Annotated in this window: 57 protein-coding genes and 2 tRNA genes (2 of these 59 running past the window's edge); 26 read left to right on the plus strand and 33 right to left on the minus strand. The window is 63.7% G+C overall.

Annotated elements, in window-relative coordinates; all coding sequences use genetic code 11:
* The 5 genes in view from ACRECS_RS03505 to ACRECS_RS03525 are tightly spaced (at most 28 nt apart) and all read right to left on the minus strand, a layout consistent with a single transcriptional unit that may run on beyond the window.
* Window positions 1-527, minus strand: partial view of a DNA polymerase III subunit delta' gene (locus ACRECS_RS03505; protein ID WP_431581565.1) — the 5' portion only. 466 nt of this gene lie to the left of the window's left edge; the window shows 527 of its 993 coding nt (coding positions 1-527); the start codon lies at window positions 525-527; the stop codon falls past the left edge of the window.
* Entirely contained in the window at window positions 524-1,150 is a 627-nt protein-coding gene (tmk, locus tag ACRECS_RS03510; RefSeq protein WP_431581566.1) for a dTMP kinase, read from the minus strand. The genes ACRECS_RS03505 and tmk overlap by 4 nt, the downstream gene beginning before the upstream one ends.
* Window positions 1,147-2,331, minus strand: a complete 1,185-nt coding sequence (locus ACRECS_RS03515; RefSeq protein ID WP_431581567.1) for a D-alanyl-D-alanine carboxypeptidase family protein — start codon at window positions 2,329-2,331, stop codon at window positions 1,147-1,149. The genes tmk and ACRECS_RS03515 overlap by 4 nt, the downstream gene beginning before the upstream one ends.
* A gap of 28 nt (window positions 2,332-2,359) precedes the next feature.
* Window positions 2,360-3,406: a septal ring lytic transglycosylase RlpA family protein gene (locus ACRECS_RS03520; protein ID WP_431581568.1), complete on the minus strand. Its 1,047-nt coding sequence runs from the start codon at window positions 3,404-3,406 to the stop codon at window positions 2,360-2,362.
* Window positions 3,396-4,424, minus strand: coding sequence for a lytic murein transglycosylase (locus tag ACRECS_RS03525; protein WP_431581569.1), 1,029 nt, complete (start codon window positions 4,422-4,424; stop codon window positions 3,396-3,398). The genes ACRECS_RS03520 and ACRECS_RS03525 overlap by 11 nt, the downstream gene beginning before the upstream one ends.
* A gap of 196 nt (window positions 4,425-4,620) precedes the next feature.
* Between ACRECS_RS03525 and ACRECS_RS03530 the strand changes: the two genes are divergently transcribed.
* The 4 genes from ACRECS_RS03530 to ACRECS_RS03545 all read left to right on the plus strand — a co-directional run bounded on the left by ACRECS_RS03530 (window position 4,621) and on the right by ACRECS_RS03545 (window position 6,863).
* Window positions 4,621-4,710: transfer RNA gene (locus ACRECS_RS03530), tRNA-Ser, on the plus strand.
* Window positions 4,683-5,126, plus strand: a complete 444-nt coding sequence (locus ACRECS_RS03535) for a hypothetical protein (protein WP_431581570.1) — start codon at window positions 4,683-4,685, stop codon at window positions 5,124-5,126. Before ACRECS_RS03530 ends, ACRECS_RS03535 begins: the two co-directional genes overlap by 28 nt.
* A gap of 16 nt (window positions 5,127-5,142) precedes the next feature.
* On the plus strand, window positions 5,143-5,901 hold the full coding sequence (locus tag ACRECS_RS03540; RefSeq protein WP_431581571.1) for a hypothetical protein: 759 nt from the start codon (window positions 5,143-5,145) through the stop codon (window positions 5,899-5,901).
* A gap of 326 nt (window positions 5,902-6,227) precedes the next feature.
* The gene (locus tag ACRECS_RS03545; RefSeq protein WP_431581572.1) at window positions 6,228-6,863 is read left to right on the plus strand and encodes a class I SAM-dependent methyltransferase; all 636 of its coding nucleotides are present in this window, start codon (window positions 6,228-6,230) and stop codon (window positions 6,861-6,863) included.
* 39 nt (window positions 6,864-6,902) lie between these two features.
* Here ACRECS_RS03545 and ACRECS_RS03550 read toward each other — a convergent pair whose 3' ends face one another.
* A complete protein-coding gene (locus ACRECS_RS03550; RefSeq protein WP_431581573.1) occupies window positions 6,903-7,448 on the minus strand; it encodes a MarR family winged helix-turn-helix transcriptional regulator in 546 nt (181 codons plus the stop codon).
* Window positions 7,449-7,579: 131 nt separating this feature from the next.
* Here ACRECS_RS03550 and ACRECS_RS03555 point away from each other — a divergent pair, with 131 nt between their 5' ends.
* Window positions 7,580-7,915 carry a cupin domain-containing protein gene (locus tag ACRECS_RS03555; protein ID WP_431581574.1) on the plus strand — a complete coding sequence of 112 codons (336 nt, stop codon included), beginning with the start codon at window positions 7,580-7,582 and terminating at the stop codon, window positions 7,913-7,915.
* An 88-nt stretch (window positions 7,916-8,003) separates the two neighbouring features.
* Here ACRECS_RS03555 and ACRECS_RS03560 read toward each other — a convergent pair whose 3' ends face one another.
* From ACRECS_RS03560 to ACRECS_RS03580, 5 genes are all read right to left on the minus strand, one after another.
* Window positions 8,004-8,789 (minus strand): hypothetical protein, encoded by a 786-nt coding sequence (locus ACRECS_RS03560; protein WP_431581575.1) that lies wholly within the window; start codon window positions 8,787-8,789, stop codon window positions 8,004-8,006.
* A gap of 120 nt (window positions 8,790-8,909) precedes the next feature.
* Window positions 8,910-9,212, minus strand: coding sequence for a hypothetical protein (locus tag ACRECS_RS03565; protein ID WP_431581576.1), 303 nt, complete (start codon window positions 9,210-9,212; stop codon window positions 8,910-8,912).
* Window positions 9,213-9,402: 190 nt separating this feature from the next.
* Window positions 9,403-10,176, minus strand: coding sequence for a class I SAM-dependent methyltransferase (locus ACRECS_RS03570; RefSeq protein WP_431581577.1), 774 nt, complete (start codon window positions 10,174-10,176; stop codon window positions 9,403-9,405).
* On the minus strand, window positions 10,176-10,763 hold the full coding sequence (locus tag ACRECS_RS03575) for a glutathione S-transferase N-terminal domain-containing protein (protein ID WP_431581578.1): 588 nt from the start codon (window positions 10,761-10,763) through the stop codon (window positions 10,176-10,178). Before ACRECS_RS03575 ends, ACRECS_RS03570 begins: the two co-directional genes overlap by 1 nt.
* A gap of 4 nt (window positions 10,764-10,767) precedes the next feature.
* A complete protein-coding gene (locus tag ACRECS_RS03580) occupies window positions 10,768-11,940 on the minus strand; it encodes an MFS transporter (protein WP_431581579.1) in 1,173 nt (390 codons plus the stop codon).
* Window positions 11,941-12,012: 72 nt separating this feature from the next.
* Between ACRECS_RS03580 and ACRECS_RS03585 the strand changes: the two genes are divergently transcribed.
* Entirely contained in the window at window positions 12,013-12,549 is a 537-nt protein-coding gene (locus ACRECS_RS03585; protein ID WP_431581580.1) for an Lrp/AsnC family transcriptional regulator, read from the plus strand.
* 150 nt (window positions 12,550-12,699) lie between these two features.
* Window positions 12,700-13,008, plus strand: a complete 309-nt coding sequence (locus tag ACRECS_RS03590) for a hypothetical protein (RefSeq protein WP_431581581.1) — start codon at window positions 12,700-12,702, stop codon at window positions 13,006-13,008.
* Between the two features lie 83 nt (window positions 13,009-13,091).
* Here the strand turns inward: ACRECS_RS03590 and ACRECS_RS03595 are convergent, their stop codons facing one another.
* The 3 genes from ACRECS_RS03595 to ACRECS_RS03605 form a co-directional block, all read right to left on the minus strand.
* The gene (locus ACRECS_RS03595; RefSeq protein ID WP_431581582.1) at window positions 13,092-13,514 is read right to left on the minus strand and encodes a response regulator; all 423 of its coding nucleotides are present in this window, start codon (window positions 13,512-13,514) and stop codon (window positions 13,092-13,094) included.
* Between the two features lie 50 nt (window positions 13,515-13,564).
* Window positions 13,565-13,837, minus strand: a complete 273-nt coding sequence (locus ACRECS_RS03600; RefSeq protein ID WP_431581583.1) for a hypothetical protein — start codon at window positions 13,835-13,837, stop codon at window positions 13,565-13,567.
* Between the two features lie 123 nt (window positions 13,838-13,960).
* Window positions 13,961-14,392, minus strand: coding sequence for a YybH family protein (locus ACRECS_RS03605; protein ID WP_431581584.1), 432 nt, complete (start codon window positions 14,390-14,392; stop codon window positions 13,961-13,963).
* Window positions 14,393-14,632: 240 nt separating this feature from the next.
* Here ACRECS_RS03605 and ACRECS_RS03610 point away from each other — a divergent pair, with 240 nt between their 5' ends.
* A complete protein-coding gene (locus ACRECS_RS03610) occupies window positions 14,633-15,247 on the plus strand; it encodes a DedA family protein (protein WP_431581585.1) in 615 nt (204 codons plus the stop codon).
* Window positions 15,248-15,313: 66 nt separating this feature from the next.
* Here ACRECS_RS03610 and ACRECS_RS03615 read toward each other — a convergent pair whose 3' ends face one another.
* Entirely contained in the window at window positions 15,314-17,308 is a 1,995-nt protein-coding gene (locus ACRECS_RS03615) for a putative bifunctional diguanylate cyclase/phosphodiesterase (RefSeq protein ID WP_431581586.1), read from the minus strand.
* A 173-nt stretch (window positions 17,309-17,481) separates the two neighbouring features.
* On the opposite strand from ACRECS_RS03615, the gene moaA reads away from it, so the two are divergent.
* The 3 genes from moaA (at window position 17,482) to ACRECS_RS03630 (ending at window position 19,379) form a co-directional block, all read left to right on the plus strand.
* The gene (gene moaA, locus ACRECS_RS03620; protein ID WP_431581587.1) at window positions 17,482-18,477 is read left to right on the plus strand and encodes a GTP 3',8-cyclase MoaA; all 996 of its coding nucleotides are present in this window, start codon (window positions 17,482-17,484) and stop codon (window positions 18,475-18,477) included.
* Window positions 18,474-19,253: an NAD kinase gene (locus ACRECS_RS03625; RefSeq protein ID WP_431581588.1), complete on the plus strand. Its 780-nt coding sequence runs from the start codon at window positions 18,474-18,476 to the stop codon at window positions 19,251-19,253. Before moaA ends, ACRECS_RS03625 begins: the two co-directional genes overlap by 4 nt.
* A gap of 51 nt (window positions 19,254-19,304) precedes the next feature.
* Window positions 19,305-19,379, plus strand: a tRNA-Asn gene (locus ACRECS_RS03630).
* Between the two features lie 67 nt (window positions 19,380-19,446).
* Here ACRECS_RS03630 and ACRECS_RS03635 read toward each other — a convergent pair.
* Window positions 19,447-20,271 carry a LysR substrate-binding domain-containing protein gene (locus tag ACRECS_RS03635; RefSeq protein ID WP_431581589.1) on the minus strand — a complete coding sequence of 275 codons (825 nt, stop codon included), beginning with the start codon at window positions 20,269-20,271 and terminating at the stop codon, window positions 19,447-19,449.
* 139 nt (window positions 20,272-20,410) lie between these two features.
* On the opposite strand from ACRECS_RS03635, the gene ACRECS_RS03640 reads away from it, so the two are divergent.
* The 4 genes from ACRECS_RS03640 to ACRECS_RS03655 all read left to right on the plus strand — a co-directional run bounded on the left by ACRECS_RS03640 (window position 20,411) and on the right by ACRECS_RS03655 (window position 22,924).
* Complete coding sequence (locus ACRECS_RS03640; RefSeq protein ID WP_431581590.1) at window positions 20,411-21,307, plus strand: TolB family protein; 897 nt, start codon at window positions 20,411-20,413, stop codon at window positions 21,305-21,307.
* A gap of 10 nt (window positions 21,308-21,317) precedes the next feature.
* Window positions 21,318-21,755, plus strand: coding sequence for a RidA family protein (locus ACRECS_RS03645; protein WP_431581591.1), 438 nt, complete (start codon window positions 21,318-21,320; stop codon window positions 21,753-21,755).
* Between the two features lie 78 nt (window positions 21,756-21,833).
* Window positions 21,834-22,187 (plus strand): GFA family protein, encoded by a 354-nt coding sequence (locus ACRECS_RS03650; protein ID WP_431581592.1) that lies wholly within the window; start codon window positions 21,834-21,836, stop codon window positions 22,185-22,187.
* A gap of 245 nt (window positions 22,188-22,432) precedes the next feature.
* On the plus strand, window positions 22,433-22,924 hold the full coding sequence (locus tag ACRECS_RS03655; RefSeq protein ID WP_431581593.1) for a methylated-DNA--[protein]-cysteine S-methyltransferase: 492 nt from the start codon (window positions 22,433-22,435) through the stop codon (window positions 22,922-22,924).
* A gap of 156 nt (window positions 22,925-23,080) precedes the next feature.
* Here the strand turns inward: ACRECS_RS03655 and ACRECS_RS03660 are convergent, their stop codons facing one another.
* Window positions 23,081-23,980: an SDR family NAD(P)-dependent oxidoreductase gene (locus tag ACRECS_RS03660; RefSeq protein ID WP_431581594.1), complete on the minus strand. Its 900-nt coding sequence runs from the start codon at window positions 23,978-23,980 to the stop codon at window positions 23,081-23,083.
* A gap of 49 nt (window positions 23,981-24,029) precedes the next feature.
* A complete protein-coding gene (locus ACRECS_RS03665; protein ID WP_431581595.1) occupies window positions 24,030-24,770 on the minus strand; it encodes an SDR family oxidoreductase in 741 nt (246 codons plus the stop codon).
* A 144-nt stretch (window positions 24,771-24,914) separates the two neighbouring features.
* On the opposite strand from ACRECS_RS03665, the gene ACRECS_RS03670 reads away from it, so the two are divergent.
* The 5 genes from ACRECS_RS03670 to ACRECS_RS03690 all read left to right on the plus strand — a co-directional run bounded on the left by ACRECS_RS03670 (window position 24,915) and on the right by ACRECS_RS03690 (window position 30,984).
* On the plus strand, window positions 24,915-25,799 hold the full coding sequence (locus ACRECS_RS03670) for a LysR family transcriptional regulator (RefSeq protein WP_431581596.1): 885 nt from the start codon (window positions 24,915-24,917) through the stop codon (window positions 25,797-25,799).
* 202 nt (window positions 25,800-26,001) lie between these two features.
* Window positions 26,002-27,645, plus strand: a complete 1,644-nt coding sequence (locus ACRECS_RS03675) for an acetolactate synthase large subunit (protein ID WP_431581597.1) — start codon at window positions 26,002-26,004, stop codon at window positions 27,643-27,645.
* 91 nt (window positions 27,646-27,736) lie between these two features.
* The gene (locus ACRECS_RS03680; RefSeq protein WP_431581598.1) at window positions 27,737-27,997 is read left to right on the plus strand and encodes a hypothetical protein; all 261 of its coding nucleotides are present in this window, start codon (window positions 27,737-27,739) and stop codon (window positions 27,995-27,997) included.
* Between the two features lie 141 nt (window positions 27,998-28,138).
* Window positions 28,139-29,950 (plus strand): DUF885 domain-containing protein, encoded by a 1,812-nt coding sequence (locus ACRECS_RS03685; RefSeq protein WP_431581599.1) that lies wholly within the window; start codon window positions 28,139-28,141, stop codon window positions 29,948-29,950.
* A gap of 452 nt (window positions 29,951-30,402) precedes the next feature.
* On the plus strand, window positions 30,403-30,984 hold the full coding sequence (locus ACRECS_RS03690) for a CC0125/CC1285 family lipoprotein (protein ID WP_431581600.1): 582 nt from the start codon (window positions 30,403-30,405) through the stop codon (window positions 30,982-30,984).
* Window positions 30,985-31,234: 250 nt separating this feature from the next.
* On the opposite strand, the gene secA is transcribed toward ACRECS_RS03690, so the two are convergent.
* From secA to ACRECS_RS03710, 4 genes are all read right to left on the minus strand, one after another.
* Window positions 31,235-33,970, minus strand: coding sequence for a preprotein translocase subunit SecA (secA, locus tag ACRECS_RS03695; RefSeq protein ID WP_431581601.1), 2,736 nt, complete (start codon window positions 33,968-33,970; stop codon window positions 31,235-31,237).
* Between the two features lie 98 nt (window positions 33,971-34,068).
* Window positions 34,069-34,347: a hypothetical protein gene (locus ACRECS_RS03700; RefSeq protein ID WP_431581602.1), complete on the minus strand. Its 279-nt coding sequence runs from the start codon at window positions 34,345-34,347 to the stop codon at window positions 34,069-34,071.
* 55 nt (window positions 34,348-34,402) lie between these two features.
* Window positions 34,403-35,275 (minus strand): energy transducer TonB, encoded by an 873-nt coding sequence (locus ACRECS_RS03705; protein WP_431581603.1) that lies wholly within the window; start codon window positions 35,273-35,275, stop codon window positions 34,403-34,405.
* A gap of 76 nt (window positions 35,276-35,351) precedes the next feature.
* Window positions 35,352-35,960, minus strand: a complete 609-nt coding sequence (locus ACRECS_RS03710; protein ID WP_431581604.1) for an energy transducer TonB — start codon at window positions 35,958-35,960, stop codon at window positions 35,352-35,354.
* 188 nt (window positions 35,961-36,148) lie between these two features.
* Between ACRECS_RS03710 and ppk2 the strand changes: the two genes are divergently transcribed.
* Window positions 36,149-37,075 (plus strand): polyphosphate kinase 2, encoded by a 927-nt coding sequence (gene ppk2 / locus ACRECS_RS03715; RefSeq protein ID WP_431581605.1) that lies wholly within the window; start codon window positions 36,149-36,151, stop codon window positions 37,073-37,075.
* Window positions 37,076-37,312: 237 nt separating this feature from the next.
* On the opposite strand, the gene ACRECS_RS03720 is transcribed toward ppk2, so the two are convergent.
* Together ACRECS_RS03720 and ACRECS_RS03725 are read right to left on the minus strand one after the other, a co-directional pair.
* Window positions 37,313-38,254, minus strand: coding sequence for a transporter (locus ACRECS_RS03720; RefSeq protein WP_431581606.1), 942 nt, complete (start codon window positions 38,252-38,254; stop codon window positions 37,313-37,315).
* A gap of 67 nt (window positions 38,255-38,321) precedes the next feature.
* Window positions 38,322-39,923 (minus strand): inorganic phosphate transporter, encoded by a 1,602-nt coding sequence (locus ACRECS_RS03725; RefSeq protein ID WP_431581607.1) that lies wholly within the window; start codon window positions 39,921-39,923, stop codon window positions 38,322-38,324.
* 156 nt (window positions 39,924-40,079) lie between these two features.
* On the opposite strand from ACRECS_RS03725, the gene argJ reads away from it, so the two are divergent.
* From argJ to ACRECS_RS03745, 4 genes are read left to right on the plus strand one after another with little or no spacing between them, the layout of a single operon-like run.
* Entirely contained in the window at window positions 40,080-41,309 is a 1,230-nt protein-coding gene (argJ, locus tag ACRECS_RS03730) for a bifunctional glutamate N-acetyltransferase/amino-acid acetyltransferase ArgJ (RefSeq protein WP_431581608.1), read from the plus strand.
* A gap of 2 nt (window positions 41,310-41,311) precedes the next feature.
* On the plus strand, window positions 41,312-41,755 hold the full coding sequence (locus ACRECS_RS03735; RefSeq protein ID WP_431581609.1) for a GFA family protein: 444 nt from the start codon (window positions 41,312-41,314) through the stop codon (window positions 41,753-41,755).
* Window positions 41,749-42,357, plus strand: coding sequence for a glutathione S-transferase family protein (locus ACRECS_RS03740; RefSeq protein WP_431581610.1), 609 nt, complete (start codon window positions 41,749-41,751; stop codon window positions 42,355-42,357). The genes ACRECS_RS03735 and ACRECS_RS03740 overlap by 7 nt, the downstream gene beginning before the upstream one ends.
* A gap of 35 nt (window positions 42,358-42,392) precedes the next feature.
* Window positions 42,393-43,298 (plus strand): glutathione S-transferase family protein, encoded by a 906-nt coding sequence (locus ACRECS_RS03745; protein WP_431581611.1) that lies wholly within the window; start codon window positions 42,393-42,395, stop codon window positions 43,296-43,298.
* A 96-nt stretch (window positions 43,299-43,394) separates the two neighbouring features.
* On the opposite strand, the gene ACRECS_RS03750 is transcribed toward ACRECS_RS03745, so the two are convergent.
* The gene (locus ACRECS_RS03750) at window positions 43,395-43,838 is read right to left on the minus strand and encodes a hypothetical protein (RefSeq protein WP_431581612.1); all 444 of its coding nucleotides are present in this window, start codon (window positions 43,836-43,838) and stop codon (window positions 43,395-43,397) included.
* Between the two features lie 100 nt (window positions 43,839-43,938).
* On the opposite strand from ACRECS_RS03750, the gene ACRECS_RS03755 reads away from it, so the two are divergent.
* Window positions 43,939-44,427, plus strand: coding sequence for an AAA family ATPase (locus tag ACRECS_RS03755; protein ID WP_431581613.1), 489 nt, complete (start codon window positions 43,939-43,941; stop codon window positions 44,425-44,427).
* 325 nt (window positions 44,428-44,752) lie between these two features.
* On the opposite strand, the gene ACRECS_RS03760 is transcribed toward ACRECS_RS03755, so the two are convergent.
* The 8 genes from ACRECS_RS03760 to ACRECS_RS03795 form a co-directional block, all read right to left on the minus strand.
* Entirely contained in the window at window positions 44,753-45,088 is a 336-nt protein-coding gene (locus ACRECS_RS03760) for a hypothetical protein (protein WP_431581614.1), read from the minus strand.
* Between the two features lie 86 nt (window positions 45,089-45,174).
* Window positions 45,175-45,498 carry a thioredoxin gene (gene trxA, locus ACRECS_RS03765; RefSeq protein ID WP_187763335.1) on the minus strand — a complete coding sequence of 108 codons (324 nt, stop codon included), beginning with the start codon at window positions 45,496-45,498 and terminating at the stop codon, window positions 45,175-45,177.
* A 48-nt stretch (window positions 45,499-45,546) separates the two neighbouring features.
* The gene (gene addA / locus ACRECS_RS03770; RefSeq protein ID WP_431581615.1) at window positions 45,547-48,963 is read right to left on the minus strand and encodes a double-strand break repair helicase AddA; all 3,417 of its coding nucleotides are present in this window, start codon (window positions 48,961-48,963) and stop codon (window positions 45,547-45,549) included.
* Window positions 48,944-51,913: a double-strand break repair protein AddB gene (gene addB, locus ACRECS_RS03775; protein ID WP_431581616.1), complete on the minus strand. Its 2,970-nt coding sequence runs from the start codon at window positions 51,911-51,913 to the stop codon at window positions 48,944-48,946. The genes addA and addB overlap by 20 nt, the downstream gene beginning before the upstream one ends.
* Window positions 51,906-52,670, minus strand: a complete 765-nt coding sequence (locus ACRECS_RS03780; protein ID WP_431581617.1) for a nucleotidyltransferase family protein — start codon at window positions 52,668-52,670, stop codon at window positions 51,906-51,908. Before ACRECS_RS03780 ends, addB begins: the two co-directional genes overlap by 8 nt.
* A complete protein-coding gene (locus ACRECS_RS03785) occupies window positions 52,667-53,665 on the minus strand; it encodes an aminoglycoside phosphotransferase family protein (protein WP_431581645.1) in 999 nt (332 codons plus the stop codon). Before ACRECS_RS03785 ends, ACRECS_RS03780 begins: the two co-directional genes overlap by 4 nt.
* Window positions 53,662-54,105, minus strand: coding sequence for a tRNA (adenosine(37)-N6)-threonylcarbamoyltransferase complex ATPase subunit type 1 TsaE (tsaE, locus tag ACRECS_RS03790; protein ID WP_431581618.1), 444 nt, complete (start codon window positions 54,103-54,105; stop codon window positions 53,662-53,664). Before tsaE ends, ACRECS_RS03785 begins: the two co-directional genes overlap by 4 nt.
* 2 nt (window positions 54,106-54,107) lie before the next feature.
* Window positions 54,108-55,849: the 3' portion of a PAS-domain containing protein gene (locus tag ACRECS_RS03795; RefSeq protein WP_431581619.1), read on the minus strand. The gene runs 595 nt beyond the window's last position; 1,742 of the gene's 2,337 nt are visible here — the last part of the coding sequence; its start codon lies off the right edge, out of view; it ends in the stop codon at window positions 54,108-54,110.

The raw sequence follows: 55,849 nt of genomic DNA on the forward strand, positions 1-55,849 counted from the left end.
CGGCAGCGCGACCGGATCGTCGGCAGCAACCGCCCCGGCGCATGGCTGATCAGCAGGAAGATCGTGCCGGCGGGCGGCTCCTCCAGGCTCTTGAGCAAGGCATTCGAGGCGCCGGGCCGCTCCACCTCGTCGATTGCATCGATCAGGACGATGCGGCGCGAGGACATGGATGGGGTGGTCGCGAACATCGGTCCCAGAGCACGGACCTGCGCGATCGGAATGCTCCGCGCCAGATCCTGCCCCGGCTTGTCGGCATCCTTGGGCTGGCGCGTCAGTTCGCGGTAATCGGGATGCGATCCGGCCGCGATCAGCGAGCGCGTGCGATCGCCGTCGGGTACATCATAGCCGGGCGGCAGCAACCCGGGGTTTGCGCCCTCGGCCAGCAGGCGCAAAGCCGCAATCCGCGCAAAGCTTGCCTTGCCCACGCCCTCGGGCCCGGCGAACAGCCAGGCATGGTGCAGCGTGCCGCCCGCCATCGCCGAGGCGAAGGCGGCGTGCGCATCGTCATTGCCGATCGGCGGGGTCATGGCAGTAAATCGGCCAAGCCGGCGAGCAAGGCATCGGTGACGGCTTCGGGCGTACCCGAGGCATCGATCAGGCGCATCCGGTCGGGCTCATGCTTGGCATAGCCGCGAAACGCCGCCGCGACCTGGGCATGGAAGTCATCACCACGCGCCGCGAAGCGGTCCGCCGCCGCGCCGTCACGGTCATCCGCCCGCGCGCGCCCCTGATCGAGCGGCACTTCAAGAATGAAGGTGCGATCGGGCAGCAGGCCGCGCGACCCGAAACCGTGCAGCGCCAGGACTGCCGCATCGTCGATCCCGCCGGCAACGCCCTGGTAAGCGCGGCTGCTGTCGATAAACCGGTCGCAAATCACCCAGGTCCCGGCGCCGAGCGCGGGCTGGATCTGCTTTTCGACATGGTCCGCACGCGCCGCTGCGAACAGCAAGGCTTCGCTGTGTGGGCTCCAGCGCGCGACCGACCCCTGCATCAGCAGGCCGCGAATCGCCTCGGCGCCCTCGCTGCCTCCTGGTTCGCGTGTGACCAGTGTCTCGATCCCGCGTGCGTCCAGCGCCTCGGCGAGGCGCCGGACCTGAGTCGATTTACCCGCCCCCTCGCCGCCTTCGAGCGAGATGAAGCGTCCCCTCACCCGCCGAACAGGCCCATCAGGCCGGCCCAGGCGCGACCGAAAAAGCCCGCCTCGTCGACATCCTTGTCGGCGACCAAAGGCAGGCTTTGCGCCGGCATGTCGGGTGTCGTCACAATCAGGTCGGCAATATGCTGGCCGGCCTTGATCGGCGCCTTGATCGGCCCGTTATAGACCACGCGCAGCTGGATATCAGGCGCGGCGCCGGCCGGCAGCGTCGCGGTCAGGTCAGTGGGCGCGATCAGGCCGACGCTGTTGACGGTACCGAGCTGGACTTCGGCGGTTTCGACCTTGCGGCCCTTGGCGACGATCGGCTTGGCCTGCCAGGCGCGGAAGCCCCAGTTCATGAACTTGACCGATTCCTCGATCCGCTGGTTCGAGCTGGTCAGCCCGGCCATCACCATGATCAGGCGGCGACCATTCTGCTGCGCGGATCCGGTGAAGCCATAGCCGGCCTCATCGGTATGGCCGGTCTTCAGCCCGTCCGCCCCGGCGACCCGGCCGAGCAACGGATCGCGATTCGCCTGGGTGATGTCGGCGCCGGCGCCCAGCGTCTTGCCCCAGGTGAAATTCGGCAGCGAATAGAACTTCTTGTAAAAATCCGGATGGTCGCGGATCGTCGCCGCCGCCAGCTTGGCCAGGTCGCGTGCGGTGACATAGGTCACGCCATTGTCGGGCCAACCGTTCGACGTGCCGAAATGGCTGTTGGTCAGGCCCAGCCGCTTGGCCGCCTGGTTCATCCGCTCGGTAAAGGCCGCTTCGGTGCCGGAAATGCCCTCGGCCAGCACCACGCAGGCGTCGTTGCCCGACAGCGTCACGATGCCCTTCAGGAGGTTCTCGACGCTGACCTTCTCACCAGTCGACAGGAACATGGTCGATCCCGCGGCCGGGCCATGCCATTGCTTCCACGTCTCGGGCCGCACGTCGAACTGCTGGTCGAGCTTGATCTCGCGCTTCTTCAGCATGTCGAACGCGACATAGACGGTCATCATCTTCGCCATCGACGCGGGCGGCATGCGCCGGTCCGGATCCTTCGAATAGAGGATCGCGCCCGACGACAGGTCGGTCAGATAGGCGACCGGTGCCGGCGTCTCGAACGCTGGCGCCGCGGCCATGCTCGGATTGGCCAGGATAAGGGCGATGACGGAGGCAGCGGCAAGTTTTTTCGTCGACAGGTTCTTCATGGGCAGTCCGTAACGCTAAGAGGATGACTCAGTTCGTTTTCACGATCCTGGCATCTCCATAACCACGTCTCGCCACATCGTCACGCGCCCGTTGCGCCAAAGCGTTGTTTGCGAACGGCCCGATCTGAACGCGGAAGATCGATCCGGCCATTTCAACCCGCCCGCCAAGCTGCGTGGCCAGGGCCTTGGCCCGACTGGCGTTCGACAGAGCGGCGACCTGGACATAGAGGCCAGGCCCGCCGCGTGGCGCCGCCACTGGCCGCTGGCGCGGCTGTTCGGGCGGTGGCGCCGGGCGCTGACGCACCTCGCTTGGAGGCGCATAGGAGGCGCCCGGTGCGGCGCGAACTGCAGCACCCCGTACCGGTATCGGGTTTGCCGCTACGGGATTTGCCGGGGCCGGCCGCGCCCGTACCGGCTGCGGCGGCGTTGCGACCGCGCGCGCCGGCAATTTGCGGCGCAGGGCGGTCAGCAGTGACGGCGGTGCATCGATGCGCTGCGGTGCTGCCCGTCCCTGACGCAGCGCAATCTGTTCGGGCAGTGGTGGGGTGACCAGTCGCACGCGCACCGGCGCAAGACCATTCAGGCCCAGCGACTGCGCCGCGCCACGCGACAAATCGATCAGCCGGTTGTCCGCCCCCGGGCCGCGGTCATTGACCAGCACGACGATGGTGCGCCCGCTGTCCAGCGCCGTGACCTCGACGAACGATCCAAGCGGCAGGCTGTTATGCGCCGCGGTGATGGCATCGGGATTGAACGGCTCGCCCGATGCGGTGCGTCCGCCGCCCACTTCCTCGCCATACCAGCTGGCAAAGCCGACTTCGTCATAGCGTTGCTGTTCGCCGGAGGTGCCGCGCGGCCCCGGACCGGACGGCATGTCGGCGGGCAGCGGCTCGGAAGGGCGTACCTGTTGCGCCGGCTCCACGCGATTGGACGGCGGCGGTGGAGCGTAACGGACACCACGAGCGGCCCCGTCGTTCGAACCATTGGATTGCTGTTGCGGCGTCGCGGCATATCCTCCGCCCCCACCACAGGCGGCGAGCAGGACCGTGAAACCGATGGCAAATCTATTGTTCAACTGCATCCGCGAGCAACCCGACCGAAAGAGCGTAAAAATTCGAGCAATTATAATCGAGGATAACCCGATAATTTCCGGTTAGCAGATAGGCGGTTTTTCCTGGGCCATCGGGTTCAAGCAATGTCGCGAGCACGCGGTCGCCCGGCCAGGTCCTGGTTTGCGGCGCAACGCCGAGCGCACGCCACTCGGCCATGGTCTTCCATGCACTGTGCCGCTCGAACACTCTGGGGCAGCGCGGCGACATGGTGCGGTTGGTGATCGAGCTGCGATCGAACCCCGCGGGCACATTGACCGCAAATCCCCAGGGCTGCCCGGCGCGCCAGCCGGCATTGGCGAAATAATTGCCGATCGAGGCCAGCGTGTCCGCATCGCTGGTCCAAATATCGGGCAGGCCATCGCCATCGCCGTCCTTGGCGAGACGGAGATAGATTGACGGCAGGAATTGCGGCCCGCCGGTCGCTCCGGCCCAGCTGCCCAGCAACCGGCTGCGCGGCAGCCCGCGATCCATCATCTGCAGCGTTGCGATGAACTCGGCCGAGAATAGCTCGCGGCGACGGCCTTCAAAGGCAAGTGTGGCCAGCGCCCGCGGCAGATCGAAATTGCCCATCACGCTGCCGTAATTGGTCTCATGTCCCCAGATCGCGACCATGATCGATTCGGGCACGCCGAGCTCGCGCTCGATCCGCTGCAGCCGGAAACGCTGCGCCTGATAGGCGGTGCGCCCGCGATTGATCCGCGAGGCATCGACATGACGCGCCTTATAGGGCGCGAAATTGAGGATCCCCGATGTGGTGGGGCTCGCCCCGGGCTGCGCCCGGTCGAGTTCGATCACCCGGGTGTTGAGCGTCAGCGTCGGCATGACCGCATCAAGCGTCGCGCGGCTTACCCCCTGTGCCTGGGCCTGGGCCCTCAATGTGACGAGATAGTCCTGGAAGCCGGCCTCATCCTGGGCATGAGCCGACCCACTTGTCATCACGCATACACAGGCGGCGAGCACCGCCCCGAACCACTGCTTCATTCTGATCAATATCCCAAATGCAGGCCGACCTTGCCACAGCAGCACCGCGAGACAAACCCCGATGGTCGTGCCCGGGGTACAAAGCGCCGCGACCGCATCGTCCGATGCCGGGCATTCCGGACTTGCGCTCCGCCACTCCGGGGCATTAAGCGCCTCAACGCGCGGAGACGCGGCCGAATGGCCGCCGTGCCGGTATGGAAGAGTGTCCGAGTGGTTTAAGGAACTGGTCTTGAAAACCAGCGAGGGTGCAAGCTCTCCGTGGGTTCGAATCCCACCTCTTCCGCCATCGTCCGACAGAGAGGTGGCAAGGCTATGGAGTTCATATTTGAGGTATTCCTTCAGTTTTTTGGAGAAATCTTACTTCAAATATTTTTCGAGCTATTTGTCGAATTCGGCTTTCACAGCCTTGCAGATACGGTTCGGAAGCCAAGACATCCGGTGCTCTCCGCGATTGGATTTATCTTGTTGGGCGCAATTGCCGGCGGCATCAGCCTGTGGCTTTTTCCGACATCGGTCATTAAGAATCCTGACTTCCGAATGCTCAATCTCTTTATAACTCCGGTCCTTGTCGGCGGAGTTATGATGCTAATTGGAAAAATTAGAAGCAAGAAAGGGCAGAATTTAGTCAGGCTTGATCGATTTGGTTATGCTTTTGTTTTCGCATTTAGCATGGCATTGATCCGCTTTATCTGGGCGGCGTAGACCTACCCTTCGACGCATGAGCAACCCATCCTATCTGCCAACCACCAAGGTTTCACCCGACAGCCCGCTGTTCACCGTTGTCGAGGAAGCCTATCGCGTATTCCGCCATCCGAAGCCGAAGAGCATCGGCGTATGCGAGCGCTGCTGCATGGACCTCGCAATCGAGCAGGATTTTTTCAATTCGCCTATCAGGGAGCTTCCACTCAGCTACGTCCGCGACTGGTATCTTGCCGCCTATGATCCGGCCGGTATTCCGAAGGAAACATGGGCCTATCTGCTACCGCGCATCCTTGAAATTCTGGCAGCCGGTGAAGACGTGAGCAGCGTAGCGACCGAGGTCAGCCTGAACCGTTTTGAGACCGGGAATCCCGAGAAATGGTCACTAAAAGAATGGAAGGTGCTCGACGATTTTCAACGAACTTACTTGTCCCATGAAATCGAGCACGGGGACCATACCCTCGATGATATGCTCTGCATGTTCAGCCTCGCCGGATGGGATCTTCAAGGCTTGCTTGATCAGGTGTTATCGGCCCGCGACGAAATATTAGCGCAGCGTTTGTGGAATGACTGGTGCAGATACGGCCAAGCTTCAGGAATCGGAACCATTTGGGTCACGGCCTTCTGGGAAAGCCCTGAAAATTCTGCGGCATATGAATTCTACACCTCCCGGGGTTTGCATGACAGAATGGAGGCATTGGCACTTGCTGACGATGCCGATGCGGAACTCGCTGCAAAGGCATCCGCCGTCGCGACCCTCATCGACGCAAACCGTTAGCGTTAGCCACACGCCGGGGTTGCCCGTAGCATGAAGACTGTAGTGAGCGCGGGGTCACCATGAGTTCGAAATTGGCTGCCGCGTCCCGAAGCTTGGAAGAAAGAAGCTGACTTCGAGCGTCAGGAACACTCAGCCGTCCAGCCAGGCCGCGAGTCCGCCGCCTCGTCGAAACGGCGGAAAGCGGCGTCATCCATCTCACCTTCTGTCGATGATCGCCGTCTGCGATTTCAAGGATTCATGGATAACCTCCAGGCGATCGCCGTGAATGAAATCCCCCATTCATGCGGCGACGATACTCCTCAGATGAGGGTGTATGAGGAGCGGCCATGACTATTGCGAACGATGCCCGATTCTGGGACCGCTCTTCACGCAAATATGCCATGAGCGCGATCGGCGATCAGGCCGGCTATGAGCGCACGCTGCGCCGGACCCGCAGCCTATTGCAACCAGGCGACAAAGTGCTGGAGCTGGGCTGCGGAACGGGTACAACCGCGCTCCGGCTCGCGGACCAGGTTCAAAACTATCTTGCGACGGACATCTCGGTTGGAATGATCGCGATTGCCCACGAGAAGCACGCCGCCTCCCCCGTCCCGACGCTTGCCTTCCGCACCGCGACCGCGGAAGCACTTGGCCCTGACACGCCACCATTCGACGCTGTGCTGGGGTTCAACTATCTCCACCTGGTCCGCGACCTGCCCGGCACGCTGCACCGTATCCACGACTTGTTGACGGCGGAGGGTCTGTTCATCTCGAAGACGCCCTGTGTCGGGGACATGAATCCGCTCATCCGGCTGGCCCTGCCCGTGATGCGTGCGGTCGGCAAAGCGCCTTATGCCGGCGTGTTTCGGGAGGCGGAGCTGAGCCGACGGATAGATGCTGCGGGCTTCGACATTCTGGCCACTGAAAATCACGCAGCAAAGGGTGATGACTGCCGCCCCTTCATCGTGGCGCGCAAGAGGTGATGGGCACGACCGGCGTTCAGTGAGCATCTCGCCGCGCGATCACTCCCCCGTCTTGCGCGCATCGCCTTCGATTCCGACAATCAGTTTACGCAGCAAGGCTGCAAGCGTTTCGCGCTCCTTTGCGTCAAGCGCCTGCAGGAAAGAGGCTTCGTTCGCCATGTCCTTGCGGAACGCCTGCTCAGCGAGCGCAATGCCGTCGGCAGTCAACGCCACCAGCACGCTACGGCCGTCACGCGGCGCTTTCTCGCGCCGGATCAGCCCCGCCTTTTCCAGCCGGCCGAGCCGGTGGGTAAGGCCGCCCGACGAGACCATCAGCAACGTATAAAGTTCGGTCGGGGTCAGCCGATAGGGCGCCCCTGAACGACGCAGGGTCCCGATCACATCGAACTCGCCGCGATCGAGATTGAAACCGGCAAAGGTCGCCTCAATGCTTGAGCGGACCAGGTTCGACAGCCGATAGGCCCGGCCGAGGATTGCCATCGGCTCGGTATCAAGGCCGGGCAGCTCACGTGCCCATTGCTCACGCAGCCGGTCGACATGGTCGCCGCTCACGACACCATCGCCCATTTCAATCTCGTTCCGCATGTCTCGCCTCGGGCGCGGGCTGCGCCGGATGCCAAGTATAGAGCATTAGTCGCATTCGGGAAAGGTATCTTGACGAGAAGATAGTTCGATGGATATATCTTCTCACCGAGATACTTTTGCAGGAAGCGACCATGCTCAGCATTCTTCGTCACCGTGAGCCGCAGCCCGGGCAAAGCCGTACAGTGCGTTTCGAGGGTCGCGATTATGGCGGCGGGGTGTCGTTCTTCCTGGTCGACAATGAGCCGGGTCAGGGGCCGCCCCTGCATGTGCATCCCTATTCCGAGACGTGGGTCGTAAGAAAGGGTGAGGCCGAGTTCACCGTCGGCGAGGAAAAGGTCCGCGGTTATCCGGGCGACATACTCGTCGGACCGGCCGGCATTCCGCATCGCTTCGAAAATGTCGGCACCGGGCGGCTCGAAGTCACCTGCATCTATGCCAGCGACATGATCGAGCAGGAATTTGTGTGACATAAAAACCGGCCACCAGAACACCGAAAGTGGAATTACGATGTTCCGCTTTTAAGAGGCAATCGGTCCGCGAAACCGGCACCTGCTATCAGCGCGCGCCACCGTTCATGGCAGCCTGAACGTGCAAGGGGGGAAAAACGTCCTCAAGTGGCCTGGTGTCGGGCAAAATATAGACATACCCGCCCTTCTTCCGGAAAAGCGGGCTCAGGCTCTTGCCGTAAAAGGCCAGCGGCACGTTGATGCACCCGAATGTGATGCGATTATCGCCTGGTGTCGGCGAGAGCATCCGTTCGCGACGCCGTTCCTTGGCTGTCCCCGGCGGAATAGGGTGCAGCGCCACGGATGTGGCATAATCGACCCACAAAACTTTCTGCTTTCCGGCCGCCAGCCCGAATTTCGCCAAGAAGCGCCCTGCCGGCGTGGTCTTCTCCGCAGGGCCGATCTCGGCGAGATTTTTGCTGCCGACGCCGGGGCTGGCATCATCCCCGACCGCGACACCGATCAGCACCGGAACCCGGCCAAGCGGATTCCCCTGCGCGTCGAACAGGAAGAGGGAGGCCTCATTCTTGTCGATGATGGCATATGGCAGGGACCGGTTGTCCCCGGAGGTGGCAACCCAATCGGCAACGCGCATTGTTGCCGCCGATTGGGTCACTTCGGCATTGGTCACCTTATTCTTGGGAACCACCTTACCCTTGGCGGCTGCCTTACTCTTGGTGGCCACCTTGCCCTTGAGGGCCGGTTTACCTTTGGGAGCTGGCTTACTCTGGGTTTGCGTCGGCGCCGGCTTTGATGGCCGTACACGCTCCGCCGCCTGGGCAGGGACTGGAACAGTCAGCGCAAGCCCAGCCAGCGCCAGAAAGACTTTGATCATCGCTTGAGGCGCTCGAATTGAAAGGTTGTCGCCCCAGGATAAGAGCCAACGCGAAAAATCACAGCCTAATCGGCATCTGCTGAGCAGCATCGGCTGATCAGCAGATGCCCTTGTGCGGCATTAATGCCGCGGCCGCTTCCGCTGATTTTCCTGCATCCGCTGCTCGACACCATCCACGCGGGAATTGAGCTGATCCAGACGCTGACCATTATTCTGCGCTTGCCCGGATGCCGCCTGCGCTTGTGCCAAGGCCGCCTTCGCCGTGCTGTCGGTTTCTCCCAATCTCGTCTCAAGCGCATCGACGCGCTGGCTCACGGGAGCGATCTGATCTCTTACATACCCTTTGGTGGCACAGCCACCCAAGCCCAGCGCACCAACCAGAATCAAAGCCGCAGGGGCAATTTTCGTTACAGACGCCAACATTACACTCTTCCAATAGTTAACGAAGCGTTACAACCCAAGCCGAGCGCGCTTGTTCCAACAATTCGTTTCCGGCCGGCTGTGCATCTGCTCGGGTGAGTGGACGATATTCGCGCCCTCGGTCTGCGAAAGCAGTGATTTTTGCCGGCACGGAGCCCCGCCAACCGCCGCTCTACGACTTGAAAGCGCAGTTTCATGCCCGATGCGCGGTCACGATCCAGGCATGAGAGTCAAACAACACACCGTCAGCGGTCAACTGCGCCTCCAGCAAGGCGCGCAACCGCCGGTGCACGTCGTCGATTGCCGAGCTCGGCTCCGCTTGCCCATCCTTCGCCAGGAACAGGTCGACCACAGCCTCATACGCCGCATCGACGGTCGGCCCATAAAAGACCGGTTCATGGACCTCGGCAAAGGCGATCGAGGTAAAGCCCGCCGCAGTCAGAATGCGCGCAGTGACCGCGCGATCGGCGAGCGAAAATGCCGGGCTCACATGTGTGGGAGAGATCCCGGCCGGCGCCAGCGCCTGCTGGATGGCGACCGCCCATTCATTGCGCTCGCGGCCCTGCCACACCAACATGACGAGGCGAGCGCCAGGGCGCATCGCCCGGCCGATATTGGTGAAGGCGACGACCGGGTCGGCGAAGAACATCGTCCCGAACCGGCTGATGCACAGGTCGAAATATGCTTTGGGAAAGCCGCGAACCTGCGCATCGCCCAGTTCGAAGGTGACGTTGTGCAACCCTTCCTCCGCACTACGCCGGCGTGCGGCCTCAAGCATGTCCGCCATCACATCCACGCCGAGCGCGCTTCCCTCCACCGCGGCGCGAGCGGCTTCGCGGGTGGATTGCCCTGCCCCACAGCCGATATCGAGCACACGGTCTCGCGGGCCGATGGTGAGGGCGGCACGGAAATGTTCCTGATGCCGCTGCAGTTCGGCGTCGTAAAAGGCTGCGCGATCCAGGGCCATTATTGCGCCCTTCCCTGTTCGCGGCGTAGCGCCGCCTGCACGGCGGGCCGCCCTTCGATCCGCGCCACATAGTCGCGATACGCCTCACCCAGCGGAAACTCCATCGCCAGCGCACCGCGCGCCATCACGAACAGATAGGCATCCGCCGCACTGAACGTCTCGCCGAACAGATGGCCATGCTCGAGACGCGGGCCGAGAAAGCCGAACCATCGCACGATGTCGTCGCCGACCGACTCCTGTGCGTCCTCGGGAAGCGAGAAATAGATCGGGAACCGCTTGTGTATCTCGCTGGCAATGAAGCTCAGCATCTCCAGCAGCTGATAACGGCCGAGCGCCCCGGGCGGCACGAGATGTGGGGCGCGGTCGGCAATCCAGGCGAGGATCGCCACATTCTCCGTCAGCACCGCGCCGTCGTCGAGTTGCAGCGCCGGTACCAGCCCCTTGGGGTTGACCGCGAGATAGCTATCGCCGTCGCCGAGCTGCTTCGACTCAAGATCGACCTCGGCCACCTCGAAAGCGAGTCCGGCCTCCTGCAGCGCGATATGATCGGCAAGACTGCTGAAATCGGGCGCAAAGAATAATTTCATCGGATCAGCCTCCATTTCCGGGGATCAGTGACGGGGATCTCGGCCGTCCCCGCAGCGACAATGCGAGCGCCGGCAAGATGCAGCAGGCCGAGGCGAGCGCGCAGCCGGCAAAGTCGAGCTGCGCGAACAACGGCCGGTAGAACAAAGCGCCGGCCGAGACGGCGAGATAGGTGACAGCGCTATAGAGGCCGAGAATCGCGCCGCGCCGGTCAGCGTCGAGCGCACTCAGCCGGCCGACAATCAGGTTGAGGCCGATATGGTTGGCGACGCCCCACACCAGGCAGAGGGCGATCAGGACCGCCGCATGGTCGGCAGCCACGGCCAGCGCGGCGTAAACGAGCCCGAGCCCGACAAACGCGATCGGCGCAACGGCGCTCGGACTGTAGCGGTCCAGCAAGCGATCAATGAATGCTGCAGCCCCGAAGCCCAGGCCATAAGCAGCGGGCGCAAGGCCGGCCGCCGCCGTCGAGAGGCGCAGGTTTCCGGTGAGATGCGGACCGAGATAGGCATACAGGCCGTAAAAGGCGGTCATATAGGTGGCGACCGTCAGCAGCGCCGGGGCAACGCCGCGCACGCGAAGCGCCGTCAGCGGTGAACCTGTACGCGCCGGGAGAACGGGGGAAGGATTCGGCACTGCCAGGTCGCGGCCGCGACCTACCTTCATTGTCAGCCAGCCCGCCGCGAGCGCAAGCACCGCGAATACGAAGCGCCAATGCGCAAAATCGGCGATGACCGCCGACAGGCTCACGCCGAGCACGAGGCTGACGGTCCATCCCGTGAGGACCCACCCCAACGTCTCGCTCTCGCGCCCTTTCTCCGCGACCAGCGCCGACAGCGCATAGATCGCCGGCAGCGCACACCCAGCGGCCAGCCCTGCGAGCGCCTGAGCAAGGCAGAACAGCAGCAGGTTCGGCGCGACGGCCGACAAGGCAAGCGCTGCTGTCAGGACGATCAGTGAGCGGACCAGCGCCACCCGGTGACCGATCCGGTCAATTGTTGGGGCGACCAACAATGCGCTGGCGGCCGTCGCAAGCCCATAGAGGATCGCGGCGTTCATCACGCCGGGTGCGTCCGCACCAGTGAAGGAGCGTGCAACGGCCCCGGCGATCGGACTCAGCACCAGCGAGTTTGCGCCGATCACCGCAATCGATCCGGTCAAAGGGAGAAGCTTGCGCATTAGCCAGCACCTGTCCTAATTTCATTCGGGATATAATTGAAACGCACGAATGATATTCAGGAAAGAGTGAATATGCAGACCCCGGAAAAAACAGAAAACATTCGGCGAACGCCCCCAACCAGGCGGCCGCTCGATGCATTCGACCGAAAAATATTAGGCGTGCTCGCGGCGAATGCGGACGTCAGCTATGCGGAACTTGGCCAGATGGTCGGCCTGTCGGCACCCGCGATTCACGATCGCGTGAAAAAGCTGCGCGCGTCGGGGTGCCTGCGCCGCACGGTCGCGGTGCTCGACGCCGCCGCAATCGGCAAGCCGTTGCTTGCCTTCGTCCATGTCGACAATACCGGCTGGTGCAAAACCGAAGAACTGATGGCGATGGCCGACCTGCCCGAGGTGGAGGAAATCCACTCGGTTGCCGGTGATACCGGCATGCTACTCAAGGTCCGTTGCGCCTCTACGCTTGCATTGGAAGCCCTGCTCGCACGACTCTATGCGATGCCGAGCATCAGGAGCACCCGCAGCTATGTTGTCCTGTCGACCTATCTGGAACGCACGTCGCCGGCCGGCATCACCGATTTCTCGGAAGCGGAACAACCCCACCCCGCCTGACGGCTCGGTTATCCGCTGCCGGCAACGTTGTTCGTCCCATTCATTTGGCGGTCAGGTTTATCCAGCCTATAAGAATGCATGACCAATTTGACGCTGCGGCACTCCCGTGCCTTCGCCATCGCGCTTGCCCTTGTCGCAGGAGCATGGTCGATGGCGTCAGTTGCGCAATCGGCGCCGGCGACGCCACCCGCACCGTCCGCCGCCGCTGATGAAATTCGCCTGACGGATGCGCAGCGAATGGCGATACTGAACAGCAATACCGAAGAAAGCGCCGCGGCGGCTCGCGGCGAGCAGCTCGGGCCGGGACTTGCCGGGCGCGGCATCCATGGCGAGGTCGGCGTCATGATCGGATCGAATGGCTCGCGCGGCATCTACGGCGTCGCCGACATTCCGCTGGGTGAGAATGCCGGCGCCACCGTGTCGTTCGAAAGCAGCCGCTTCGGCTATCCCCGCCGCTAGCCTCCCGATCCGCCGCGGTTCGTGGCAACCATCAACGAATTGTCCGCTTGCTGCCCATAGCGGACCTCCTGCCGAGTCAGGCCTTACGCCGCCCCGATCCGCTGCAGCTTGGCCAGCAGCGTGTGCTGGTCGAACGGCTTTGTGACATATTCGTCAGCGCCGGCGTCGATGCCCTGATAGATGTTAACCCGCTCGGACCTGGAGGTGCAGAACACCACTTTCGGTGTCACGCCGCCGTCGATCTGGCGCAGCGCAGCGACGAACTCGACTCCGGTCATCACCGGCATTTCCCAGTCGAGCAGGATCAGGTCGGGCATCGCCGCCTTGCACCGGGCGAGCGCCTCCTCGCCATTTTCGGCTTCGGTCACCTGATAACCGAGGTCGGAGATGATGCGATGTGCGACCTTGCGGATCACCCGAGAATCGTCGACCAGCAGGCAGTGGCGCGGGGGCGGCGGCGCGGCGGGCACAGCAATGGGCGCGGCAATAGGCACGGGCGCAGACACTGCCGCGACCGGTTGCGGGGAGTCCTCGGGGAGGCTCCGCAGGCGCTTGATCAAACCCTTAATGACTGCGGCTCCCTGTGATGGAGGACTTGGCTGGTCGCAGCGATCACCGCCTGGTCCGCATCGGTCATGCGGACATGGATATACGGCACCCAGATGTCGCCGAATTCGGCCTTCTGATACCATACGTCGATGATGTCGTATGACGCCCAAAAGCCGTCCGGCTGGCGCAGCCGCAGCCCCTCGCCGATCCGCGGGACCGCGGCGAAGCGCAGCCCGACCTGAGTCTGGTGCGTCTCGTTCTGGACTTCGATCTCGATCAAGGACAGTACCCTCCAGCCTGCCCGGGCACCTTAGCCTGGTAATTCTTGCCGAAATGCGAACGCCGACCCGGGCGGAGCGCGCCAGGACGGGAAATTATTTCCCTGCACGTGCCGTTCCCACCCTTAGGAACTATGATCCGCCACGATCCGCCACCCCTTCCCCGCCACCCGTTCGAACACCAGCGAGGTCGGCCCGCTCTGATCCTTCGCGCCATCGAACTTTAGTGTGTACCGCGCGATCAGCAGCGCATGGGTCGGATCGAGCAGCCGGAAATCCAGCGGCTCGAACGCCAGCGTCCCGCGTTTGGCACCCGCCTCGAAGCGGGGCGCATAGCGCGCCATGATCGCTCTACGCCCGCGCACCAGCCCGTCACTCGCAACGAAGCTCGCCTCATCGGCATAGATTGACGTGAACCGCACAAGGTCGCCCTGATTCCAGCCCTCGGCGCTTTCCCCCATAGCCGCCATCACCCCGGCCTGGGCTTCGGCGACGGGGGACTCGGCGGCAGGCGCGATCAGCACGATCGCGGCCAATCCGAATGCGGGATTCAACATGCTCGCCCTGTCCTCCATTGCGCCATCAGCGCGCAACCTAGCCCGGCCGCCACGGCGAGTCATTGGCGCGCTTTCCTATTTCAGCGCGATCCACTCGAATATCCATGATTGGCGGACGCGGTTCCGCCGCTTAAAGCATGTGGCATACGCCGCGCTTCGTGCATCGCGCCGCGACGGACTCAGGAACCGAAGAATGCCAGGCCGATCGACACGACAGACGGGGTTTGCGGAGCGTCGGGCATGACTCACGCGATCGACGGCATCATCCCGATCGCCAGCATCGCTTCCTACGGGCTGCTTGGCGCGGCACTGCTCGCTCTGGCTGAGCGGCTGATCCCGGTCGTGCCGTCCTATGGCCTGTTCATCTTCCTCGGCAGCTCGATGGTCGTCACGCCGATCGATCTTGCGCCGCTGATCATCGCCACGACCCTCGCCTCCAGCTTTGGCGCGGTGTGCTGGTACGGCCTTGGTCATGCGCTGGGCGAGGAACGCACCCATAATCTCGTCAAGCGCTTCGGCCGCTATGTCTGGCTGCGCGAGCCGGTCTATCTCTCGCTATCCGATCGCTACAGCCGCAACGCCTTTATCGCGACCTTTATCGGCCAAACGATTCCAGTCGTGCGCGTCTATCTGTCGCTGCCAGCCGGGATCCTGTCGCTGCCGCTCGTCACCTTCACGCTCGCCGTCCTGTCGGGCAGCGCGCTGTGGGTCGGCGCCTTCACCAGCCTTGGCTACGGCCTTCATGTACTCGGCTGGAACCCGTGGGTCGCGACCCTGGCCGCGGTATGCGTCCTGATCGTGCTGGAATGCGGCATTCTGTGGCTGGTGCGGCGACGCAAGGACGCACACGCCTAGCGCGACGCCTTCAGGGTCGATTCAACGTTAACATCGATCAGACGGCGTTGAGCCGGATGAAGCCCCTCAGGTCCTCGCCTGCGCCTCGACCAGCCGCAGCAGCGTGGCCACATCCACCGGCTCGGAGCACAGGAAGCCCTGATAATATTGGCAGCCTTCCTTTGCCAGCAGGTCGAGCTGCTCGGTCGTCTCCACGCCCTCGGCAATCACCGACAGGCCAAGCGAGCGCGCCATGTCGATCACGCCGCGTACCACCACCCGGTCTCGCGCCGTGCCGGTAATGTCCTGCGACAGTTTCTTGTCGATCTTGAGATAATCGAGCGGCAGCGATTTGAGATAGGCTAGGCTCGAATAGCCGGTGCCGAAATCGTCGATTGCGATCCGGCACCCCGCGCTGCGCAACGTTGCAAGCAACGTCGCGGCAATGCCGAGATCCTCGATCAGCCCGCTCTCAGTGATCTCCAGCGTCAGGCGGCGCCGCGGAAAGCCGCTCACGTCGATCCGATCGAGGAACAGGTCGGCAAAGCCCGGCCGCGCGATGTCCCCGGCGGTCAGGTTGAGCGACAGCCGCAATCCGCTCAGTGCCGCCGGCCAGGCAGTGGCGCGCCCCATCACAATGCGCTGGATATGGTCCGACAGCCCGATCTCCAGATCCGCGCGCGCCGCCGCCGCGAACAACGCATCGGCGCCGATCATGCCAAGCGTCGCATGGTCCCAGCGCGCCAGTGCCTCGACCCCAACGATCGCACCGGTCGACACCGACACCTGCGGCTGGAACAAGATGTCGATATCGCCCTGATCGATCGCCTGGCGCAGCTCGGCCGCCAGCCGGTCCACCGGCGCGTCCTCCTCGCCGGCCTCGGCAATCCGCACCGTCGCGCTGTCCGAAGCCTTGGCATCGGCCAGCGCCTCGCTCGCCCGGCGCAGCAGGGTTGCCGCATTATCGTCGTCGCCGCGCTCCGCCATGCCGATGCGGCAGCCAAGCACCGCGATCGAATCACCGACCACGAACGGCCGCGCGAGAGCGCCGGCAATGTGCTCAACCACCAGGTCGATGCGCTCGCGCGATCCCTCGCTTGCGACGAGATATTCCGAGCCGCCCATCCGCGCGACCAGCGCGCCGCGTTCCAGCGTTTCGCGTACGATCTCCTCGATCCGACGATGCGCGGCACGGAGCAGGCCGTCCCCCGCCGCCCGCCCATAAGCGGTGTTGACCACTTCGAATCGGTTGAGCGCAATCAGCAGCACGGTGAGCGGCCCGCCCTCTCCCTGCGCCAATCGCCGGTCGATCCAGCGCCGCGCGCCGCCCGCATCGCGCGTGCCGGCCAGTGCGTCGCGCATCGCCGCGACCGAATCAGGCGCGCTGCCGAGCGGCTCGACCAGCGCATCAATCCGCCCGGCCTTCTCGTCATGCTGAAGATGCTGCACGACCCGCCCGACATTGTGCAGGTCATGCGCGAACGCAGTGGTGTGGCGCGAGGCCGAGAGCCGGCGCAACGCAGTCAGCACCGCGCGACGCTCCGGCGTGTCCAGCGTCCGCAGCAGGGCGCGGGGCGACGGCTCCTCATCGATATCGAGCAGACGGGCGAATGCCGGCGTAAGCACCATCGTGCGGCTGCGCAGGTCAAGCCGCCAGCCAAGCGGGTCGGGCGGCGCACTAGCGTGCCACTCCCCGGCCATGCGTTCGGCATGCCGTGCAGCGAAGCGCAGCGCCTGGACGAACTCGGCTTCGGTAAAGGGACTGGCGAGGAAGTGCGTCGCGCCGGCATCGTAAAACCGCCCGATGGCATCGACATCGCCGCGCGAAACCAGCGCCAGCATGGCGCCGCCATTGGAGCCGATCATGCCACTCAGCGCAGTTGCCGCCTCCAGCCCTTCCTTCAACGACCCGCGTGCGTCGATTACCGCAACCGGCGCTCCACTGCCCAGGAAGCGCCGCTCGACGCCAGCGCCGCGCCGCGCCGCCACCACCCGCCAACCCGCAGCGGCAGCAATCGCGGCGAGTTCGTCGCGCTGACGGTACGACAGGATGAATAACGGGGTGGGCGATGTTTCGGTCACGGCACGCCCCCTTCCCTTCGTTCCGCGCCTGTTCGCGGATAGACCGTCCCGCTCTTACCGAGGTTTATGAAGGAAGAACAAGGCTTCCCCGAGCATTACCGCATGCTTCCTGCACAGCGCATAAACAGCGAACGCCCTTGTTCCCGGCCCGACGAAGGCCTAGCTCTTGCGCGATGACATGTGCGCCTGCCCTGAAGGACCGCCACGGCCGCACGATCAGCTATTTGCGGATCTCGGTCACCGATCGTTGTGACCTGCGCTGCCGCTACTGCATGGCGGAGCAGATGAGCTTTTTACCCAAAGCGGCATTGCTCAGCCTGGACGAGATTGCGATCATCGCCGAACGCTTCATCGCGCGGGGCATCACCAAGATTCGCCTGACCGGTGGCGAACCGCTGGTGCGCCGCGATGTCGGCGATCTGGTCAGACGACTTGGCCAGCATGTTGGTGCCGGCCTGAACGAGCTGACCATGACCACCAACGGCAACCGGCTCGCCGACTATGCGCCTGCACTGGTCAATGCCGGCATGCGCCGTGTCAATGTCAGCCTCGACAGTCGCGACCCCGAGCTCTTCCGCCATATCACGCGGCACGGCGACGTGGTGCGCGTGATCGACGGGATCTTGACCGCGCGCGATGCTGGGCTCGCGGTCAAGATCAACATGGTCGCGCTGAAGGGCTGGAACGAGCGCGAGATCGCGCCGATGCTCGCCTGGTGCCGTGACGAGGGGCTCGACCTGACGCTGATCGAGACGATGCCGCTCGGCATGGTCGATGAAGATCGCACCGATCGCTTCGTGCCGCTGACCGCCGTGATGGATGAGTTGAAAGCGCAGTTTCCGCTGGTCCGCGATCCGCATGACAGCGGCGGCCCGGCGCGCTACTGGCGCATCGCCGATACCGGCACCCGGCTTGGCCTCATCTCGCCGCTGACTGCCAATTTCTGCGATACCTGCAACCGTGTGCGTCTGACCACCGAGGGCATTCTCTACACCTGTCTCGGTCATGACGATCAGGTCGACCTGAAGGCGATCCTGCGCGCTGACGGCGTGGCCGGGCTCGATGCGGCACTCGATGCGGCATTGCTCTCCAAACCGGCGCGGCATGATTTCGACATCGCCGCTACGGCCCCCGCGGTTGCGCGGCACATGAGCGTCACCGGCGGATGAGCGACATGCAACGGCGCGCTCTGGTCGCCTCACCCACCCCGCAGGCCCAGGAGGCGGCGAGAGAGCTGGCCGACACACATGACTGGGTCCATCCCGAGGATGCCGATCTGATCGTCGCATTGGGCGGCGACGGCTTCATGCTGCAGACGCTCCACGCGATGCTTGAACGACGCAAGCCGATCGTGCCGGTGTTCGGCATGAATCTCGGCACGGTCGGCTTCCTGATGAACGAATGGCAGCGCCATGGCCTCAGCGACCGGCTCGCGCGCACCAAGCCGTTCAAGGTCACGCCGCTCGCCATGACTGCGGTCACGGTCAGCGGCGACACCTATTCGCTGCCCGCGATAAACGAAGTCTCGCTGCTGCGCGAAACGCGCCAGACAGCGAAGCTTGAGATCACGCTCAACGACCGGATCGTCATGCCCGAACTGGCCTGTGACGGCATCCTGGTCGCGACGCCGGCCGGGTCGACGGCGTACAACTTCTCCGCGCAAGGGCCGATCTTGCCGCTCGGTTCGAATCTGCTCGCGCTGACGCCGATCAGCCCGTTCCGCCCGCGGCGCTGGCGCGGCGCGATCGTGCCCGACAAAGCGCGAATCAGTATCCGGGTGCTCGAACCCGCCAAACGCCCGGTCAGCGCAGTTGGCGACCAGCGCGAAGTGCGCGACGTGGCGCGCGTCGACGTGGTGATCGACCGCTCGCGCGAGCTGACCTTGTTGTTCGATCCCGAGCACGCACTCGACGATCGCATAACGATGGAGCAATTTGCTGCCTGAATGGTCTTGCATCCTCAATTCAGCCGGGTATAGAGCCGCCCTCCGCTTCGTTCCCTGATAGCTCAGCGGTAGAGCTCTCGACTGTTAATCGAGCGGCCGTTGGTTCGAATCCAACTCAGGGAGCCATTTTCCGGATATTGCGCCAAGGCGCGCGCCCGGCCGGCTGACGCGGTCGCCGCCAGGGCACATCGAGCTATCCTATCGATCCGATCAGCCAGTCGCAGAACGCGACCAGGTGCGGGCGCGCCTCTCCCTGGGCCGTCAATAGCCAATATGCCTCCGGACCGTTCAGCGTAATGTCGAAAGGCCGGGTCAAGCGGCCCTGGGCGATGGCGTCGGCGAACAGCCGCGGCGATAATAATGCCACGCCGGCGCCTTCAAGTGCGGCTGCACCCGCGAGATCCTGCGTCGGGTAGCGCGCGTTCGAGTAATGCGAGGCGTGCACTGGCACAGCGACACCGGCAAGCGCGAACCAAGCGTCCCATTCGTCGCTGTGAACCAGTTCGCAGCCCAGCAGGCTGGCGGGGCTCGAAAGAATGCCGGGGTCGTAAAGGTGCGGATTGTAGAGCGGCGTTCCCTCGACGGCAAACAGTCTGGTCGAGGCATAGCCTCGCCAACTCCCCTGTCCGCTGCGGATCGCCACGTCGAAACTGCCGTGCGGCCGAACGTCGATCGCCGCATCGATCACGATCCGGACCGGGCTATGCGCCTTTCTGAAATCCGCAAGCCGCGGCGCCAGCCAGCGCGCCGCGAAGGTCGGGGCCGCGCTGATGCGGATCACCATGCTGTCGCGACACTCGTCAACGCCCGCCGAGAGGATCGCCAGCGCATCGCGAACACGTCCGGCTAGACGCAGGCCATGTTCGGTGGGCGCAACCCTCGGACCATGTCGCTCGAACAGGCTCACCCCCAGTTCCGCCTGAAGGTCACGCATGCGCTGGCTGACCGCAGCAGGGCTGACGCCCAGTTCATCTGCTGCGCGCGAATAGCTTGCGTGACGGGCACATGCCTCGAGCATCCGCAGCGATTCAATCGAAGGCCGGCGTCGTATCATGAGGTGCATTGTAAGCACAGGTTTAAATTGCTGCCACAATGATCGTTTTGGCCAGGTGCGGCGGCTCGGTAGCGTGTCGCCTATGCCTCTTCATGCCCCTCGATTGAAAGCACCTCGCACCGCTCTGGCGTGCGCTGCGACCGCAGCGGCGATGCTCGTCCTCGCCGCCGATGCGCCCCGGACACCGCGCCGCTGGACACCGACCGCAATTTCAACCGACGGTTATGAATCGACGCCGAGCTTCTCGCCCGATGGACGCGAGCTCGTCTATCTATCCGCCGATCGCTCCTTCGCGCAGTGGCGCCTGTTGGTGTCACATTGCATCAATGGCCGCTGGAGTGCGCCGGCGTCTCCCCCGTTCGCTGCGCCAAGCCCGGTAATCGAGGCTGATCCCGGATATACGCCGGACGGCAAAGGCCTGTATTTTATTTCCGCACGGCACGACCCTGCAAATAAGGATTTCGACATCTGGTATGTCGAGCGCCAGGCCGATGGCGGCTGGGGCCGGCCCCAACGTCTGCCATCGCCGGTAAACTCGCCACATGCCGAACTGCTGCCGCGCGCCGACTTTGCGGGACGGCTCTATTTCGGATCGAGCCGACCCGGAAGCCACGGACAAGGTGACATCTACGTTGCCGAGCGCGATCGCCAGGGCGGCTGGCAGGTGCACAATGTCGGCCCGCCCGTCAGTACGGCCGCCAATGAATATGAAGCGGAGATTTCCAAGGACGGCCGCACGATGATGGTCGTCGCGGATCGCGGCGATCGATCGCACCTTTATCGCTTCGTGCGCGACGGGGAGACGTGGCGCGAGACAGGTCGCGTACCGACCGACCCCAGCGTTTTTCAGGTGGGTCCGCTGCTGTCACCCGACGCCCGCTCGCTGCTTTTCGCCCAGGCCGATCCACAACGCTCCGGCGAGATATTCCGGGCCAACCTGCAAACCGGCGGGTCGCGCGATTGGCCGAAACCATGCAAAAACCGGCGTCGTGCGCGATGATGCGATGCTGATGAACCGCCGCGAGGCCGCCGCCACCTTGCTGTCACTCACTCAGGCCAACCCGGTTTCCGCGCCGGGGGTCGCATTGCAGCCGATTGAGCCGACACAGGCCAGCTATTCATCAGCCTTTCTGGTCGAGCGAGCGACGCGACTGCTGTTCATCAGCGGCCAGACGCCGACCGATAGCGAGGGGTACGCGCCGAAGGGGTTCGCCGCACAGGCGCGACTGGCGTGGCGCAATGTCGAGACTCGGCTGCGCCTTGCCGACATGACGCTGGCCAACCTCGCCAAGATCACGATATTCCTTGGCGATCGCTCGCACCGGGCAGAGAATACGGAGGTCCGCCGACAGATCCTCGGCCCGCTCGCACCCGCGCTCACCGTAATCATCGTCGACATTTTCGACCAGGACTGGCTAATTGAGATCGAAGCGATCGCTTGCGCCTGAACGTCTTCAAAGGGGATGCGTATAACGACAACCTATCGTGGCAGCTGCCATTGCGGCCGCGTTGCATTCGAAGTGGACATGGATCTCGCAGGGAGCAGCAAATGCAATTGCCGTTACTGCTGGAAACAACGGAACTGGAATGTCACCGGTCTGAAGCCCGACCAGTTCCGCCTGCTGCAGGGCGAGGAACATCTTGGCGATTATGCCCGGTCCGGCGAGGGATTCGAGACGCATCACCGCTTCTGCCTGCAATGCGGCACGGCGACGCACGGACATGGGCGGATTGATGCGATGGGCGGCGATTTCGTCGGCGTTCGCGTTGCCGCGCTTGACGATCTGCCAATCGACGATCTGATGGCGGCTCCAGTTACCTATTGCGACGGGCTGAACGACAATTGGTGGAACCCGCCGGCAGATATACGGCATTTATGATGCCGCTGATGCGACCTTAATCCAACGCATTGCGGAGTTGAGCCGACCCACCCAAGGCGATTCAACAACACCGGCGGATGCCTGGGGCGGCATGAGATATCGCAGCCTTTAAGCGCAATAATCAGGAAGCTAAGCGTTCCTTCGGCCATTATAAATCCCCGGCATCGAGTATCTCGCGGCAGGTGCGGTGATTGCGACAGCAATTCCGCTGGACAAGCCGCCGACGGAATGAAGAGACCCAACTCATGACCTATTCGTACAAGATGATCGCGTCGCCGGTCGGCCTGCTCAAGCTGATTGCCAGCGACAAGGGCTTGGCGGCAATCCTGTGGGAAAATGACGACCCGAACCGGGTTCGGCTCGGTCCGCTGATCGAGCAGCCTGACAACCCCATCCTCGTCGAAACCGAGCGGCAACTCAGCGCCTATTTCGCCCGTAAGCTGAATGCCTTCACCGTGCCGCTGGATTTCAACGGTACCGATTTCCAGAAGAGCGTCTGGGCCGCATTGCTGACGATTCCGTTCGGCGAGACCCGCAGCTATGCCGAGATCGCGCGGCAGATCGGCAAGCCGACCGCATTCCGCGCGGTGGGTGCGGCGAACGGCAAAAACCCGATCTCGATCATTGCGCCGTGCCACCGCGTGATCGGATCGTGCGGTGCGCTGACCGGTTTTGCCGGCGGTCTCGCCGCAAAAGAACGTCTGCTCGACCTGGAAGGCGCGCGTCGCGCCGCATGACTACAGGCAGTACGCAGTCGCCGTTCGCGGCGCTGGTCCTCGATGCGGATCGCCCGGACGCCGGCAAACCCGCCGACGTGACCGGCTGTCGATAGAATCACATCGGTCCCGGAAAACGCCAGGCGCCTCCGGGACCGACACGCGACTGACTATGGGTCAGACCAGCACTCTCGGCTTCAGCAGGTCGGACAGGCCGACCCGGTGCAGCATCTCGGCCCGCAACCGGTCGAGCACAGTGAAGCCGACATCGGCGCCGTCCTGAGTCGGATCGATATGCACGCGGAACGGGCGCGTGCCGAAGTCCATGCCCACCACGTCGACGATCGCCGTGGCGACCGATCCGGCATCGGCATCGGGCGGCACGATCGCGCCGAACGCCTTTTCCAACTGCGCCGGGAAGCCGGCATAAGGCCCGGCCTCATATTCCGCCGCGCGCGCTGTATCTGCTGGGTGGCCGGCATGGGCGAAATGATTGGTGCCGCCGGTAAAAGCACCAGGTACGACGATCGAGGTCTCGATGCCCCAGCGCGATAGTTCGCGGGCATATTGTACTGCCATCGCATCCATTGCCGCCTTGGCGGCAAAATAGGGTGCGAGATAAGGTGGCGTGCCACCGGCCGAGCTGCTCGATGAAACCCAGACGAGCAAGCCCTGCTTCTGTGCACGCATGTGCGGCAGAGCGGCGCGGTTGACCCGTTGCGCGCTGAGCACATTGATGTCGTAGAGCTGGGCGAATTGTTCGGCAGTGAACGCCTCCGCTGGGCCCGACGACATATGACCGGCATTGTGGATCAGCACATCGATCCGGCCGGTTTCGGCAATCACCTGAGCGATGCCGGCATCGACCGAATCCTGCGACTGGACGTCGAGTTCGACGCTACGCAGATCAATACCGTGCTGTTTCGAGAAAGCGGCGACCTTCTCCACCTCGACTGCGTTGCGGCCGGTGGTTTCACGCATCGACGTATAGACAATATGTCCGGCCAGCGCGAGAGCTTCGGCGGCGAGGCGGCCAAAGCCGCTGGAGGCGCCGGTTACGATGATGGTCTTGGTCATGACAAAATACTCCTTCAAGAGATTGAAAAAACTGATTTGTGAGCGGAGATCAGATGATGCCGCCATTGGCACGCAGCACCTGGCCGTTGATCCAGGCCCCGTCGGGGCCGGCGAGGAAGGACACGGCGGCGGCAATGTCTTCGGGCTGGCCAAGGCGTTCGAGCGGGGCGAGCTTGGCTAGATGATCAATGACCTCCTGCGGCTTGCCGTCGAGGAACAGGCTGGTCGCGGTCGGCCCCGGCGCTACGCTGTTGACCGTGATATTCCGGCCGCGCAGTTCCCTGGTCAGCACATGGGTCATCGCCTCGACGCCCGCCTTGGTTGCGGCATAGACGGCGTAACCCGGCTGATAGAGGCCGACCACGCTTGACGAGAGATTGACGATCCGGCCCCCGTCGCGCAGCCGCCGGGCGGCCTGGCGCAAGGTATTGAAGCTCCCCTTCAGGTTGATCGCGACCTGGCTATCGAACAGTGCGTCGTCGCTGTCCGCGATCGGGGCGAGAGTCATGATCCCGGCATTGTTGACCAGTACATCGACGCCGCCATAGGCCGCCTCTGCCGCATCGAACATCCGCGCCACAGCATCGGGATCGCTGATATCGGCCTGAGCGGTCACGGCACGGCCGCCCGCACTCTCGATCTTGCCGACCAGTGCTTCCGCCCCTGCCATGCCGCCCGCGAAATTGATCAGGACTGTAAAGCCGTCGGCCGCGAGCCGTTCGGCGATCGCCGCACCGATACCGCGCGAGGCACCGGTGACGATCGCAACCTTGTCATTGGACTGAGTCATTTGCTGTCTCCTTGTCGTGTCCCGCCACTGCGGCAGGGCATGAAGGCTATTTGGACCTCGCCATTACAAAGATAATCAGCCTATAATTGGCATCACTGTTCCAATTATGCTAACAATGGAGGCCCGATGGATCGGCTTGACGCCATGCAACTCTTTGTTCGCATCGTAGAGCGGCGCAGCTTCACCGCTGCCGCGCAAGATATCGGCGTGCCTCGATCGACGGTGACACAGGTGATCCGACGCCTGGAGGAACGGCTCGGCGTCCGCCTTCTCCAGCGCACCACCCGCGTGGTGCGCCCAACGCTCGACGGAGAAGCCTATTATCGGCGCTGCCTTTCGATCATTGACGATATCGAGGATGCCGAAGGCGCATTCGGCGGCACCTTGCCGAAGGGCACGCTGCGCATCGACGTTCAGGGCACACTGGCGCGGCATTTCCTGATGCCGGGACTGAGTGATTTCTTCGCGCGCTATCCTGATATCGAGCTGGTGATGAGCGAAAGCGATCGCTGGGTCGACATCGTCCAGGAGGGCGTGGACTGCGTTTTGCGTTTCGGCAAATTGCCCGACAGCGACATGGTTGCGCGCGCCGCCGGCACGCTGATCCGCCACACCTGTGCCTCGCCTGACTATCTCGACCGGTTCGGCGTACCGGCATCGATCGACGCACTGAACGGCCACCGCATGGTCGGCCTGCGCTCGCTGACCACCGGGAGCTTGAGGCCGCTCGACTTCATGATCGGGCCCGACATGCATAGCGCGCTGCTGCCAGCGGTCATGTCGGTCACCGGCCCGGAAAGCTATCTCGCTGCCACGCGGCTCGGCCATGGCCTGGCGCAAATGCCGCTCTTCCATATCGCGGACGACCTGCGATGCGGGACATTGGTCGCCCTGCTGACCGAAACGCCACCGCCATCGGTTCCGGTGTCGCTGCTCTATCCTCGCAATCGCCAGCTCTCACCGCGCGTGCGCGTGTTTCTCGACTGGGCGATCCGGGAGTTCGCGGAACGGAACAAGCCTTTCACCTGACCGGACAATACCGCCGCTTCGCCGGCGGATTGGCCAGCAATTCTCACTGTCGGTTGATAAAGACAACAGGCGCGGGATTTTTCCCACACCATCATTTCGAGTCGTAGCCTTTCATGCCGAATAAGGCCATGCCATGCCGAGGTCGAGCGCTACCCAGCGGCCGGAACAGCCACTTTGCACGGGCAGCTTTGGAGATCGATCGATGAAGGCTTCGGACATCTTCATTAAATGCCTTGAGGAAGAAGGCGTGGAATATGTCTTCGGCGTTCCCGGTGAGGAGAATCTCGACTTCCTCGACAGCCTGTCGCGTTCCACCATCAAGCTGATCCTGACCCGGCACGAACAGGGCGCGGGGTTCATGGCCGCGACCTATGGCCGTCATACCGGCAAAACCGGGGTGTGCCTGGCAACGCTGGGCCCGGGCGCGACCAATCTGGTGACGGCAGCGGCTTATGCCACCCTTGGCGGCATGCCGATCCTGATGGTCACTGGGCAGAAGCCGATCCGGAAATCGAAACAGGGCCGTTTCCAGATCCTCGACGTGGTCGATATGATGCGGCCAATCACCAAATATACTCATCAACTCGCCAGTGCCGACAATATCCCCAGCCGGGTGCGCGAATGCTTCCGCCTGGCCGAAGAAGAAAAGCCGGGCGCGACGCATCTCGAATTGCCCGAGGATGTCGCCGACGAGCAGACCGAGGCTCGGCCGATCAGGTCGAGTCTGGCGCGTCGCCCTTCGGCCGAGCACAAGGCGGTGCGCGCGGCGGTGAAGCGGCTGGAACAGGCCAAGGCCCCGGTGCTTGTGATCGGCGCCGGCGCCAACCGCAAAATGACTGGGCGGATGCTGCTGCAATTCGTTGAAAAGACCGGTATTCCTTTCGTCACTACGCAACTCGGCAAGGGCGTGATCGATGAGACGCATCCCAAATTTCTCGGATGCGCCGCCTTGTCGGCGGGCGACTTCGTCCACCGCGCGATCGATGCGGCCGACCTGATCGTCAATGTCGGTCATGACGTCATCGAGAAGCCGCCCTTCTTCATGAAATCGAACGGCTGTGACGTCATCCATGTCTCGAGCCGCACTGCCGAGGTCGATCCGGTCTATTTCCCGCAGATCGAGGTGATCGGTGATATCGCCAATGCGATCTGGCAGATGAAGGAAGATATCGTGCCCCAGCATTGGGGCTGCGAGACCATGCTTGCCGCACGGGCCGCCGAGCTCGCCCATACCGCCACGCTCGACGGCGACACGCGCTTCCCGATCTTCCCATCCTATCTGGTGCGCAAGGTGCGCGAGGCGATGCCCAATAATGGCATCATCTGCCTCGACAATGGCATCTACAAGATCTGGTTCGCACGCAATTATGCGGCACGGCAGCAGAATACCGTGCTGCTCGACAATGCGCTGGCGACGATGGGTGCCGGCCTGCCCTCTGCCATGGCGTCGGCCATGGTCTATCCCGGGCGTAAGATCATGGCGATTTGCGGCGATGGCGGATTCATGATGAACAGCCAGGAAATGGAGACGGCGGTTCGGCTGAAGCTCGATTTGACCGTGCTGATCCTCAACGATGGCGGCTACGGCATGATCCGCTGGAAACAGGCCAATATGGGTTTTGCCGATTTCGGGCTGACCTATGGCAATCCCGATTTCGTGAAATACGCCGGGGCGTTCGGCGCGCATGGGCACCGCGTAGAGAGCGCCAGCCACTTGCCCGAGTTGCTGCGGCACACGCTCGACACACCCGGCGTCCACCTGATCGATTGCCCGGTCGACTATGCCGACAATGACCGGATATTGAACCACGAGATCAGGGAACTCAGTGCAAAGGTATCGGCATAGGGCCGATCAGCTGCGTTTTTCCCTGAATCGAGCCGCCGCAACCTTCTCATAGGACGGCAATGAGGCGCCGTAATCATATGCGGGATCTTAGATGGCGAAGAAGAAATATTATCTGACCGCAACCTTGCCGGACGGCTATGTCAAAACGATTGGCCCCACGGCAGTGGAATTCTCACACTACTGGCGGACCGTCGCCCATCTTTCCAAGGGCGGGACTGAGGTATTCTGGGGCCACACCAAGTCCCTGGCCGAGGCCAGGAAGAAGCGGAATGCAGTGGCCGAGGCTGTCGATCGGCGCGGCTGGAAGGCGTATGATTTCGACGTGGTCGAGTTGGTGAAGACGTCCGGATAGCTTTGGGCCTGAAATTAGGCTGAAAACGAGCGCCCCGGCAGAGTTTCGCGCCGTCGAAATCTGCCCGACCAAAACATGCCGGGAAGCGATTGCGTACGGCGCGGTGGCGCGCGACAAGCGCGTCGTTGATAGGAGACTCCGATGCGTTCAGCCCTTGCCATGCTCTTGCTACCGATCGCCCCGCTCATCCAAGGGAGCGCCCCCGCCCCGGCTCCGGTCGCGCAAACGGCCGTGCAGGACAAGGCCTTGCTCGAGTTCCTGGATCAGGCATTCGATGCCCAGACCGACCTGAGCCCGGAAACCCAGACACAGCTCGGATTCAAGACCAGCTATGATCGATTGGACGATTATACGGACGCCGCGGCGGTGCGCGCGCGCGACCTGGCCGAACGACAACTCAAGGAAATGCAGGCCCGGTTCCGCCCCGATCAGCTGGGGCAAAGCGCGCGCGTCAGCTACCGCTTGTTCGAATATGAGGTAACGCGCGGCCGCGACTCGTTCCGGTTCCGCAAGCTGAGCTTTCCCGTATCCACGAACGGCAGCCCGGCCGGCAGCATTCCGGTCCTGCTGATCAACAACCACAAGATCGACACCGTCGAGGACGCCCGGGCCTATGTCGCGCGCCTGCGCGATACCGAACGCGTGATGCGGGAAACCGCCGCGTTGATGCGGGAACAGGCGGCGGCGGGGATCGTGCCCAACAAGGCCAACTTCGCGCCAGCCCGCGCCGATGCGCGCAAGGTCATCACCGGCGCGCCATTCGACGATGGGCCCGACTCGACGCTGATCGCCGACTTTCGCAAGAAGGTCACGGCGTTGAACGCGCCGGCGGCAACCAAGGAGGCATTGCTCAGCGATGCGCGCACGGCACTGACGGGCCCGTTCCGGCGTGGCTATGACCTGTTGATCGCAGCGATTGATGAGATCGAGCCAAAGTCCAAGGGTAATTTCGGGGCTTGGAGCCTGCCGGACGGCGCAGCCTATTATGCCGACCGCTTGAAGAGCTCGACCACGACCAATCTGACCGCCGACGAGATCCACCAGTTGGGCCTCAGGCAAGTCGCCGCAATCCGGCAGGAAATGGACGTGATCAAGCAGGAGGTCGGCTTCAATGGCACGCTTGAGCAGTTCTTCGATCACATCCGAACCGATCCCCAGTTCAAATATCCCAATACCGAAGCCGGCCGTGAGGAGTATCTTCGCGATGCGCGCACTGTGATCGCGTCAGTGATGACGGTGGCGCCACGCTATTTCCGCACGCTGCCCAAGGCGCCGCTGGAAGTGCGTGCGGTGGAAAAATGGCGCGAAGGGACCGCTCCAACGGCTTTCTACAATCCGCCCTCGGCGGACGGATCGCGGCCTGGCATCTACTATGTCAATCTGGTCGACATGAACCAGACACAAAAGGTGCAGGTGGCAGGCATCGCGGCACATGAAGGTGCCCCGGGGCACCATTTCCAGATCGCACGGCAGCAAGAGCTGACCAGCATTCCCAAGTTCCGCAAGTTCGGCGGCTATGGCGCTTATACCGAGGGTTGGGGGTTGTATTCGGAGCGCTTGGCCAATGAGATGGGCGTATACAAGGACCCCTATGCCCGGCTGGGCATGTTGTCGCTCCAGGTCTGGCGAGCAATCCGATTGGTGCTGGATACCGGCATCCATTCCAAGCGTTGGACGCGCGAGCAGGCGATCGCCTATTTCAAATCGAACAGCTCGATATCGGAGACCGATATCGCGCGCGAGGTGGATCGCTATTTCAACTGGCCGGGCCAGGCGACCAGCTACATGGTCGGTCAGCTCAAGATCGCCGAGTTGCGCGTACGGGCCGAGAAGAAATTGGGGGCCCGCTTTGACATCCGGGACTTCCATGAGGCGATATTGAGCCAGGGCGCACTGCCGCTTGACGTGCTTGAAGAGCAAGTCGACCGCTATATCGCAGCGCGGCAAAAATAGGACTGACCAGGTTTGTCCGGTCGTGTCCGGCATTGCTGCCGCGCCATATGCTGGCGCGGCGGCGACCTCCTGCCGCCGGGCCGCCAGCTGGATTGATGGCGCGGATCCGAACGTCGCATTATTTCACGATCACCGCGCCACTGGCTCATCGCTGTCGAGCAGCGGCGCAGCGAGGTTGGGCAGAACCGGCATCCCCTTTCCGCCAAGCAATTTTCGAAAGCGCACGCCCGTCATTCCGCCCTGTCCCCGTTTCGTCGCATTTCCGACGATTTGGGTACCCTGACACAGAGAATAACGCTTGCGAAACGATCCCATTAAGCGGTTAGTCAGGTTCGGGAAAACAAAGTGAAGTCGTAAAAATCCTCACCGGAAACTTACGGCTTTTGGATCGTTCCACCGTTAACGGCATATGCGGCTCGTTCAATCGCATCTTGCCGTATTGGAGAAATCGAATGTCTGCCTCCCCGCTCCGTCGCCGCCTTGCCACCGCCGCGCTTGCCTCCGCCCTTCTGGCTGTTGCCGGTTGTGCGACTGAATCCACCTATCGTCCGGCCACTGGGTCGGGTTTTGCCCGCCAGGGTTATAGCGACCGCCAGGTCGAGCCGAACCGCTATCTCGTCAGCTTTTCGGGCAACAGCTATACCTCGCGCGACACGGTCGAGCGCTATCTGCTGTTCCGCGCCGCCGAGCTGACGGTGCAGAGCGGCAATGATTATTTCATCCTGACCGAGCGCGATGTCGATCGCCAGTCGCGGACCTATACCACGCCGTCGTTCGGCGGCGGTTTCGGCCCCTATGGCGGCTGGGGTCCGAGCTGGCGCTATTATGGCCGCGGCTATGGCTGGCGCAGCTGGAGCCCGTTCTGGGGCGATCCGTTCTTCGACCGTGACATCGACGTGCGCACGATCGACCGGTTCGAGGCGACGGCCGAAATCGTGACCGGCAAGGGCCCCAAGCCGCGCGACAATGTCCGCGCCTTCGATGCCCGTGCGGTGATGGACTCGATCGGGCCGAGCGTCGTTACGCCGAAATAAGCGCCGGCTTCACGAAAAAGGGCTGCGCCGACCAAGGGTTGGCGTGGCCCTTTTTGTGTGTCCGGGGAACCAGCGAGCGTGAGGCACTTTCCCCTCCCCGTTCGTGCTGAACTTGTCGAAGCACCGCTCTCTCATTCTCTACCGTCGAGAAGAAGAACGGCCCCCTTCGACTGCCTGCCAAGGCAGGCGCTCAGGACAGGCTTCGACAAGCTCAGGGCGAACGGCTTTTCGGGGAGCGACAGAGCCGCCCTCAAACCGCGCCGTGGCAATGCTTATACTTGCGCCCCGACCCGCACGGGCATGGTGCATTGCGGCTGACCTTGCCTTCCCAATCGGCCGGATCCTCGCCGATTTCCGCGGTTGTGGGCAGCGGGATCGACAGCGGCGGGAGGCGCGTGGTGATCAGGCCCGAACCGCCATCGATGTCGTTGGTATCGTCATCGCCCGAGAACGGGTCGAAATGGGTGGTGATGAAATCGGGCAGGTCAGGCAGCGGCGGCGGCGCGTCGTTCATCTGGAACTGCGCGTAGGCGATCGTCCGCGTCACATCCTCGCGGATGCTGTCGAGCATGCGCTGAAACAGCGAGAAGGCTTCCTGCTTATATTCGTTGATCGGCGTCTTCTGCGCATAGGCGCGCAAATGGACGACCTGGCGCAGCGCATCGAGCGTGGCCAGATGTTCCTTCCAGTGATGATCCAGATTCTGCAGCAGGATCGACTTTTCGACCTGGATCCAGGTTTCCGGATCGAGCTCGCTCGCCTTTTGCACGACATGCGTGTCGGCAGCTTCGCGGACGCGTTCCTCGATCATTTCCGGATCGACCGCCTCTTCCTTGAGCCAGGCGTCGAGCGGCACGTCGATGTTGAGCATATCGGCCAGCTTGGCCTTCAGCCCTTCCGCATCCCATTGCTCGGGGTAGCTGTTCGGCGGGCAGGCATCGCCGACGATGGCGTTGACCGTCTCGGACCGCATGTCCTCGACCACATCACCGACAGTTTCCGCGTCCATGATGTCGCTGCGCTGCTCGTACACGACCTTGCGCTGGTCGTTCATCACGTCGTCATACTCGACGACCTGCTTGCGGATGTCGTAGTTGCGCGCTTCGACCTTCTTCTGCGCGGTCTCGATCGCCTTGGAGAGCCATTTCGAGCCGATCGCTTCGCCATCGCCGATGTTCGACCGCATCATCCGCGCAAACAGCGTGTCGGGTCCGAAGATGCGCAGCAGATCGTCGTCGAGGCTGAGATAGAAACGCGACAGGCCGGGATCGCCCTGCCGGCCTGAACGCCCGCGCAGCTGATTGTCGATGCGGCGGCTTTCATGGCGTTCGGTGCCGAGCACGAACAATCCGCCGGCGGCCAGCACTTCCGCCTTTTCGACCTCGATCTCGGCCTTGATCCGCTTGATCGCGGCGTCGCGCTCGGGGCCGTCTTCCAGATCGGTGAGCTCGTCGTTGATGCGGAATTCGAGATTGCCGCCGAGCTGAATGTCGGTGCCGCGGCCCGCCATGTTGGTCGCGATCGTCACGACGCTCTTGCGCCCGGCCTGCGCCACGATATGCGCCTCGCGCTCATGCTGGCGCGCATTGAGCACCTCGTGCTTGACGTCTTCCTTGACCAGGAATTCGCTGAGCAGCTCGGATTTCTCGATCGACACGGTGCCGACCAATACCGGCTGACCCTTTTCCGCGTGGAACTTGATCTTCTTCGCGATCGCCTGAAACTTGTCGGCGGTGTCCTTGTAGAATTCGTCTTCCTCATCGACGCGCTTGACCTCGACATTGGTCGGAATGGTCACGACGTTCATCTTGTAGATGTCGAAGAATTCCGCCGCTTCGGTCGCCGCGGTGCCGGTCATGCCCGACAGTTTCGGGTACATGCGGAAATAATTCTGGAACGTGATCGAGGCCATGGTCTGGTTCTCGGGCTCGATATCGACGGCCTCCTTGGCCTCGACCGCCTGGTGCAGGCCGTCCGACCAGCGCCGCCCGTCCATCATGCGGCCGGTGAATTCATCGATGATGATGACCTTGCCGTCCTTGACGATATAGTCGGTGTCGCGGCGGAACATGACGATCGCGCGCAGTGCCTGGTTGAGGTGGTGCACGACCTGGGTATTTTCGAAGTCGTAGAGATTGGCGCCCTCGAGCAGCCCGGCCGCCTCGAGCATGCGCTCGACCTTTTCGGTGCCGTCCTCGGTCAGGATGATGGTCTTCTGTTTCTCGTCCTTCTCGTAATCGCCGGGGACAAGCTGCTTCACCACCGCATCGACCGACCGATACAGGTCGGACTTGTCGTCGGTCGGGCCCGAAATGATCAACGGCGTGCGCGCTTCGTCGATCAGTACCGAATCGACCTCATCGACGATTGCCATGGCGAACGGGCGCTGCACCATCGAGCTGCGTTCATACTTCATATTGTCGCGCAGATAATCGAAGCCGAATTCATTGTTCGTGCCGTAGGTGATGTCGGAATTATAGGCATCGCGGCGCTGCGTGTCGGTCAGGTTGGGAATGATCACCCCGACCGTCATGCCGAGGAATCTGTAGACCCGGCCCATCCACTCCGCGTCGCGCGCGGCGAGGTAATCGTTGACGGTGATGACATGAACGCCCTGGCCCGGCAGCGCGTTGAGATAGACGGCCAGCGTAGCGACCAGCGTCTTGCCCTCGCCGGTGCGCATTTCGGCGATCTCGCCACGATGAAGAACAATGCCGCCGACCATCTGCACGTCATAATGGCGCTGGCCGAGGACGCGCTTGGCCGCCTCGCGCACCGTGGCGAACGCCTCGGGCAGCAGGTCGTCGAGCTTGGTCCCCTTGGCCAGCTGCGCACGGAACACCGCGGTCTGGTTGGCGAGTTCCTCATCCGACATGGCCGAGATGGTCGGTTCGAATCCGGCAATCTTGTTGACGATCGATCCGAGCGACTTGACGTAACGGTCGTTCGAAGAGCCGAAAAGCGATTTGGCAAGGCCGCCGAGCATAGGAAATTCCTGTAAATCTGGGGATGTCGCGGCGGAGCACACCCCGGCCGTCGAAAAGGAGAATGGTGAAAAATGGCGCGGTCAGGCGCCGGCGCGTCTCACTCGCGCAATTTGCTCAGGTAAAGTGGGAACGCAGCGAAGATCGCCAGATCCGGCGCCGCGACCTGCACTGAAGCGGTCGTGGCGAAACCGGGCTCAATCACGAGCGCCAGCCAGGTGCGAAGCTGCCGCACGGCCGCATGACGCACCGTGGCCGAAGCCTGCGCACCGGCAACCGCGCCGGCGCTCTGATGGAATTGCGCTTCCGGCGCGCGGACGCCCGAAATCGCGCCGGTCAGCGCGCTCAGCAGAGCGGAAAGGAAAAGCAGCAATTGCATAGCCGTGACCGCATGTAGTGCGCCGTACGCCTGTCGTCCATCCGTTACGCGCCGATCAAGGTTGTGCCGGTTCGACGCTCAAACTGGCCAACATCGTGCCCGATCTCGGCGTCGAGCCGGAAGCTTCGGCAATGGGCGCAAACGGACCGATGAAAGACAGGCAAAGGCGCGTAGGGCCGATTCCGTCCAGCGTTTTGCTTTCGGTGATACGGCAATTGATCACCGTGCCATCGGGGGCGATGTCAAAGGTCGCTCGCGCCACAGACACGGTCGTGCGCCCCTTGACCCGATGTTCTTCAAGCACTGGCGGATCGCCATCCATCCGCAACGACATCTGAGTCGTCACGATCGCATGTCGATCAGCGAACGGCCCCTTCATGCGCCGCAATCCCGCCGCATCGTCGAAAATCGTGCACGGCGCGCCAACTTCCTTTGCTGGATTGCCCTGGGCCTGAGACGTGCAGGATAGCCGCGTGCCGTCTGCCGCGACGTCAATCCGTTCAACGATCGAAAAGGACCGGGCGGGCAACCGGCCCTCATCCTGGATCGTCCATTTAATCGCCTTTGACCAGGTCGAGCTGACCGGTTTTCCGTCCGTCCCTATCGCTGGCTTGAAATGAGCGTTGGCGCGCGCGAGGTCGCAGGTCACGGCGTCGAGCGCTGCCGAACCGCTCGATCCCACCACCGTGCACGCGGTGACGGTGCCGGTCGCATCGATATCGAGCCGAAACATGACCCTGCCTTCCTCGTGCATACGGCGCGCTGCGGCGGGATAGGCATCGAGGGGAAACCAGTCGCCGACATTGCCGATCGGCTGAGGCGCGATACCGGATTCCGCCGCCCCATCGAGACCGGCCGCTCCAGCGACTGATGCGCCCGATGATGCAGCGAATACTGCGACCGCAAGCGCCAAGAAACCGAATCTCATTGCCCGAATCCCCCTTTAGTCGTGCCGCCAACCGATCGACCCGGTACCTCGGGGACTATCGCCATCAGGGTGACCGTCAATCTTCAATCTGCCATTTGACCGGACGCATCCGGTAGTCGCCCCACACCGGTTCGCCATCCACCCCGCGCGCGGCAATGAAGCGGCCATTGCGCAGGGCGAGCCGGCACGTCGCGGCATCGAGCGAGCCCGATCCGCTGCTCGAAACCAACTGGCATTTCCTTGGCCGGCCTGACGGGTCGATTCTCAGGCTGATCACGACACGGCCCTGTTCATTGCGCCCGCGCGCCTCCGGCGGATAGGAATTCGCCGGAAACCAGTCGCCTATATTGCCGTTCAGCATTGCAGGTGTTGCCGCCGGCGAGCGCGCCTCAACGGGCGGTGGCGGTGGCACGGTGAAGATGACGGGCGGCTCCGACCCAGCCGGAGGAGCGACCGGAATCACGGCCGGCGCCGGGCTGGATGGCGGACTGGATGATGGTGACGGCGTCATGAGCCGGGTGACGAGTCGCTGCAGGTCACCCGAATGCTCGGCCGCCAGGATCGACAGGAAGATGATGATGGCGAGGATCAGAACGCCGCAGATCGCCAGCACCGCGAGCATCAGTCCCCTGCCCTGGCCGGCGATCAGGCCCGCGCGCGGTGTATCGAGGGGCTCTTCGGTCATCGTCGCAACCCGGCCACCATTCGTAACCTGATCATCGATTGAACCTCTCATGACCGTTCCACTGGCCCTGCTTATGGGGTGCGGTTGCCCCCGTCCATCTCGGCAGGCGCCAGCTCGGTGCGGATCGCAGGTCATACCAGTGTCATGCGCATCGGTCAGTGAAGGCGTTCACGATACGGAAGACCATCATGGCGTTCACGCTCGACTCCGGCTCTTCGGCCGAAATGGACCGCATCAAGCAGGAGATCGCCGACAGTTTCGACGAGGAACTGGAGATGGAGATCGACGAAAGCCGGCTCGAAACGCTGCTCGCCGACCTGTCGGATCATCCCGACCGCGAACAGGTCGAGCGCCGCGTCTATTTTCGCGAGCTGTTCAGGCTCCAGCATGAACTGGTCCGGCTGCAGGATTGGGTCCAGCACAAGGGGCTGAAGGTCGTCATCATCTTCGAAGGCCGCGATTCGGCCGGCAAGGGTGGCGCGATCAAGCGCATCACGCAGCGGCTCAATCCGCGGGTATGCCGGGTGGCGGCACTCCCCGCGCCGAATGAACGCGAGCGGACACAATGGTATTTCCAGCGTTACACCGCGCATCTCCCGGCGGCGGGCGAGATCGTGCTGTTCGACCGCAGCTGGTATAATCGCGCGGGTGTCGAGCGCGTCATGGGCTTCTGCACCGAGGAGGAATGCGAGGAATTCTTCCGTTCGGTTCCGGAGTTCGAGCGCATGCTGGTGCGTTCCGGCATCATCCTGCTGAAATACTGGTTCTCGATCACTGACGAAGAGCAGCAGTTTCGCTTCAACATGCGCATCCACGATCCGCTCAAGCAGTGGAAACTTTCGCCGATGGACGTCGAATCGCGTCGTCGCTGGGAGGATTACACCCGCGCCAAGGAAGCGATGCTCGAGCGCACGCATATCGCCGAAGCGCCGTGGTGGGTGGTGGAGGCAGTCGACAAGAAAAAGGCGCGGCTGAACTGCATCGCGCACCTGCTTGACCAGATCCCCTATGGCGATGTCCCCAAGCCAACGGTGACCTTGCCCGAGCGAGTGCGCCACGACGATTATATCCGCCATCCGGTGCCGCCCGAATTGCATGTGCCGGATCGGTACTGAAACGAGCCCGGTGCACGCCCGGCAAGCGGACATGCTCGACGCCGCGTCAGGGCTGAATCACCCCCATCGGCAAGGCTCAGGAGATGAACGGGGGGAGATATGGGACACCGGTCGTGTCATATCTCCGGCTGGACCCCGTCGGACAATCTTCACATAATCTGTTATATTTCATATAGTTAAATGAAATACCGCTGAGTTGAACGCCCCCGTCGTCCCGGCGAAAGTCCAACTAACGTCTCAGCGTCGCATGAAGCCGAGCCAGCGCAGCAGCAGATAGGTCGCCACCGCCGCGCCCAGCGCCAGCAACGTGGCGCCCGCGGTGCCCATCGACGATGCCAACGGCATTCCGCCGGTATTCATCCCGAAAATGCCCGTGACCAATGTCGCGGGCAACAGCAGGGCGGTCATGATCGAGAGGATGTAGAGATTCTGGTTGGTGCGTTGCGCCGCCTGGATATCGAGTTCCTCCCGCAACAGGCGTAATTCTCCCTGCACGGCGATGATATCGCCATCCAGCGACTGCAGGCGCTGGACCAGTTTTTCGACCGTGGCGAGCAACGTTTCGGGCAGTTCCTCATCCTCTTCCAGGCGGTGAAAGACATCCCGCATGCCGCCAAGCAGCCGGTGAATCTGGGCGATGCGGCGGCGGATACCGATCAGGTCGCGGGTGGTCGGCGGGTGATGCCCGTCGAGCAGCGCATCCTCGGCGATCCGCACATCGTCGCTCAGCGTGCGGCTGATCCCCGCAATATTCTCGGTGATCGCCCCGACCAGCAAGTCGAGTGCTTCCGCCGGGCCGGCAAGGGTCGGAATCCGCTCAAGCCGCTGGCGCACAATGTCCGCTGACCGGATCGGGTGTGACCGGGTGGTGAGGATCAGCGTCGGGGTCAATGCGATGCGCAGCGCGCCGATCCGCGCGGTGTCGGCAACGTCGAAATCGCGCTCGAAATCATGCAGCACGCACCCGACCGTGTCGCCGTCGACCAGCGCGCGCTGATGCGTATCGGGCGACAGCAGCAATTCGCGCACGTCCGCCGGCAGTGCTGCGCCTTCGATCCAGCTGCGCGTGCCATGATCGGCGAGATTGAGGTGAAGCCAGCGCAAGGCTCCGGGTTGGGGCGCGTCACAGGTTTCGACCGCAAGGCTGCCCGAAGCGGTAAAGTCCAATCCCCAGATCAACCCCGGTCGCATGCCGCCAAAGGGCATGAATCCAGGAATGAGCGTCTCGCGCGTCGCCCTGCCCTCCCTATAATATCTGCGAGAAGAGCATATAGAGGCCGCCAGCCAGCACAATCGACACCGGCAGGGTCAGGACCCAGGCCATCAGCATGTTGCGGATCGTGCTCATCTGCAGCCCCGATCCGTTTGCCGCCATCGTCCCAGCCACGCCGGACGACAGGACATGGGTGGTGGATACCGGCAAGCCGAGATGGTCGGCGCCGAAGATCGTGCCCATCGCAACCAGCTCCGCCGACGCGCCTTGCGCATAGGTCAGATGCGTTTTGCCGATCTTTTCGCCAACCGTGACGACGATCCGCTTCCAGCCAACCATCGTGCCCAGGCCAAGTGCAAAGGCGACGGCGATCTTGACCCAGGTCGGGATGAAGCGCGTCCCGGCATCAAGCGACGTCTTGTAGCTGGCCAGCGTCTTGCTGCTCGCCTCGGACAGGCCGGCATCCTTATCCTTGTTGAGCCGCTTGATCGCTTCGGATGCGAGATACATGTCGTTGCGGATATTGCCGACCGCGGCCGCCGGCACCTTGGTGAACGAGCCATATTCGATCACTTGCTGATCGACATCGGCAATCAGCGTGGCCAGCGCCGGCACAGTGGTCGGCGTGAATTTCTTGTCGGCGATGTAAGTGGTCACCACTTTCCGCGCGGCCTCCGGCGAGGCCCCCGCCGGGCGTCCACCAAGCGCATCGGTCGCGACGACCGAATTCATATGGAAATCGGCCGAATATTTAGCCGGCACAGCCCGGTTGAGCGCATAGGCGGTCGGCACCGTGCCGATCAGGATCAGCATGATCAGGCCCATGCCCTTTTGCCCGTCGTTGGAGCCATGCGCGAAGCTGACCCCGGTGCAAGTGAAGATCAGCAGGCCACGGATCCACGCGGGCGGCGGCACGCCGGGCTTGGGCTCCTGATACAGCTCCTTGTTACGGATCAGCAGCTTCATGGCGAGGAACAGCAGCGCCGCGATACCGAAACCGATCAGCGGCGAAATCAGCAAGGCCTGGCCGATCTCGGCCGCCTTGGACCAGTCAACGCCTGATGTGCCGCTCTTGCCGTGCAGCATCGCATTGGCGACGCCGACACCAATGATCGACCCGATCAGCGTATGCGACGATGACGAGGGGATGCCCAGCCACCATGTCGCCAGATTCCACGCAATCGCCGCGATCAGCAGCGCGAAGACCATGGCAAAGCCGGCATTGGAGCCGACCTGAAGGATCAGCTCGACCGGCAGCAGCGAGACGATGCCGAACGCCACCGCGCCGGTCGACAGCAGCACGCCGAGGAAATTGAAAAAACCCGACCAGACCACCGCGACATTGGCCGGCATCGCATTGGTATAGATGACGGTCGCAACCGCATTGGCGGTGTCATGGAACCCGTTCACGAATTCAAAGCCGAGCGCGATCAGCAGCGCGATGAACAACATGATGAAGGGCAGATAGGTCGTCGCCTCCACCCCAACGGCGCTGGCATCGGTATAGACGCTGTAGCCGACATAGATCAGTGCAGCGAGGATCGCCGCACCAAAACCCAGTTTACCGGCGATACCCAGTCCCTTGTCGAGATCGGGCCTTCCCAGCGCAGCATCTGTGGCGATTGTAGCATTCATCGGGTCGCGGCCTTTGTAGCGTCAGCCTTCGGTACAAGCTGGTTGTGACAGACAGATGTCGGTCGGCAGATGGCTCGGGTGAGAATGTTTCCCGCACGCTGCGATATTGACGAAACCGCCGGTGACCTGCTTCACGATCATGGTTATGGGGTGCGCATGACCATGACCATCTCGCCGCTCGCCCCTGCCGGATTCCCGCCGCTTCCCGCCATTCCCGGCGTCACGCTGCGTGTCGCGCGGGCGCGCTACAAGACGTGGGACCGCTGCGACCTGACCTTCGTCACGCTCGATCCGGCCACGGTGGTGGCCGGCGTGCTGACCCAGAGCCGCTGCCCGTCGCCCGAGGTGGAATGGTGCCGCAAGGCGCTGACACTGGGCCAGGCGCGCGCTTTGGTGGTCAATGCCGGCAATTCGAATGCCTTTACCGGCGATCGCGGGCGCGCCGCAGTCGAAAACCTGGCCGCGCGCACCGCGCAGCAGCTCGGATGCCAGCCGTCGGACGTGTTCCTCGCCTCGACCGGTGTGATCGGTGTGCCGCTGCCGATCGACAAGTCGGAAGCCGGCCTTGCCGCCGCCTTCACCGCCGAGCCGTGCGGTTGGGAAGATGCCGCCGCGACGATCATGACCACCGACACCTTCGCCAAGGCAGCGGTCACAACGGCGGTGGTCGACGGGCGCACGGTCAGCCTGGTCGGGATCATCAAGGGGTCGGGCATGATCATGCCCGACATGGCGACGATGCTCGGGTTTATCTTCACGGATGCGGCGGTCGAGCCGGCATTCCTGCAATCCGCTCTGTCGGATGCGAATGTGAAGACTTTTTCGTGCATCACGGTCGATAGCGACACCTCGACCAGCGACACGGTGCTTGCCTTCGCCACCGGCGCGGCTGGCAATACCCTGCTCGCGTCGGACGATGATGCCGGCGCCGATGCGTTCCGTGCGGCACTCGCCGATCTGTGCCGCCAGCTGGCGCATCTCGTGGTGCGTGACGGCGAGGGTGCGTCGAAGTTCATCACCATCGACGTGACCGGGGCGGAGAGCGACCGGAGCGCGCACCGCGTCGCCTTGTCGATCGCCAATTCGCCGCTGGTGAAGACCGCGATCGCCGGCGAGGACGCCAATTGGGGCCGCGTCGTCATGGCGGTCGGCAAGGCGGGCGAGCCGGCCGAGCGCGACAAGCTCGCGATCCGCTTTGGCGAAACGCAGGTCGCGCGCGACGGCCTGGCCGTCACCGGCTATGACGAGGCACCGGTCGCCGCGCATCTCAAGGGCAGCGATATCGATATCGGCGTCGATCTCGGCCTCGGCGAAGGCCGCGCGACGGTTTGGACCTGTGACCTGACGCATGGCTATATCTCGATCAACGGCGATTATCGGAGCTGATGATGACGGGATTAACGGGCAACTGCGCCTGCGGCGCGGTGCGTTATCGGCTATTGTCGGAGCCGTTCGACACCGGCTGGTGTCATTGCCGGAATTGCCAGCTGACCTCGGGCGCACCGGCGATGGTCTTTTCGACGGTACCGCGGGACGATTATCGGATCGAGAGCGGCCAGGACCTGATCGGCCGGCACGAATCGAGCTCGTTCGGCGCGCGGCGCTTCTGCAGCAAATGCGGCACGCCGCTGACCTTCGAAACCAATTTCCAAGGCGACACGATCGACTTTACCGTGGCGACACTGAACGATCCATCGTCGGTGACACCCGGTTTCCACATCTTCTACGCCAGCCGCGTTCCCTGGGCCGAGGCCGGCGATACCCTGCCGCGGCACGACAAGTTCCGCCCCGACACCCGTGGGCTGACGGATGGCCAGGCCCCGCAATGCTGACCATCTGGGGACGGCTCAATTCGCATAATGTGAAGAAGGTGGCATGGCTCGCCGCCGAAATCGGCCTGCCGCATGTGCGCCATGATGTCGGCGGGCAGTTCGGCATGGACGCCGCCTATCTGGCGCTCAATCCCAACGCGCTGATCCCGACGATCGAGGATGACGGCGTGGTGCTGTGGGAATCGAATGCGATTCTGCGCTACCTTGCCGCCCGCTACGCGCCCGATCTGTGGTCACTGGACCCAATGGTGCGCGCGCAGGGCGACAAATCGATGGACTGGCAATTCGCCTTTTCCAGCGCGCAGCACCGCGCCTTTCACGGCCTGATCCGCACGGCGCCGGCGGACCGCGATCTTGAGGCAATCAGGCAATCCGCCGCCAAATGCGCCGAGCTGATCCCGGTTCTGGAAACGACGCTTGGCAAGCAACCATGGTTGTCGGGCGACCGGTTCGGCATCGGCGACATTCCGATGGGCGTCTATGTCCACACCTGGTCATCATTGCCGATCGACCGGCCGCAAATGCCGAATGTCGCGGCCTGGTATGAGCGGCTGAAGTCTCGTCCCTCTTATGCCGACCTGGTAATGATCCCTCTGACCTGATCGCATTCCCGATTGGTCGAACAGCGGAGCCCGATATGCCCGACCTGATCCTGCATCATTATCCCATGTCCCCCTATAGCGAGCTGCTCCGCCTCGCGCTGGGCATCAAGGACGCGGCATGGAAGTCGGTGATCATCCCCAATATCGCGCCCAAGCCCGACCTGACCCCGCTGACCGGCGGATACCGCAAGACACCGGTCTTGCAGATCGGTGCCGATATCTATTGCGACACCGCGATTGCGATCGAGGCGATCGACGCAGTCCAGCCCGAGCCGAGCCTGTTCCCCGCCCCGCTTGGCCGGCTCGCCGCGCTGGTTGCGCTGCAATCGGGCGGTACGACTTTCAGCCAGGCGGTCGGATCGGCCATGGCGCCGTTCATCGACCGCATCGATGACGAATTCTTCGAGGACCGCAAGAAACTGTTCGGGTTCGACCGCGACCGGGTCAGAAAAGCGGCGCCGCATCTGACTGCGCAGTTCGTCGGCTGGCTGGCGCGGATCGATGACGCGCTGTCAGATGGTCGTGCGTTCCTGGGTGGCGATGCGCCGGGCTATGCCGATTGCGCCGCCGGCATGAATGTCTGGTTTCAGGGCAATTTCGGGCTGAAGGGATCGCGCACCGCACCCTTCCCGCATGTCGCGGCATGGATCGCGCGGGTCGAGGCAATCAGCCATGGGGCACCCAGCGACATGACTGCACAAGAGGCGCTCGATGTGGCGCGCAACGCCGAGCCCCAGGTCGTGGAACGGGTCGATGAGGATAGCGGCTTCACCACCGGCCAGTCGGTCACGGTGCGGACCGAGGATCCGGGCGCCGACCCGGTTGCCGGTACGCTGATCCGGCTCACGTCACGCGATGTGGCGGTCCTGCGCGACGATCCACGGATCGGTACGGTCGCCGTGCACTTCCCGCGAATCGGACAGATCGTCATGCCGACTTAGGGTGGATCGACGCTTCCACCACCCCCTATCTTTCAAGAGCGATCGTCCAGTTGCAAACCAACAGGCGGGTGTCGCAAAGGGAGGAAGCAGAGGTTCCTAGGCCGGGGTAGAGGCAAGCACCGCTTCGCTGGTATGGCCATCCAGCAGGTCTGAAAGCGCTGTGCCGAACCTGCCGAGGTAACCATAATTAACAAGGAACCGCGCGGTCATACTTCGAGCTAAATCCTGCTCCTGATTGATCCAGACCTCCGTCGCTAATTGCACCGTGATCCGAACGGCCCCGAGCGCGTCGTGCTGATCCAGTCGGAGGAGCATTGTAGTCTGAGGTGGTTGAGTTGCATTACCGCCCAGTCCGCCAGAAAGGGTGGGCGGGCATTCAGCAGACAGCGGAAACGCTGAAACAGCACTGGCAAACTCACGAAGCTCTGACGTGGAAAACCAAGCCGATCCAGCGCCTGCAAAGCCTTCCGCTGTTACGGTAGCGAAGAGTTCGCCATGCCATTCATCGTCAGGCTCAAACTTTAAATGCAGGTGATCCATATGAGTCGCTTAAACGACTTCGACTGCGTCCGCTATCGGGCGAAAGCGGTCGTCATCATGCTGGTTTGAAACCAGCATGGATGCGGCCTGGGAGCGATAAATGGGTGTCAGGAACTATTTGATCGAAGGTGTTTCTGGCACCGGCAAGTCGTCGGTTCACCGCGAGTTGCTCCGCCGTGGCTTCCATTCTATCGACGGTGATAATGAGCTGGCCTATCAGGGGGACCCAAAAACAGGAAAACCTGTGGATGGCCTTTCTCATGAACACCATATCTGGAATGTAGATAAGGTCCGAATGTTGGTGGCCGACCAAAAACATGCCGCATCATTCTTCTGCGGTGGCTCGAGGAATTTCTCCAGCTTCCTTGAGTTTTTCGATCGGGTGTTTGTTCTCGATGTCGATCTGAGCACGTTACTCAGGCGACTTGACCAGAGACCAGAACTCGAGTGGGGCGGAAGACCGGCCGAACGGCAGCTCATCATCCACCTGCACACAACAAAAGAAGATATTCCGAACAGCGGCATCACAATTGATGCAACGGCACCAATTGAACGTGTCGTGGATGAGATTTTGGAAAAGTGCATTTAGGGTCCGGACCCTAGTATTGTATCTTCATATTAATGGATTACGCCTCCCCATCGTCCGCATTTATTCTTGTAATCCGCCGAGTCTTGCCGAAGGTCTTCGACGGTGCGTGTGACGAACTGATCAGCACGATGCCAGTCAGGAAGCGGAAAATTCGCGCGAACGATAATATTGTTGTCGGAATCCCTGACAATGGCCTTCAGACTACGCATATTCTTTATCACAAGCTTGCTCGGGATATACGGAACGTAAAAACTGAGAGTGCCCCCGATCCGTTGGTTGCGATGTTCCCTCACCCAAGCCTCATCGAGGACCTTTGATTTAAGAATCAACTTTCCATCACCGAATATATCAGCGTAATATCTCCGTGCTCGGGCGAATTCTTAATTTCAAACTCCAGAGTTATTGCCTCAGGGTTCTCGCGCCACTGCTTTGGGTTTTGAAAGCTCCAATAGATCGTCGTTTGCTCTTGCCGGCGTGAGCTCGCCCGGTAGCCAATGAAATAGGTTTGATGGACACCTTCGGGAGAAAGGTATCTCTGGAAATACAATAGCTGGTCCCCTGGACCATGCATATCGCGTTGGCAGGTCCAATCGAAAGCTTCCTGATCTTGCAAGTTTGCCCCGTGCGCCGCAATGACGCCGGCGGCAATTCCGATTTTCAATCCAATACGACGTGCACCGCAATCCGACCCTTCCCCTGCCCCTCCCTTGTGAAGAGGGGCAAGAAAAAGGTCAGCTCAGTCAGTAATCAGCCGAGCTCGTTTTCGAGCCAAGCCTTGAGCTGGTTCTTCGGCCGCGCGCCGAGCAGTTCGGCGACCGGCGCGCCACCCTTGAACAGCTTGAGCATCGGGATGCTGCGAATGCCCATCTGCGCGGCGATATCGGGATTGTCGTCGATATTGAGCTTGGTGATGGTCACCTGGCCGGCGAGCTCTTCCGAAATCTCTTCCAGGCTCGGCCCGATCTGTTTGCACGGGCCGCACCACTCCGCCCAGAAATCGACGAGCACGGGCCCATCGGCCTTGAGGACGTCCGCGTCCCAGCTCGAATCGGTAATCTGTTTGGTGGCCATGTTGGTATCTCCTTGTTGCGACTAATTTAGGGAAGGGGTGGGGTTCGCTCAAGCACTGAGGGTCAAGCTTTGCTCCATTGGGGCATAGCCGGGCTTGTGCGCGTCGAGCATGGCAGGCGGCAGTTCGAACAGCACTGGCCCCGCAGTGTAGAGCAAGGCCATGTCGATCGCGCGGTCAGGGAAAATCGCCGCGAGCGCCGCGCCATAGGCCGCCATCTGGCGTAAATGATAGGTCGGGATATCCGCCGGCGTCGCCGGGGCGTAGCGCCCGGTCTTGAAATCGATCACCCGCACCCTCGACTCCGTGACGAGCAGGCGATCGACCGTGCCCGACACCACCACGCCGTCGGCAACCACCGCGGCGATCGGCGCCTCGGCGAGCGAGTCCGGGCCGAACAGATCGCCGAAGCGGCTGTCGTCGAGCACCGCGAGCACCGTCGCAGCGATCTCGGCCCGCTCCGCCGGGGACTCGACACCCCCTGCCCCCGCGAGCCAGCGCTCCGCGGCCTGGGCGCGCTGATCGGTTGCGACCGCCGGCAAGCGCTCGAACAGCGCATGAATCAACCGCCCGCGCTCGGCCGCCAGGCGCAGAACCGGCGATGGCGGCGGATCGGCGACGGCGTCCTCGCCTAGTGACGATGGCGCCAGCGGGCGCGGCGGACGCGCCTCGACCGGCGCCTTTCGTTTCGCCCAGTCGGGCAGATCGATCGTCGATGCGCGCCCACCGCCCCCCCTTTTGTCGGCGGCGATGGGGCGCTGCGGCGTGCGCCCGGCATAATGCCGCGCCTCTTCGGACGCCTCGATGCCGAGCGCGGTAAAAGCGCGGTGCGAGGCGGCGTACCAGCTGGTCTCCGGCGGTTCGCCTTTTGCCATCGGGCCAAGCGCTCCCGCCACGATCAGCCGCTCTTCCGCGCGGGTCGCGGCAACGTAGAAGAGCCGCCAATGCTCCTCCAGCTCGCGGCGCGAGGTGCGCTCGACCAGTTCGGTCAGCGGCCCGCCGATCTCGGCGGCGCGCGGCCGGAAGATCGGGAAGGCGTCACCCCCATCGGGCGCCCATTTCAGCATCCGCGCGGGGGTGCGCGACGGGTCGGCGGTCGCATCCGCGAGGATGACCAGCGGTGCCTGCAGCCCCTTTGCGCCATGCGCGGTCATCACCCGCACCGCATCGAGCGGCGCCGACGGATCGCGGACGATCTCGACATCGCCGCGATCGAACCAGTCGAGGAAACGCTGCAAGGACGGAGTCGACTGGGTTTCGAAATCGAGCGCGGCGTTGAGCAGTTCCTCGATCGGATCGCGCGCTTCCTGGCCAAGCCGCCGCAGCATCTTGCGCCGCCCGTCGAGCGGGCCGGAGAGCAGTTCTTCGAGGAAGCGGTAAGGCGTCGCTATGTCGGCGCGCGCCAGCATCGCCAGCAACGGCGCAAGTCGCTGCGCCGGCTGAGTGCGGCGCAGATGCGCCCACAGGCTGCCCGAACCACGCGGTGCGGCCGCCATCAGCTCGTCCTGGCTCCAGCCGATCAGCGGCGAGACGAGCAGGCTCGCCAGCGACAGATCGTCGCCCGGTTGCAGCACGAAGCGGATCGCGGCAAGCAGATCCTGCACGCTGAGCGGCGCGTTGAGGCGCAGCCGGTCGACGCCGGCGACCGGCACCCCCTCGGCATAAAGCCGCGCCACAATCAGCGAGGCGAGTTCACCGCGCCGTTTGACCAGGATCATCACATCCTCGGGCCGCAAGACGCGTCCCTTGCTCTCCAGCATCAAAGGGACCGGGCCGTAGAGCCAGTCCTTCACCGCGCGGGCGATCTGTGCCGCAAGCGCGCGGGTCGCATCCGGGATCCAGCCCTCGGCATCCTCCTCGCTGCCGCCGGTGATGACGGGCGGCCACAGGGTTACCGTACCGGGGCCAGCGACTTCGCTGGCATGGAGTTCGCGATCGGCGATTTCTCCGAGGCCCGGATCGCCGATCGAGTCGATCGCCGCGTCGACGAATTCCAGCACCGGTCGGGTCGAACGGAACGACGCGGTCAGCGACAGCCGCTCGAACGGCACGCCGTCGTCGCCGATCGCCTCGGCCTTGGCGAGGAAGCGCTGTTCGGCGGCGCGGAAGAAGATCGGATCGGTACCCTGAAAGCCGAAGATCGCCTGTTTGTAATCGCCGACGGTGAACAGGGTGCGGGTGCGATCGCCATGCACGCCAAGACCGGAGAAGAATTCCTCGGCCAGTGCCGCAACGATCGCCCATTGCCGCGGATTGGTGTCCTGCGCCTCGTCGATCAGGATGTGCTCAGTGACCTGATCGAGCTTGTAGCGCACCCATTCGCCCATACCGGGTTGGGCGAGCAGCTCGACCACCGAGTGGATCAGATCGTCGAAATCGACCGCGCCGACACGGCGCTTGGCCAGCGCATAGGCATTGGCATAATCGCGCCCGACGCTCAGCGCATCCGCGAGCAGATCGGCATAGGCGCCGCGCACGCGCATCTGCAGCAAATTGGCGCAATAATCATACATGCCGGTCGCCAGATCGGCATAGTCGGGATCCTGCGGTGCCTGCCCCTTGCCGAACGAGCGGATATCGAGATCGGCCTTGGCCCAGATCTTGTTGAGCTCGCCGAGCGTCGCCGCGCGCTCGGCCGGGGAGCGGTCGAGCCAGGCCGATACCTGCGCCGCACGTTCGATCCCGCTCTTGGTGCCCCAGCTGGCGTTGAACCCGCCGATCGCATCGAGCGTCTCATGATCGAACGCGCTGTCGTCGCACGCCGCGGCGATGGCTTCCTCGATATCGCCCTCGGGCAGATCGAGTTCGCGGCGCAGGAAGGACTGCAGGTCGATCGGCAATTGCTGCAAGGCCGCCAGCGAGCGGGCGCAGTCGCGCAGGAAAGTCTCCGCCTCGCCCTCGCCGAGCCTGAGGCTCAGCGCGCCGACCGTGTCGATCGCGTGCTGGCTCGCATCGACCAGCATTTCGGCCAGGGCTTCACGCGCCAGCACCGATTCCTCGCGCGCCTCGAGCGGGCGGAAGCCCGGCACCAGCCCGGCCTCGATCGGAAAAGCGGCAAGCAGGCTCTGGCAGAAGCCATGGATGGTCTGGATACGAATGCCGCCACCGGGCGCATCGAGCACTTTGGCGAACAGGGTCCGGGCGCGCTCAATCGCCCCTTCGCCCGACGCCTCGCCGAGCGCATCCAGATCGCGAAACAAATCTGTTTTCGGCATGCGCACCCATGCCGCAAGTTGTCGATTGATCCGCCCCGCCATTTCCGCTGCACCGGCCTTCGTGAAGGTCAGGCACAAGATCGCACCGGGATCGACGCCTTGAAGCAACAACCGAAATACGCGCGCCGCCAGCACTTGCGTCTTCCCTGTTCCTGCTGATGCAGACAGCCAGACATGCTTGCGCGGATCACTTGCCCGCGCCTGATTGCCCGTCAGGATCGGAAGAGGGCCTCTATCCACGCTCGCGCCCATACCATTCGTCGCGCCGCATCAGCTGATCATAATCGGCATAGGGCGCATATTCGGGATGGAGTTTGGCCGTGAACGGCGCGTCGCCGGTCAGCCATTCGCGCACTGCCTCAGTGAAATTGCGCGCGGCGACGGCGGTGAAGTCAGCGGTGACGATACGGTTGCGCTTGCCCTCCGGATCGACCGGGCTTTCGATATAGCCGAACTTGCCGTTCTTGCGCGACAGCGACCAATATTCGAACGCATCGGCGCGGCCCTTCGCATCGGCGAATCCGCCGCGTTCGGCGATCAGCCCGAGCAGGCCGAGCTGCAGGCTGTATCCCTCCATCACAGCCGCCGGCGAGGGTGGTTTGCCGGTCTTGTAATCGATGATCGCCAGACCGCCGCCGGGCAGCCGGTCGACACGGTCGAACTTGCCGGTCAGCTCGACCCCGGCAATCTCGCATTTGCCGTCCTGCTCGACCGCGACCAGGGTCCGGCCATCGGCGACATGGCGCGCGGTTTCCTCGACGATCCAGTCGATCGCCTCCATCAGCCGCGGTTGCCACAGCGCCTGCATCAGCGGGTGCGCATCAGCCAGCATGGTCAGGGCGCGGGCATGCAGTTTCGCCGGATCGCACTGATCCTCGCGCGCCCACATCTCCAGCACTTCATGCACTGCGCTGCCACGCCAGGCGGCGCTCGGGTCGGCATCGACCGGATCGAGCGGCATCAGCCGCAGGATGCGCTTGGCATAGAAGGCGTAAGGGTCGGCCTTGAGCCGGTCGACATCGGTGACCGCGATCCGCCGCGGGCGCAGTTCGGCCGGTGGCGATGGCGCGGGCTGAGTTTCGGGCCGATGCTCGCCCGGATCGTCGAGCGCGCGGGTCCAGCCCTCCAGCGTGACGGCGCGGTCGAAGCGCTCTCCCGCCAGCGCCTGAAGCCGCAGCCAGAAGCGCGAGGCAATCGCCGGTGATTTCGCATCGCGACGCGCGCGGGTCAGCAAAGCGGCCGGCGCGCCCAATGCCCCGGCGAGATCATGCGCCGAGACGCCGACGCGCCGCTCCAGCCCGGGCAAGCCAAGTTCGCTCCGGATCCGCGGCGCCAGCCACGGATCCGGCGCGGGCTGTCCCGGCCAGATGCCTTCGTTCAACCCGCCAAGGATCATCAGGTCGGCGGTCTGCAGCCGCGCTTCGATCAGGCCATAAATTGCGAGACGCGGATGCCCGCCCTGCGGTGGTCTGACCGCGACCTCATCCATCAATGTCTTGAGCAATGGCGCAAGGCTCTCCGGCTCGACCAGTGCCGGGCCGGATCCCGCCTGCGCTTCCAGCTCTGCGAACAATTCCGCGGCGGCACGGCCCGCGGGACCGCTCCACAACGCGTCGCCGCACAGCGCTTGTGCCGTCTCGCGCAGCGCCGCGACCATCAGCGGCAATGGCTGCGCCCCACCCGCGAACAGCGCCTCGATCGGCGCAAGCAGCGCCCGCGCCTCGGGCCACCAGATCGCCGCTTCGGCACGCCGCTTCGCTTCACGCTCGGGCGCATCGGCGAGATGCGCGTCGATCCCCGCCAGCCCGGCGGTCGGCCGCGGCCCGCGCAGCACGCGGTCGAGGCTGCGTGCACCATCGAGCCAGGCCGTGCGCGCGTCGCCGAACCGCACCAGCGGATGCTTGAGCAGGGCAAGCAGTGCGAGCGGTGCGAAACGCTGCACTGCGGCTTCGGCCAATGCGGTCAGCAGCGTGCCCGATGGCAGGATCGACAAAGGTCGCCCGGCGGTATCGTCGATCTCGATCCCCCAGCGGGCGAGATGCGCCGCCACGCGCCGGGCCAGCGCACGATCGGGCGTGACCAGCGCAGCGGTCTTGCCTTCGGTTTCCAGCACCTCGCGGAGCGCCAGTGCGATCGCCTGCGCCTCTTCCGCCGGCGTCGCCAGTTCGGCGGCGACAATGCCCGCCAGCCGCCGCTGATCGGCATCAAGCGTGGTCCATTTGCCGGTGAACTCGGCCGGGGCGAGCGCATTGGCGATGGCGCGGCCGCGCGCGATCGTCGCATCATGCCCGCCGCCCTCGCGCCACAGCGTGAATTCGGCGCGGTTGACGCTCATCCGCTCGAGCATCAGCTTGAGGTGGAATTGCGGATGCGTCTCGATCGACCGGCGACGCAGGCCAGTCACCGGATCCGGATCATGCGGTCCGAGCGCCAGCCATTCGCGCTCCTCCATCTCCAGCGCCAGGTCGGCGAGCACCACCATGCCTTGCGGCGATTCGGACACGCAGCGCATCAGGCCGGCAACGGCGGGGGCACTGTCGGTGATGCCCGCAGCACAGATGAAACCCGCTGGTGGCGCGTGTCGCCACTGGTCGGCAAGTTGCCGGAGCAACCGCGACCGGCGATCGGCCAGATCGATGCGCTTGAGCCGGGCGAGCTCTTCCGGCCAGCGATCGAGCACGGTGCCGAACAGCGACAGCGCCTTTTGCCAATGGTCGGACAGTTCCTGAGTCAGTTCCAGCTCGCGCAGCTTGCGGGGATCGACTTCCTCGACCAGCAGCTGATCGAGCGTCCGGGCGAGTTCGCCGGCAAGCCGCACTGCCTCCGCCGCATCGACCGGCTGGCCGGCACGGGCGCGTTCCTCCGACACGAGACGAGCCAGGATCATCCGCCGCTGCAATGGCGCGACTGCCGGCGGCACCGGCTCCGGCGCGTCGGCCGGGTCGATCGCCGCCCCCGCCGCCTCGTCAAGCGACGGATCGCCGATCGCGACCAGTCGCGGCAGCAGCAATCCGCCACCGCTGGCGCGTACGAATGCGTCGGTCAGCGCACGTTTGGCGCGATTGTTGGGGAGCAGCACGAGTCCCCGGGCAAGGCCCATCGCCTCACCGCCAAAACGCCGGATCAGCCCCGCTGCCAGCGCGTCGGCAAAGGCCCGGTGTGCCGGTATCGTATAAAGAGTGGGCTTCGGCCCCTCACCCATCAGCGAGCATGGCTTCGGTCTTGGTGATCGCCCCCGGCGTGCCGACGTCGAACCATAGCCCTTGATGCACCAGCCCGTACGCGCGGCCCGCGGCGATCGCGCGTTCCCAGAAGATCATGGTCGAAAACGGCCCTTCCGGCCAGTCGGCAATCACGCGCGGCGAGAGGATCTGCACGCCGGTATAGACGAACGGCGCGATCTTGCCCGGCTGGCGCCGCCCGATGATCCGTCCGTCCGGCGCGACGCGGAAATCGCCCTGTCCGGCATGGCAATGCGCGCGCGCCTGCGGCACCAGCAGCAGCAATGCATCCATCTTGTCATCATCCCACCGCGCGGCAAGCGCACGGATCGCATCGGTCGGCCCGTCGATCCACAGATTGTCGGAATTGATCACCAGGAATGGCTGGTCGCCGATCAGTTCGCGCGCCTGAACGATCCCGCCGCCGGTCTCCATCAACTGCTTGCGCTCGTCGGAGACGGTGATCTCGATGCCCTTCACCCGATTGTCGAGATGTGCCTGCAGCGCGTCGGCGAGATAATGGACGTTGACCACCGCCCGCTTCACCCCGGCGGCGCGCAGCTTGTCGAACACATGGTCGATCAGCGCCTTGCCGCCGACCTCGACCAGGGGCTTGGGCCGCGTCGCGGTCAGCGGCCGCATCCGCTTGCCCAGCCCCGCCGCCATCAGCATCGCGGTTTCGGGCACGATCCCGCCCGGATCGGGGCGGATCGCGAGCGTCTTCTTTTTCAGGCTCATTGCCCGTCCGCCCTGGCGCTGATCGTCATCGGGTCACCGCGCAGGTCGGCAGGGATATTGGCATCGAACCAGGCCGCAACCGGCGCCAGCGCCGGATGCGCCAGATCATGTTCGAAATAGCGCCACACGCGCGGGCACATGCCGGGATAGCGCGGCTTGCCGTCACGCTTCCACAGCCGCGTGAAAATGCCGACGATCTTCGCATTCCGCTGCGCGCCGAGCACATGATAGGCGGTGTCGAATTCGTCACCCACGCCGGTAATGCGGCGATAGCGGTCAAGCATTGCCGCCTCGAGCGCGGGCGGCACATCGCGCCGCGCATCCTGCAGCAGCGAGACGAGATCATAGGCCGGGTGCCCGGCCAGCGCGTCCTGGAAATCGAGCAGCCCAAGCGTCTCGCTGCCGCCCTCGGCTGCCGCGCCGATCAGCATCAGATTCTCGGCATGATAATCGCGCAGCACCGTCACTCGCGGGCCGGTCAGCGTCGCGCCGAACACTGCATCCCACGCGTCGCGATAACCCTGAAGGTCCGCATCGATGCCGACCGCCGGGCAATACCATTCGGTCAGCAGGCCGACCTCGCGGTGCAGTTCGGAGAGATTGTAATCGGGCAGCGGCCCAGCTTCATGATCGCGCAGCCGGATCAGGATGTTGATCGCCGCTTCGTAGAGCCGCAATTCGCTTTCCGGCGCGGCATCGACCGTCTCGCGCATGCGAGCATCGCCAAAATCCTCGATCAAGACCAGGCCATTGTCGAGGTCGATGCCGTGGATCGTCGGGGCGGCGAAGCCCCGCTCGCCAAGCCAGCGCGCGATATCGATAAAGGGTCGCGGATCCTCGTGCGGCGGCGGCGCATCCATCAGCACCGCACTGCGGTCATGGTCGACGACGCGGAAATAGCGCCGGAACGATGCATCGCCCGCCAGCGGCAGGATCGATGCCTCCGCCCAGCCGATGCCGCGAAGAAAATCGGCCGCGGCGGCCGGGGGGTTCATATCTGGTGCCATCGCGCCCTCCATGCCGCCGGGGCCCGCGCTGTCAAGGCGCGCGCGCCGTCGGGCGTGATCTGCAAGGTGAGTGCCAGCGCCTCGGGCCAATATCCGGGCGCACGTTCGGGCCATTCGACGATCAGCAGCGAATCGGACGCCGCATCGTCAAGGCCCAGTTCCTCCATCTCGTCCGGGTCGTCGATGCGGTAGAGATCGATGTGCAGCACCGGCAACCGCACTTCGGGCGGGGCATAGGGCTGCACGATAGCGAAGCTCGGCGATGGCGCCTCGCCGGCAAGGCCAAGCGCAGCGAGCAGGCCGCGGGCAATGCTGGTCTTGCCTGCACCGAGCGGGCCTTCGAGTGTGATGACGTCGCCCGGCTGTACGAGCGCGGCCAGGCGAGCACCGAAAGCATGGCTTGCGTCGGGGTCTGCCAGTGGAATCATCGTCAGCGCCGCGGCAATTCGACCGTGACGAAGGTCCCCTGCCCCGGTTCGGACACCAGGACGATCGTCCCGTCATGTGCCTCGACGAACTGCTTGGCGAGCGGCAGACCCAGCCCGAGCGCCCGCTCGCCGCCACGCGTCACGCCCGGCTGGGCAAAGCGATCGAACGCGCGCTTGACCGCGTCCTTGCTCATCCCGGCGCCGTCATCGGACACGACGATCCGCGCCGCCGCCGCGGTGCCGTCGGCGTGGAGCAGGATGCGCCCGCCCTCGGGCGTGCCATGAACCGCATGCCGCAGGAGATGCTCGATCACCTGGCGCAGGCGCTTCGCATCGCCCTTGGTGCTGCCGATCGAGGGCAGGACTTCGATCGCGAAATCGAGCTTCTTGCGCCGCGCGATCGGCGCGACCAAATCCGCCGCCGCACGTGCCGCCTGTTCGAGATCGACCTCGAGCATCTCCAGCGCGGGGGTCTTGCCGTCATTCTGGGTCAGGTCGAGCACTTCGTCGACCAGCAGACCGAGCCGCTCGACCGATTCCAGGATGGCATCGACATAGCCATCGGCCGACTTGGTGAGCTTCCCGGCATAGCCCTCGCTCAGCATCTCCGCGAAACCGCTGATCGAGGTCAGTGGCGTGCGCAGTTCGTAGCTCATATTGGCGACGAAGGCGGTCTTCACCCGGTCCGCCGCCTCGAGCGCTTCGTTGCGGTCGCGCAGCGCGCGCTCGATCTGGCGGCTGTCGGAAATGTCGAGCATGGTGAACAGGCCGTTGCCATCGGGCAAAGGCACTGCGGCGAATTCGAAATGCCGCCCGTCGGCGAAACCGACCCGGCCGCCGCGCTGCTGCCGCTCGACCGTTGCCGCACGCACCAGGTCGGCGATCAGTTGCGCGCGCGCCGGGTTGGCGAGCTTCGCTGCCGCCGCTTCGGCCAGCACATCGACGCGCGGATGAGTCGATAGGAACTCCTCATCGAATCCCCACAACGCGCGGAACTTGTTGTTCCAGATCTGCAGCCGCCCATCGGCGGCGAACACGCCGAGCGCCTCGTAGAGATTGTCGAACGTCGCCGTTCGCACTCGCAGCAAGGTGTCACGCGCGCTGGCGAGCTGAACCTGTTCGGTGCGATCCTCGAAGATCAGCAACAGGCCGCCATCGGGCAAGGGCTGCGCGACGACGCGCAGATGCACCCCGCCGGGCAGGTGCCAATTCTCTTCGATCGCCCCGCTGGTCGCGACGAACCAGTCGCGCCGCTCCGCCTTCCAGCCCGGAAAGTCGCGCACTTCGGGCAAGCGATTGGCTTCACGCATGCGTTCCAGCACGCGGTCGAATTCGGGCCGGTCGGACAGCCATTCGCTGCGCATCGCGAACAGGCGCCGGAACGGCTGGTTGCAGAAGATCAGCGTCCGGTCGGAAGCGAACTGCACCACCCCGGCCGACAGCCGGTCGAGCATCGCGCGTTGCGCATCGCCGAAGCGCTTGATCCCCGACCGCGCCTGTTCGAGTTCCTCGATGTCGACGGCGAAGCCCGCCACCCCGCCGGTCGGCAGCGGGACGTCATAGACGCGCAGCATCCGTCGTGCGCCGCGAATGGTCGCGGGCATCGCCTGCATCTGCGGCATGCCGGTATCGCGCGCCAGCACAGCACTGGCCAGCGGTCCGCCGACCCCTGACCCTTCGACCAGTTCGACGCCGCGGCGCACGACATCCTCGGCATCGGTACCCTCGACCGCCTCGACATAAG

The organism is Sphingomonas sp. (genome assembly GCF_050725575.1).
Classification (GTDB): domain Bacteria; phylum Pseudomonadota; class Alphaproteobacteria; order Sphingomonadales; family Sphingomonadaceae; genus Sphingomonas.

Bases quoted from the DNA above. Each gene is read 5' to 3' on its own strand.
- ACRECS_RS03515 (WP_431581567.1), bottom strand. From the start codon at position 2,331: ATGAAGAACCTGTCGACGAAAAAACTTGCCGCTGCCTCCGTCATCGCC.
- ACRECS_RS03525 (WP_431581569.1), bottom strand. From the start codon at position 4,424: ATGAAGCAGTGGTTCGGGGCGGTGCTCGCCGCCTGTGTATGCGTGATG.
- ACRECS_RS03540 (WP_431581571.1), top strand. From the start codon at position 5,143: ATGAGCAACCCATCCTATCTGCCAACCACCAAGGTTTCACCCGACAGC.
- ACRECS_RS03545 (WP_431581572.1), top strand. From the start codon at position 6,228: ATGACTATTGCGAACGATGCCCGATTCTGGGACCGCTCTTCACGCAAA.
- ACRECS_RS03550 (WP_431581573.1), bottom strand. From the start codon at position 7,448: ATGCGGAACGAGATTGAAATGGGCGATGGTGTCGTGAGCGGCGACCAT.
- ACRECS_RS03555 (WP_431581574.1), top strand. From the start codon at position 7,580: ATGCTCAGCATTCTTCGTCACCGTGAGCCGCAGCCCGGGCAAAGCCGT.
- ACRECS_RS03560 (WP_431581575.1), bottom strand. From the start codon at position 8,789: ATGATCAAAGTCTTTCTGGCGCTGGCTGGGCTTGCGCTGACTGTTCCA.
- ACRECS_RS03565 (WP_431581576.1), bottom strand. From the start codon at position 9,212: ATGTTGGCGTCTGTAACGAAAATTGCCCCTGCGGCTTTGATTCTGGTT.
- ACRECS_RS03570 (WP_431581577.1), bottom strand. From the start codon at position 10,176: ATGGCCCTGGATCGCGCAGCCTTTTACGACGCCGAACTGCAGCGGCAT.
- ACRECS_RS03575 (WP_431581578.1), bottom strand. From the start codon at position 10,763: ATGAAATTATTCTTTGCGCCCGATTTCAGCAGTCTTGCCGATCATATC.
- ACRECS_RS03580 (WP_431581579.1), bottom strand. From the start codon at position 11,940: ATGCGCAAGCTTCTCCCTTTGACCGGATCGATTGCGGTGATCGGCGCA.
- ACRECS_RS03585 (WP_431581580.1), top strand. From the start codon at position 12,013: ATGCAGACCCCGGAAAAAACAGAAAACATTCGGCGAACGCCCCCAACC.
- ACRECS_RS03590 (WP_431581581.1), top strand. From the start codon at position 12,700: ATGGCGTCAGTTGCGCAATCGGCGCCGGCGACGCCACCCGCACCGTCC.
- ACRECS_RS03605 (WP_431581584.1), bottom strand. From the start codon at position 14,392: ATGTTGAATCCCGCATTCGGATTGGCCGCGATCGTGCTGATCGCGCCT.
- ACRECS_RS03610 (WP_431581585.1), top strand. From the start codon at position 14,633: ATGACTCACGCGATCGACGGCATCATCCCGATCGCCAGCATCGCTTCC.
- moaA (WP_431581587.1), top strand. From the start codon at position 17,482: ATGACATGTGCGCCTGCCCTGAAGGACCGCCACGGCCGCACGATCAGC.
- ACRECS_RS03625 (WP_431581588.1), top strand. From the start codon at position 18,474: ATGAGCGACATGCAACGGCGCGCTCTGGTCGCCTCACCCACCCCGCAG.
- ACRECS_RS03635 (WP_431581589.1), bottom strand. From the start codon at position 20,271: ATGCTCGAGGCATGTGCCCGTCACGCAAGCTATTCGCGCGCAGCAGAT.
- ACRECS_RS03645 (WP_431581591.1), top strand. From the start codon at position 21,318: ATGAACCGCCGCGAGGCCGCCGCCACCTTGCTGTCACTCACTCAGGCC.
- ACRECS_RS03650 (WP_431581592.1), top strand. From the start codon at position 21,834: ATGGATCTCGCAGGGAGCAGCAAATGCAATTGCCGTTACTGCTGGAAA.
- ACRECS_RS03655 (WP_431581593.1), top strand. From the start codon at position 22,433: ATGACCTATTCGTACAAGATGATCGCGTCGCCGGTCGGCCTGCTCAAG.
- ACRECS_RS03660 (WP_431581594.1), bottom strand. From the start codon at position 23,980: ATGACCAAGACCATCATCGTAACCGGCGCCTCCAGCGGCTTTGGCCGC.
- ACRECS_RS03665 (WP_431581595.1), bottom strand. From the start codon at position 24,770: ATGACTCAGTCCAATGACAAGGTTGCGATCGTCACCGGTGCCTCGCGC.
- ACRECS_RS03670 (WP_431581596.1), top strand. From the start codon at position 24,915: ATGCAACTCTTTGTTCGCATCGTAGAGCGGCGCAGCTTCACCGCTGCC.
- ACRECS_RS03675 (WP_431581597.1), top strand. From the start codon at position 26,002: ATGAAGGCTTCGGACATCTTCATTAAATGCCTTGAGGAAGAAGGCGTG.
- ACRECS_RS03680 (WP_431581598.1), top strand. From the start codon at position 27,737: ATGGCGAAGAAGAAATATTATCTGACCGCAACCTTGCCGGACGGCTAT.
- ACRECS_RS03685 (WP_431581599.1), top strand. From the start codon at position 28,139: ATGCGTTCAGCCCTTGCCATGCTCTTGCTACCGATCGCCCCGCTCATC.
- ACRECS_RS03690 (WP_431581600.1), top strand. From the start codon at position 30,403: ATGTCTGCCTCCCCGCTCCGTCGCCGCCTTGCCACCGCCGCGCTTGCC.
- secA (WP_431581601.1), bottom strand. From the start codon at position 33,970: ATGCTCGGCGGCCTTGCCAAATCGCTTTTCGGCTCTTCGAACGACCGT.
- ACRECS_RS03700 (WP_431581602.1), bottom strand. From the start codon at position 34,347: ATGCAATTGCTGCTTTTCCTTTCCGCTCTGCTGAGCGCGCTGACCGGC.
- ACRECS_RS03705 (WP_431581603.1), bottom strand. From the start codon at position 35,275: ATGAGATTCGGTTTCTTGGCGCTTGCGGTCGCAGTATTCGCTGCATCA.
- ACRECS_RS03710 (WP_431581604.1), bottom strand. From the start codon at position 35,960: ATGACCGAAGAGCCCCTCGATACACCGCGCGCGGGCCTGATCGCCGGC.
- ppk2 (WP_431581605.1), top strand. From the start codon at position 36,149: ATGGCGTTCACGCTCGACTCCGGCTCTTCGGCCGAAATGGACCGCATC.
- ACRECS_RS03725 (WP_431581607.1), bottom strand. From the start codon at position 39,923: ATGAATGCTACAATCGCCACAGATGCTGCGCTGGGAAGGCCCGATCTC.
- argJ (WP_431581608.1), top strand. From the start codon at position 40,080: ATGACCATGACCATCTCGCCGCTCGCCCCTGCCGGATTCCCGCCGCTT.
- ACRECS_RS03735 (WP_431581609.1), top strand. From the start codon at position 41,312: ATGACGGGATTAACGGGCAACTGCGCCTGCGGCGCGGTGCGTTATCGG.
- ACRECS_RS03740 (WP_431581610.1), top strand. From the start codon at position 41,749: ATGCTGACCATCTGGGGACGGCTCAATTCGCATAATGTGAAGAAGGTG.
- ACRECS_RS03745 (WP_431581611.1), top strand. From the start codon at position 42,393: ATGCCCGACCTGATCCTGCATCATTATCCCATGTCCCCCTATAGCGAG.
- ACRECS_RS03750 (WP_431581612.1), bottom strand. From the start codon at position 43,838: ATGGATCACCTGCATTTAAAGTTTGAGCCTGACGATGAATGGCATGGC.
- ACRECS_RS03755 (WP_431581613.1), top strand. From the start codon at position 43,939: ATGGGTGTCAGGAACTATTTGATCGAAGGTGTTTCTGGCACCGGCAAG.
- trxA (WP_187763335.1), bottom strand. From the start codon at position 45,498: ATGGCCACCAAACAGATTACCGATTCGAGCTGGGACGCGGACGTCCTC.
- addA (WP_431581615.1), bottom strand. From the start codon at position 48,963: ATGGGCGCGAGCGTGGATAGAGGCCCTCTTCCGATCCTGACGGGCAAT.
- addB (WP_431581616.1), bottom strand. From the start codon at position 51,913: ATGGGTGAGGGGCCGAAGCCCACTCTTTATACGATACCGGCACACCGG.
- ACRECS_RS03780 (WP_431581617.1), bottom strand. From the start codon at position 52,670: ATGAGCCTGAAAAAGAAGACGCTCGCGATCCGCCCCGATCCGGGCGGG.
- ACRECS_RS03785 (WP_431581645.1), bottom strand. From the start codon at position 53,665: ATGAACCCCCCGGCCGCCGCGGCCGATTTTCTTCGCGGCATCGGCTGG.
- tsaE (WP_431581618.1), bottom strand. From the start codon at position 54,105: ATGATTCCACTGGCAGACCCCGACGCAAGCCATGCTTTCGGTGCTCGC.